52 protein-coding genes and 1 pseudogene are annotated in these 49,895 nt (G+C 65.1%); 41 read left to right on the top strand and 12 right to left on the bottom strand.

Features of this window, described 5'->3' with window-relative positions; translation table 11 throughout:
- The 5 genes and pseudogenes from HRV97_RS15840 to HRV97_RS15820 form a co-directional block, all read left to right on the top strand.
- The coding region (locus HRV97_RS15840; RefSeq protein ID WP_174195150.1) for an acyl-CoA dehydrogenase family protein at positions 1–927 on the top strand (927 nt) is incomplete at its 5' end.
- 105 nt (positions 928–1,032) lie between these two features.
- Positions 1,033–1,185, top strand: a pseudogene (locus HRV97_RS15835) (glutathione S-transferase N-terminal domain-containing protein); the annotation flags it as partial.
- A 55-nt stretch (positions 1,186–1,240) separates the two neighbouring features.
- Positions 1,241–2,200, top strand: a complete 960-nt coding sequence (locus HRV97_RS15830) for an IS481 family transposase (RefSeq protein WP_174195149.1) — start codon at positions 1,241–1,243, stop codon at positions 2,198–2,200.
- An 11-nt stretch (positions 2,201–2,211) separates the two neighbouring features.
- Positions 2,212–2,910, top strand: coding sequence for an AMP-binding enzyme (locus HRV97_RS15825; RefSeq protein WP_174195148.1), 699 nt, complete (start codon positions 2,212–2,214; stop codon positions 2,908–2,910).
- Positions 2,911–3,074: 164 nt separating this feature from the next.
- The gene (locus HRV97_RS15820; RefSeq protein WP_174195147.1) at positions 3,075–3,719 is read left to right on the top strand and encodes a recombinase family protein; all 645 of its coding nucleotides are present in this window, start codon (positions 3,075–3,077) and stop codon (positions 3,717–3,719) included.
- Positions 3,720–3,742: 23 nt separating this feature from the next.
- Here the strand turns inward: HRV97_RS15820 and HRV97_RS15815 are convergent, their stop codons facing one another.
- Positions 3,743–5,116 (bottom strand): transposase, encoded by a 1,374-nt coding sequence (locus HRV97_RS15815; protein WP_246248800.1) that lies wholly within the window; start codon positions 5,114–5,116, stop codon positions 3,743–3,745.
- Positions 5,117–5,507: 391 nt separating this feature from the next.
- On the opposite strand from HRV97_RS15815, the gene HRV97_RS15810 reads away from it, so the two are divergent.
- The 4 genes from HRV97_RS15810 to HRV97_RS15795 all read left to right on the top strand — a co-directional run bounded on the left by HRV97_RS15810 (position 5,508) and on the right by HRV97_RS15795 (position 9,139).
- The gene (locus tag HRV97_RS15810; RefSeq protein WP_286165232.1) at positions 5,508–6,446 is read left to right on the top strand and encodes a replication initiator protein A; all 939 of its coding nucleotides are present in this window, start codon (positions 5,508–5,510) and stop codon (positions 6,444–6,446) included.
- A 483-nt stretch (positions 6,447–6,929) separates the two neighbouring features.
- Positions 6,930–8,171, top strand: coding sequence for a plasmid replication protein RepC (gene repC / locus HRV97_RS15805; RefSeq protein ID WP_116462939.1), 1,242 nt, complete (start codon positions 6,930–6,932; stop codon positions 8,169–8,171).
- A gap of 150 nt (positions 8,172–8,321) precedes the next feature.
- Positions 8,322–8,657 carry a hypothetical protein gene (locus HRV97_RS15800; protein ID WP_133178095.1) on the top strand — a complete coding sequence of 112 codons (336 nt, stop codon included), beginning with the start codon at positions 8,322–8,324 and terminating at the stop codon, positions 8,655–8,657.
- Positions 8,658–8,863: 206 nt separating this feature from the next.
- Positions 8,864–9,139 (top strand): hypothetical protein, encoded by a 276-nt coding sequence (locus HRV97_RS15795; protein WP_056433691.1) that lies wholly within the window; start codon positions 8,864–8,866, stop codon positions 9,137–9,139.
- Here the strand turns inward: HRV97_RS15795 and HRV97_RS15790 are convergent.
- The 3 genes from HRV97_RS15790 to parA form a co-directional block, all read right to left on the bottom strand.
- Positions 9,106–10,023, bottom strand: coding sequence for a lytic transglycosylase domain-containing protein (locus tag HRV97_RS15790; protein ID WP_066689898.1), 918 nt, complete (start codon positions 10,021–10,023; stop codon positions 9,106–9,108). The two genes, HRV97_RS15795 and HRV97_RS15790, sit on opposite strands and share 34 nt — an antisense overlap.
- A gap of 702 nt (positions 10,024–10,725) precedes the next feature.
- The gene (locus HRV97_RS15785; RefSeq protein WP_116462937.1) at positions 10,726–10,977 is read right to left on the bottom strand and encodes a plasmid partition protein ParG; all 252 of its coding nucleotides are present in this window, start codon (positions 10,975–10,977) and stop codon (positions 10,726–10,728) included.
- Positions 10,974–11,603, bottom strand: coding sequence for a ParA family partition ATPase (parA, locus tag HRV97_RS15780; protein WP_056433696.1), 630 nt, complete (start codon positions 11,601–11,603; stop codon positions 10,974–10,976). The genes HRV97_RS15785 and parA overlap by 4 nt, the downstream gene beginning before the upstream one ends.
- Before the next feature lie 151 nt (positions 11,604–11,754).
- Between parA and HRV97_RS15775 the strand changes: the two genes are divergently transcribed.
- From HRV97_RS15775 to HRV97_RS15730, 10 genes are all read left to right on the top strand, one after another.
- Positions 11,755–12,594 carry a DUF7146 domain-containing protein gene (locus HRV97_RS15775; protein WP_174195146.1) on the top strand — a complete coding sequence of 280 codons (840 nt, stop codon included), beginning with the start codon at positions 11,755–11,757 and terminating at the stop codon, positions 12,592–12,594.
- A 62-nt stretch (positions 12,595–12,656) separates the two neighbouring features.
- Positions 12,657–16,886, top strand: coding sequence for a strawberry notch family protein (locus tag HRV97_RS15770; protein WP_174195145.1), 4,230 nt, complete (start codon positions 12,657–12,659; stop codon positions 16,884–16,886).
- Between the two features lie 160 nt (positions 16,887–17,046).
- Entirely contained in the window at positions 17,047–19,134 is a 2,088-nt protein-coding gene (locus HRV97_RS15765; protein ID WP_165800946.1) for a ParB/RepB/Spo0J family partition protein, read from the top strand.
- A 100-nt stretch (positions 19,135–19,234) separates the two neighbouring features.
- The gene (locus HRV97_RS15760) at positions 19,235–20,173 is read left to right on the top strand and encodes an ArdC family protein (RefSeq protein ID WP_174195144.1); all 939 of its coding nucleotides are present in this window, start codon (positions 19,235–19,237) and stop codon (positions 20,171–20,173) included.
- A gap of 27 nt (positions 20,174–20,200) precedes the next feature.
- Entirely contained in the window at positions 20,201–20,692 is a 492-nt protein-coding gene (locus HRV97_RS15755; protein WP_174195143.1) for a hypothetical protein, read from the top strand.
- Complete coding sequence (locus HRV97_RS15750; RefSeq protein ID WP_116463021.1) at positions 20,689–20,886, top strand: hypothetical protein; 198 nt, start codon at positions 20,689–20,691, stop codon at positions 20,884–20,886. Before HRV97_RS15755 ends, HRV97_RS15750 begins: the two co-directional genes overlap by 4 nt.
- A 334-nt stretch (positions 20,887–21,220) precedes the next feature.
- Positions 21,221–21,865, top strand: coding sequence for a hypothetical protein (locus tag HRV97_RS15745; protein WP_116463019.1), 645 nt, complete (start codon positions 21,221–21,223; stop codon positions 21,863–21,865).
- Positions 21,866–21,905: 40 nt separating this feature from the next.
- Positions 21,906–22,532: a DUF6927 domain-containing protein gene (locus HRV97_RS15740; protein ID WP_116463018.1), complete on the top strand. Its 627-nt coding sequence runs from the start codon at positions 21,906–21,908 to the stop codon at positions 22,530–22,532.
- Positions 22,529–22,777, top strand: a complete 249-nt coding sequence (locus tag HRV97_RS15735; protein WP_116463017.1) for a hypothetical protein — start codon at positions 22,529–22,531, stop codon at positions 22,775–22,777. The genes HRV97_RS15740 and HRV97_RS15735 overlap by 4 nt, the downstream gene beginning before the upstream one ends.
- Positions 22,774–23,289 (top strand): thermonuclease family protein, encoded by a 516-nt coding sequence (locus HRV97_RS15730; RefSeq protein ID WP_116463016.1) that lies wholly within the window; start codon positions 22,774–22,776, stop codon positions 23,287–23,289. Before HRV97_RS15735 ends, HRV97_RS15730 begins: the two co-directional genes overlap by 4 nt.
- 75 nt (positions 23,290–23,364) lie before the next feature.
- Here HRV97_RS15730 and HRV97_RS15725 read toward each other — a convergent pair whose 3' ends face one another.
- Positions 23,365–23,889 carry a hypothetical protein gene (locus tag HRV97_RS15725; protein WP_116463015.1) on the bottom strand — a complete coding sequence of 175 codons (525 nt, stop codon included), beginning with the start codon at positions 23,887–23,889 and terminating at the stop codon, positions 23,365–23,367.
- A 102-nt stretch (positions 23,890–23,991) separates the two neighbouring features.
- Here HRV97_RS15725 and HRV97_RS15720 point away from each other — a divergent pair, with 102 nt between their 5' ends.
- The 4 genes from HRV97_RS15720 (at position 23,992) to HRV97_RS15705 (ending at position 28,490) form a co-directional block, all read left to right on the top strand.
- Positions 23,992–25,299 carry a hypothetical protein gene (locus tag HRV97_RS15720; protein WP_207771728.1) on the top strand — a complete coding sequence of 436 codons (1,308 nt, stop codon included), beginning with the start codon at positions 23,992–23,994 and terminating at the stop codon, positions 25,297–25,299.
- Between the two features lie 256 nt (positions 25,300–25,555).
- A complete protein-coding gene (locus tag HRV97_RS15715; RefSeq protein WP_116463013.1) occupies positions 25,556–26,380 on the top strand; it encodes a chromate resistance protein ChrB domain-containing protein in 825 nt (274 codons plus the stop codon).
- Positions 26,377–27,774: a chromate efflux transporter gene (gene chrA, locus HRV97_RS15710; RefSeq protein WP_116463012.1), complete on the top strand. Its 1,398-nt coding sequence runs from the start codon at positions 26,377–26,379 to the stop codon at positions 27,772–27,774. The genes HRV97_RS15715 and chrA overlap by 4 nt, the downstream gene beginning before the upstream one ends.
- A 17-nt stretch (positions 27,775–27,791) precedes the next feature.
- Positions 27,792–28,490 (top strand): superoxide dismutase, encoded by a 699-nt coding sequence (locus tag HRV97_RS15705; RefSeq protein WP_116463011.1) that lies wholly within the window; start codon positions 27,792–27,794, stop codon positions 28,488–28,490.
- On the opposite strand, the gene HRV97_RS15700 is transcribed toward HRV97_RS15705, so the two are convergent.
- The 6 genes from HRV97_RS15700 to HRV97_RS15680 are packed head-to-tail and all read right to left on the bottom strand — an operon-like array spanning position 28,487 to position 35,882.
- Positions 28,487–31,708: an efflux RND transporter permease subunit gene (locus HRV97_RS15700; RefSeq protein WP_116463010.1), complete on the bottom strand. Its 3,222-nt coding sequence runs from the start codon at positions 31,706–31,708 to the stop codon at positions 28,487–28,489. The genes HRV97_RS15705 and HRV97_RS15700 overlap by 4 nt on opposite strands.
- Complete coding sequence (locus HRV97_RS15695; protein ID WP_116463009.1) at positions 31,705–32,865, bottom strand: efflux RND transporter periplasmic adaptor subunit; 1,161 nt, start codon at positions 32,863–32,865, stop codon at positions 31,705–31,707. Before HRV97_RS15695 ends, HRV97_RS15700 begins: the two co-directional genes overlap by 4 nt.
- The gene (locus tag HRV97_RS17515; protein WP_246248799.1) at positions 32,862–33,434 is read right to left on the bottom strand and encodes a TolC family protein; all 573 of its coding nucleotides are present in this window, start codon (positions 33,432–33,434) and stop codon (positions 32,862–32,864) included. The genes HRV97_RS15695 and HRV97_RS17515 overlap by 4 nt, the downstream gene beginning before the upstream one ends.
- Positions 33,431–34,120: a TolC family protein gene (locus tag HRV97_RS17510; RefSeq protein WP_246248798.1), complete on the bottom strand. Its 690-nt coding sequence runs from the start codon at positions 34,118–34,120 to the stop codon at positions 33,431–33,433. Before HRV97_RS17510 ends, HRV97_RS17515 begins: the two co-directional genes overlap by 4 nt.
- A 53-nt stretch (positions 34,121–34,173) precedes the next feature.
- Positions 34,174–34,560: a hypothetical protein gene (locus tag HRV97_RS15685; protein WP_174195142.1), complete on the bottom strand. Its 387-nt coding sequence runs from the start codon at positions 34,558–34,560 to the stop codon at positions 34,174–34,176.
- Positions 34,557–35,882: an MFS transporter gene (locus tag HRV97_RS15680; RefSeq protein WP_116463006.1), complete on the bottom strand. Its 1,326-nt coding sequence runs from the start codon at positions 35,880–35,882 to the stop codon at positions 34,557–34,559. Before HRV97_RS15680 ends, HRV97_RS15685 begins: the two co-directional genes overlap by 4 nt.
- An 88-nt stretch (positions 35,883–35,970) precedes the next feature.
- Between HRV97_RS15680 and HRV97_RS15675 the strand changes: the two genes are divergently transcribed.
- From HRV97_RS15675 to HRV97_RS15600, 16 genes are all read left to right on the top strand, one after another.
- Positions 35,971–36,240, top strand: a complete 270-nt coding sequence (locus HRV97_RS15675; protein ID WP_116463005.1) for a metal-sensing transcriptional repressor — start codon at positions 35,971–35,973, stop codon at positions 36,238–36,240.
- A 219-nt stretch (positions 36,241–36,459) separates the two neighbouring features.
- Positions 36,460–37,104 (top strand): DUF7007 domain-containing protein, encoded by a 645-nt coding sequence (locus HRV97_RS15670; RefSeq protein ID WP_116463004.1) that lies wholly within the window; start codon positions 36,460–36,462, stop codon positions 37,102–37,104.
- 38 nt (positions 37,105–37,142) lie between these two features.
- Entirely contained in the window at positions 37,143–38,351 is a 1,209-nt protein-coding gene (locus tag HRV97_RS15665) for a helicase HerA domain-containing protein (RefSeq protein WP_116463003.1), read from the top strand.
- A gap of 98 nt (positions 38,352–38,449) precedes the next feature.
- On the top strand, positions 38,450–39,568 hold the full coding sequence (locus HRV97_RS15660) for a hypothetical protein (protein WP_246248797.1): 1,119 nt from the start codon (positions 38,450–38,452) through the stop codon (positions 39,566–39,568).
- An 80-nt stretch (positions 39,569–39,648) separates the two neighbouring features.
- Positions 39,649–41,343 (top strand): ATP-binding protein, encoded by a 1,695-nt coding sequence (locus tag HRV97_RS15655; RefSeq protein WP_116463001.1) that lies wholly within the window; start codon positions 39,649–39,651, stop codon positions 41,341–41,343.
- Position 41,344: 1 nt separating this feature from the next.
- On the top strand, positions 41,345–42,280 hold the full coding sequence (locus HRV97_RS15650; protein WP_116463000.1) for an adenine nucleotide alpha hydrolase family protein: 936 nt from the start codon (positions 41,345–41,347) through the stop codon (positions 42,278–42,280).
- Between the two features lie 36 nt (positions 42,281–42,316).
- The gene (locus HRV97_RS15645; protein ID WP_116462999.1) at positions 42,317–42,676 is read left to right on the top strand and encodes a DUF3768 domain-containing protein; all 360 of its coding nucleotides are present in this window, start codon (positions 42,317–42,319) and stop codon (positions 42,674–42,676) included.
- Complete coding sequence (locus HRV97_RS15640; RefSeq protein ID WP_056433773.1) at positions 42,676–43,062, top strand: hypothetical protein; 387 nt, start codon at positions 42,676–42,678, stop codon at positions 43,060–43,062. The genes HRV97_RS15645 and HRV97_RS15640 overlap by 1 nt, the downstream gene beginning before the upstream one ends.
- On the top strand, positions 43,059–44,069 hold the full coding sequence (locus tag HRV97_RS15635) for a deazapurine DNA modification protein DpdA family protein (RefSeq protein WP_056433775.1): 1,011 nt from the start codon (positions 43,059–43,061) through the stop codon (positions 44,067–44,069). The genes HRV97_RS15640 and HRV97_RS15635 overlap by 4 nt, the downstream gene beginning before the upstream one ends.
- Positions 44,070–44,081: 12 nt before the next feature.
- Positions 44,082–44,888: a Mom family adenine methylcarbamoylation protein gene (locus HRV97_RS15630; protein WP_116795188.1), complete on the top strand. Its 807-nt coding sequence runs from the start codon at positions 44,082–44,084 to the stop codon at positions 44,886–44,888.
- A gap of 62 nt (positions 44,889–44,950) precedes the next feature.
- Positions 44,951–45,238 (top strand): hypothetical protein, encoded by a 288-nt coding sequence (locus HRV97_RS15625; RefSeq protein ID WP_056433781.1) that lies wholly within the window; start codon positions 44,951–44,953, stop codon positions 45,236–45,238.
- Positions 45,239–45,351: 113 nt separating this feature from the next.
- Positions 45,352–45,597 carry a hypothetical protein gene (locus HRV97_RS15620; RefSeq protein WP_116463099.1) on the top strand — a complete coding sequence of 82 codons (246 nt, stop codon included), beginning with the start codon at positions 45,352–45,354 and terminating at the stop codon, positions 45,595–45,597.
- A 52-nt stretch (positions 45,598–45,649) separates the two neighbouring features.
- Positions 45,650–45,967 (top strand): hypothetical protein, encoded by a 318-nt coding sequence (locus HRV97_RS15615; protein ID WP_116463098.1) that lies wholly within the window; start codon positions 45,650–45,652, stop codon positions 45,965–45,967.
- A gap of 16 nt (positions 45,968–45,983) precedes the next feature.
- Positions 45,984–46,658 carry a hypothetical protein gene (locus tag HRV97_RS15610; RefSeq protein WP_116463097.1) on the top strand — a complete coding sequence of 225 codons (675 nt, stop codon included), beginning with the start codon at positions 45,984–45,986 and terminating at the stop codon, positions 46,656–46,658.
- A gap of 112 nt (positions 46,659–46,770) precedes the next feature.
- Positions 46,771–47,280, top strand: coding sequence for a hypothetical protein (locus tag HRV97_RS15605; protein ID WP_116463096.1), 510 nt, complete (start codon positions 46,771–46,773; stop codon positions 47,278–47,280).
- 187 nt (positions 47,281–47,467) lie between these two features.
- On the top strand, positions 47,468–48,628 hold the full coding sequence (locus HRV97_RS15600) for a hypothetical protein (protein WP_246248796.1): 1,161 nt from the start codon (positions 47,468–47,470) through the stop codon (positions 48,626–48,628).
- Here the strand turns inward: HRV97_RS15600 and HRV97_RS15595 are convergent.
- Positions 48,625–48,867 (bottom strand): hypothetical protein, encoded by a 243-nt coding sequence (locus tag HRV97_RS15595; protein WP_174195141.1) that lies wholly within the window; start codon positions 48,865–48,867, stop codon positions 48,625–48,627. The genes HRV97_RS15600 and HRV97_RS15595 overlap by 4 nt on opposite strands.
- A gap of 72 nt (positions 48,868–48,939) precedes the next feature.
- Here HRV97_RS15595 and HRV97_RS15590 point away from each other — a divergent pair, with 72 nt between their 5' ends.
- Together HRV97_RS15590 and HRV97_RS15585 are read left to right on the top strand one after the other, a co-directional pair.
- Positions 48,940–49,494: a hypothetical protein gene (locus HRV97_RS15590; RefSeq protein ID WP_116463093.1), complete on the top strand. Its 555-nt coding sequence runs from the start codon at positions 48,940–48,942 to the stop codon at positions 49,492–49,494.
- Positions 49,491–49,682 (top strand): hypothetical protein, encoded by a 192-nt coding sequence (locus HRV97_RS15585; RefSeq protein WP_116795202.1) that lies wholly within the window; start codon positions 49,491–49,493, stop codon positions 49,680–49,682. The genes HRV97_RS15590 and HRV97_RS15585 overlap by 4 nt, the downstream gene beginning before the upstream one ends.
- Positions 49,683–49,895: the final 213 nt, after the last annotated feature.

Here is a 49,895-nt window from a genome sequence, read left to right as displayed (position 1 = left end):
GACCACCGGGATGAGGGGTCCCTTTTCGACGCCGATCACCCCGCTACCGGGGTCCTTTTTCCACGCCGATCCACAGCCATGTTTACGATGATGAACAACGCGCGCCTGAACGTCGGTCTGCAAGGCGTCCAAATCGGTGAGGCGGCAACGCGCAAGGCTGTGTCGTACGCGCTGGAACGGATCCAGTCTGCCCGCGCGGGGGCGGCTGATCGCACGCCGGCGCGCATCGCGGATCATCCTGACGTTCGGCGCATGCTGATGCGGATGTCTGCACAGACGCAAGCGGCACGCGCCCTGGTCTACTATGCCGCTGTGCAGGTCGATCTTGCGGCGCTCGGCGACGAGGAGGCGCAAGGTCGGCTCGAGATCCTCACGCCGCTCGCCAAGGCGCATGCCACCGATCTCGGGAATGAAATCGCGTCGATTGGGGTCCAGGTGCATGGAGGCATGGGCTACGTCGAGGAGACAGGGGCTGCGCAATTGTTCCGTGATGCTCGAATCACGCCCATCTACGAGGGTACGAATGGCATACAGGCAGCTGACTTGGTCGGACGGAAGCTCGGTCTGTCCAATGGCAAGGCCTTCGAAGCCTTATTGACGGACTTACGGACAACAGCAAAGGCGGCGCCGCTAACGGAACTCATCTATCACTGTGAAGATATCGGACGCCGTCTCACCGGAGCGAATGCTGACGACCGGCTCGCTGCAAGCTATCCGTTCCTGACGATGTTATCGGTCGCGGTCTGCGGCTGGTTGATGGAACAGCAGCACAGCGCAGCGACCGATGATGATTTTGGCCAGGTCAAAAAAGCGACCGCGGCATTCTATCTCGACCAGATAGTTCCTGAAGCTATCGGGCTTGCTGCCGCAGCCAGTGCACCAGCCGATCAGCTCTATGCGATTGATCCCGCCTTGTTGCTGGCGTGATCCCACCCTGCACACAACGCTTGATTCTGGTTAAATCAGCACGTGCAGCAATTTCAAAGTACGTCGACTGCCTTGAAAGTCAGCCGCTCATCAAGAGTGTCGGAAATGATTATAGTTCATCATCTCGAAAACAGCCGATCGCAGCGCATTCTTTGGGCTCTTGAAGAACTTGAGATACCATACGAAATCGTACGTTACGAACGTAATCCAAAGACCTTGCTTGCTCCGCCCGAATTGCGGCGGATACATCCGCTAGGTGTTTGATCCCACGGTTTGATGGTGCGATCCTTTCGTTGGAATGGAAGGAAGCCGCATGGGACAGGTACGTCACGGGTGCGCCACGACCACGCACGCCGTCCGAGCAGCAATACAGCGATCGCAAGCTTCGCTCGCGACGCTGAGCCGTGAGCTGGGGATCAATCCGAAGACGGTCGCGAAGTGGCGTAAGAGGGCAACGGTCGAGGACCTGAAGACTGGGCCGAAGGCCCCTCATTCAACGACCCTGACCGAGGCGGAGGAGGCAATGGTGGTGGCGTTCCGTCGCCACGCCCTGCTGCCGCTCGACGACTGCCTCTACGCATTGCAGCCGTCGCTACCGCACCTGACCCGGTCAGCGCTGCACCGTTGCCTGCAGCGGCACGGCATCTCCCGCTTGCCAGACGTCGAGGGCGACAAGCCGAAGCGACAACGCTTCAAGCGCTACCCAATTGGCTTCTTCCACATCGATATCGCCGAGGTGCAGACCGCCGAAGGCAAGCTCTACCTGTTCGTCGGCATCGATCGCACGAGCAAGTTCGCGGTCACGCAGTTGGTCGACAAGGCCGACCGCCGGACAGCATGGGAGTTCCTCGAGCACCTGCTGACCGCCGTGCCCTACCGCATCCACACGATCCTGACCGATAACGGCATCCAGTTCGCCGAGCAGCCGCGCAATCGCAACACCGCCTGGTCGCGTCAGATGCGCTTCGACATGATCTGCGAGGCCAACAACATCGAGCACCGGCTCACCAAGCCAAACCACCCGTGGACCAACGGCCAGGTCGAGCGGATGAACCGGACGATCAAGGACGCGACCGTCAAACGCTTCCATTACGACAGCCATGACCAGCTGCGCACACACCTCGCCGACTTCATGGCCGCCTACAACTTTGCCCGCCGGCTCAAGACGCTCAGCGGGCTTACACCCTACGAATACATCGCCAGGATCTGGACGTCAGAGCCAGACCGGTTCATCGTCAACCCGATCCACCAGATGCCGGGACTGAACACCTAGGGCCCTGGACGATGATGATCGGCGGGTCAGCTCTGCCTGAGGCTCTGGCCCAGGAAGCGGAAGAAGTCGGCATCATCGCGCTTTCCGGATACGGCATGTCCGAAACCGGACCTGTCGTCACGCTTGCCCGCAGCCAACCGGAAGATACCGTAGGCGTTCGCTGTCGCGCTGGTTTCCCATTGCCGCTCGTCGAGGTCGCCATCGACCAAGCCCGTGGCGGCGAACTGACCCTCCGGGCACCCTGGCTCACCCAAGGCTACTCGCAGCAGCACGCTTCCGATGCGCTGTGGGACGGCGGACGCCTTCATACCGGCGACATTGCCGAGATCGATGCCGACGGCGCGGTTCGGATCGTCGATCGGTTGAAGGACGTCATCAAGACGGGCGGCGAATGGGTTTCTTCAATCGAACTGGAAGCTCTTCTCACGGCCGAACCCGGCGTTGCCGAAGCAGCCGTCGTCGGTATCCCCGACGCTCGCTGGGGCGAACGACCGATCGCATTTGTCGTCCGCGCTGCCGGACCGACGGTGTCGGAGGAAGCGCTACGAGAGGCTGTGGTCGCTCGGGCGCTAACGGGAGCCATCTCGCGTTACGCCGTACCGGATGCCATTCACTTCTGTGATGCCCTGCCAAGAACGAGCGTCGGCAAGGTCGACAAAAAGGCGTTGAAGGAGACGGCTCACCCTTCCGCTCTGTTTGCCGGCGCCTGACTCACGGCTGCTTCCCGCGTACCCGGCCAAGCCGCCAGAAAAACGACCGGTTTTCTGGCGGTCGAGGATTTTGCCTCCTCAGCGCATTCCAAAGATCGGAAAACCCGTTGCGGAAACCACCGGCACATTGCAGGGTACCGGATGTCTTTTCTGGCAGGGTAACGATGCTCATCGGATATGTGAGGGTGTCCAAGGCTGACGGGTCACAGACGCTGGCACCCCAGCGCGATGCGTTGCTCGCTGCCGGCGTCGATCCCTCGCGAATTTATGAAGACCTCGCGTCGGGGCGGCATGACGCGCGACCTGGCCTGACCGCGTGCCTGAAGGCACTGCAGCCCGGCAACACACTGGTCCTCTGGAAGCTGGATCGTCTTGGGCGCGACCTCCGCCATCTGGTAGTCACGGCCGAGGCGCTACGCGAACGCGGCATCGGGCTGAAGGTGCTGGCGGGCGCCGGCGCGCAGATCGACACCACGACAGCTAACGGCCGCCTTGCCTTCGGCATCTTCGCGGCTTTCGCCGAGTTCGAACGTGAGCTTATTGCTGAACGCACGCAGGCGGGGCTTGCTGCTGCACGTGCACGGGGCCGGATGGGCGGTCGGCCTCGCAAGATGGATAAGGCCACGCTGGCGATGGCAATGGCCGCCATGTCCGACCGCAACGCGATCGCAGCCGATGTCGCGCGCCGTCTCGGGATGACGACCACGACACTCTATATGTACGTGAATGGCGACGGCACGCCCAAGGCGCCGGGCCAGGCGCTGCTCGACGGTGTGCCGTATCGCAAAGAACGGCTGCAAGCCGCGTGATGAATCACGCCGCGCCTCAGCGATTAGGCATATCGTCGAGCAGGAGAGGCGATAACGTCGTGTTCAATCGACCGGGCCGAAATCGCAGCCGGCGTCAGCGCTGCGGGGACGCATACTCCCCGGCGCGGCTTGCCCGTCAGCCGCTGGGGCCGCGCCAGGATCATCAGATTTATCACCGCCGCGCCGATCAGGAACTCTTCTTCAGCTCCGCGTATGCCCCGCAGGTGAAGTCGTCTCATGCCATGCTTGCCCTTGGCGTCGGCGAAGAACCGTTCGACCCCTCGCCGCAACCGCATCGAACGCTTGTAGAGCCCGGTTTCCACTTCGGCTCTGGCAAGATCGCGGACGTCCTCATTGTCCAGCCGAACCAGGGTACGACGCCGCGCCGTCGTGCATTTCTTCCGAAGCACGCACGCCTCGCAGTCACGCGCATCGGCTGCATAACGGTGTACGCCGGTGGGCAGATGGAAGGCGTGATGTCGGAGCGGCTTTCCGGTCGGACAGGTGAAGCTGTCAATGTCACGATCATAGCTGAAGGCCGTTCTCGGCAGCTTGCCCCTGGTCTGCTGCGTGCGGTCGATCATGGGGATGTGCGGGATTGCACCGTGGTCCCGAACGAAGCCGAGGAAGCTGGCACTGCCGTAGGCCTTATCGGCAGCAACCCGCTTGGGGTGGAAGTCGAACCGATCTGCCGACCTCGCGAGCATGACGCGGCCGGCATCGACCTCCTCCGCAAAGCGAGCCGGCGTCGCCTCGACATCAAGGGCAACGCCACTCGGGGTGTCGACCAGCGCGTTGAGGGCGTAGCCGAACCGGCCACGCACCGTTCGCGCCGACCAAGCCGCGGCAGGATCCGTTCGAGAGACGCCTTGGCAGCTCTTCGAGCGCGCCATTTCCCAGACGGCATCGCCTGTGTCCTTGATCCATTCCCGAACCGCGCGCGACGCGTTGGCGACATACGGCAGGTAGCCTGGCACGGTCTTGCGCTGCCAGCTCGCATCAGCGGCTATGAACGATGCGTCGACGGCGGCGTCTTTTCCGCCGACCAGCCCTGCGCTGATGCAGCGTCGGACCGTGCTATCGAACAGGACCCGGAACACGCCAGCGTCGCGAAAGCGGCCATGCCGGTTCTTGCTGAACGTCGAGTGGTGCGGAACCCTATCTCCTGGCGAGAGACGACAGAACCAGCGGTAGGCAAGATTGTAGCGCAGCTCCTCGCACAGGCGCCGCTCGGACGCGATCGCGTAGATGCGGCCAATCAGGGTCATACGGATCAGCAGTTCGGGATCAATCGATGGCCGCCCCCGTGTGCTGTAATGCCCGGTCAGTGCTTGCCTCAGCTCGCTTGTGTCGAGACATCTATCGATGCGACGCAGCAGGTGGTCTGCGGGCAACATGGCTTCTATGGTGCGGCGAGACGCCCCTTCCCGCCCACCGCGACAAGTTGGTCCCATCATGGCGGCGCTCCTCTCGGCAGGAGTGAAACGAAGGAGCGACCCGGCATGTCCGGCATTTTTCAACAGGCCCGGTCGTTTGCGACGAAGCCGACCAGCCCCGGTGCGGGTCTCGTGGGCGTAGTCGATAGTACGAAGTTGGACCGAACTGGCAGGCACCCTCCACTCGGAAGGCTGTGTTTTCCGCCCGAAACCCGCCTGAAGTTCGTGGTATCGCCTACGCCTCACCCCATGACCGGCCTTACGGGTCGACCGGCTCGTGGTATCGCCTACGCCTATGGTGTCGCCGCGGTTCGGACGCGCGTGAGCCGACTGGTTGACGACGGAGTGGGTCATGCCGAAGAGTAAGGCGGCCGAACCAGGCCTGTCGAAAGATCGGGCGCCGGCCGGCACTGCCAAAGACGCAGTGGTTCCGATGCAAGGCGACCTCTTCTCCATGGACAGCCCACTACGCGGTGGTGTTCATGGCGAGCTATCGCTGATGGCATACCCCTTCTTCGCACTTACGAAGCAGGCATGGATGAAGCCGCTTGCCTACAGCACCGGCGAGATCAGTATCGAGGTGCAGCCTGGCCATAAGGGTGTCGCCAACATCTACGATAAAGAGGTTATCCTCTACATTGCCAGCCTTATGGCTGCGAAGATCGAGAACGGCGAGCCAGTAAGCCAAAACTTCCAGTTCACTGCTAATGACTTCTTCCGGGTCACCGGCGCTACACCGTCATCCAACGCGTACACAAGATTGTACGAGGCATTGGAACGACTGCAGAGCACGCAGATCAAGACTGACATCGAGACTGGTGGCGAGGGCGAAGCGGGATTCTTCTCCTGGGTCGAGACTGCCCGCCTTCAATATACCAAGACGCGAACCGGCGAGCGCAGGCTCAAGGCCGTGAATGTTCGTCTGTGCGATTGGCTGTTCCGGGCGATCCTCAAGGATCGAAGTGTCATGCAATACGCACCCAGCTACTTCCAACTGAGCCCGATCAACCGTCGGCTCTATGAAGTCGCTTGCTTCCTGCGCTTCTCCGGCGTGACGTCGATAAGGTTGGGTGATCTACAACACCAGATCGGCCATCAAAGCCTGACCCGTCTCTTCAAGCCTTACGTTGTCGAGGCTGCAAACGGCACAGTCCCGGGCTTCGAGTTTTCTATCCAGGCGGCCGAAGGCGCCTCAAAAAGCAGCAAGGTCTCGGACGAGGTTGTTGTCATTCGCGAGGTTCCGACTGTCCTGGCGCCGATGAAGCGATCGAAAGCTGCTTCCGAGAACTGATCGGATTTGATCACGACAGTGGGAGGCGCGACTCATTACCCCTGCCCGCCTTGTCAGCACTGCCGATCGCGTTGAAGGCCAACTACCATTCGCTTAGGCGTAGCCGATACCACGAACTTTGCGTTGCCGCGTAGTCGATACCACGAACTTATCGCTGCGGGCGTAGTCGATACCACGAATCTTTTCCGGCGAGCGTAGCCGATACCACGAATACTCGTGGTTTCTTAACCTTTGCATCTGCGGCACTGTGCTCGGGCGACCTTCCGTCGCATTTTCTGGAGCTATGACCGTGGCCACATAAACGAATGCCCGGCACGAAGGCCGGGCACCCTGGAACCGTAAGATGGGCAGCGTCGCCAAACGCTGACCGGTCCGCGATAGACCTCCCATCTAGACGATCCTGACACCTGGTTCAAGGGAGCGCGATTCGCGCCACGCACGAGTTATGCCTGCTGACGGTCCCTCCATCCGAGGGGGCGAACGATGAACTATACGCAAACGGCTTTCACCGGCCGGACCGGGGCGCGGCCGATCACGGCACTGACGCGCGAGCTCACCCGGAGGATGAAGGTCGTCGACGAGAGCGCCGTCCAGATATCCAAACAAGACGCTCGCAGGGTCGTGAAGGCGCTGAAAGGCGCGATCGCGGTCAGCAACGGCGCGATCGAGACGCTAATGGATCTTGTCCAGCTCACCTGGGAGGCCGACTGGGCCGCCGACCGCCCGCTCGTCGTCTGGCCGAGCAACCAACATCTTGCGGACGAGGTCAGGAAAACCGTTGCCTGCATCAAGGCGCGGCTGCGTGAGCTGCGCGCCGCAGGCTTGATCCTCGCGCGAGATAGCGCCTCGGGACGTCGAAGCGGTTTCCGGAACCGTGACGGCGTCATCGTCGAAGCCTACGGCCTCGATCTCTCCCCCATCCGGCTGCGCTATGCCGAGCTGAAGGAAGCCGGCGATCGCCTCAACGCCCTCTATGCGCTCTTCAAGAGCGGCAAGAAGGAGATCGCGCGTGTCCGCCGGATCGTCGGACAGGCACTCGCGCAGGCCGCTGATCTGAGCCTCACCGGACCGCACTGGATGGCACTCCAGGACGCGATTGACGAGATCGCGTTCGCTGCCGCGCAGGCCAGGACTATGGGCGACGGCGAAGGCTACCAGGCCGCGCTCGACCGTCTTCCTGGCGTTGAGGATCTCGTCGGAGAGACCATCGATCGCTTCATGTTTACAGAGGAAAATAACCCGTCGGGGTCATCGGTATCACCCGACATACACATACAAACCATTCCCTCTAAAAATACCGTACATGCTAAGCGAGGATGTAGTTCTGACCCGGAGGTGAGCCTTCCCGATCAAGCGGTGCTGCCCCCCTCCCCTTCTCAGAGCAGCCTCAAGGTGCGGCCTTGCGATCTTGCGGAGATGTTCCCGACAACCTCGATGTATCTGACGGAGGCCCGACCGCGGTGGCCCGACGTTCATAACGCCGCGGCGCGCCTGCGGCATGACCTCGGCATCCGTTCCGGAACGTGGGTGGATGCGATCGATACGCTGGGTCGCGACGGCGCTGCTGTCGCAGTCATGATCACTGCGGAGAGAGAGGCGCGCAATGAGATCCGCCTTACAGCGGGCGCTTATTACGCCGGGATGGTCGCGCGGGCGAAGCGCGGCGAGCTCGACCTTGAAAAGAGCCTATGGGGTTTCAGGACTGAGCGAATGGCTGCGCATTAATGGCCAACGTCTGCCCCGTTCGCGACAAGACGGCCGTCGGCCCCCTCGCCTGCTTGTTTCAGTCAGGGAACCGGGTCACGATTGTGGCTCGGCTCTCACCTTGAATCCTATTTGCGAAGCCACAAATTGGTCGAACGAAGGGAGAACGCCATGTCTAACGTCAGTCGATTGGAAGCGCACCGCTTCTACCAGAAGAAGCAGGAGCAGGAAGAGAAGCGCATGAAGGCATTCACCCTCAGCGCCAGCCTGTCCGTCGCCGGTATGAGCTATTCGCTTGGGCAGATGCTGCTGATCTTCTTCGGCACCCGGACCCCTGACAGCGGAGCGATGATGCTGCGCTACGCGGCTGCGCTTATGGTGTCGGCGGCTCTGGGTTACGCGTCCGCCAAAATGGCGGAACGGTATGCTCGCCGGTATGACAATTACAACGGCATGCTGCCGGAGCGGAAGCGCAGCCGAAACCCCAATACTCCCTTCTGGCGCTAAGCAGACCCGAAAAGCCCCGGCATCGCTGCCGGGGCCGTTCATCGCTCGGAGTGGACGACGCCGCGTCGAGTCAGTCGGCCATGCCGGAGCGAGTCAGTTAGCTTGCCACCATCAGTCATCAGCACCCACGCGTCCGGGCAGGTTGGTAACTTTGCACCCCCAAGAGGGTTAAGCGATCGTCAGCATCTTGCTGCTAGGTGGTCAATATGCCCCAAGCGACACTCCAGGCCTGGCTCTCCCTCTATGCCGCCGTCGGCGTCATGGTCGCGATGTGCGCCGTCTTCGCGGTCATCAAGACCGCCTATGACTATCGCACGGGAAACAGCCGGCTGCCTACCACGACCATGCTCGACAAGGTCCTCGTCGCGCCGCGGCTGTGGGTTCGTTGGCAGCTCAACTACCTCTTGGGTGCACCGGCTATACTCGGGATCGCGATCTACTTTGCCCATTACCTCGGGTTCGGCACGCTCGTCGACGTGTAAGCCAGCAGCTGGACCCCCCTGCCCCGCCAGCCTGCCGCACTCGGCATCGCGGCGGTTTGCACGGATGCGGCTCGATAGGCACCGCTGCTCCACCCCTTGGTGATCGCCGCAACGTAATCGATCGTCTCCCTGAAGGGTGGGATCCTTCCCAAGGTTCGTACCCTGCCAGGGCCGGCGTTGTAGGCCGCCAGTGCGAGATCGACGCGCTTGAACTCGTCCAGGTGAGACCGAAGGTATCTGGCCCCTCCTCTCAGATTGGCCAGCGGATCTCGGGAGTCGAGAACACCCAAGCCGCGGGCCGTGTCGGGCATCAACTGTGTCAGGCCTACCGCGCCCTTATTGGAGACGATCAAAGGATCGTAGCGGCTTTCCTGGGCGACGAGCGCATCGAGTAGCCCGGTAGGCACGCCAGCCTCACAGGCGACGGCGGAGATGAGAGGGAAATAACGCGCTCGGCGTGCCTCCTGCCACGGAGCCAAATCTCCTCGCGGACGGTAAGGCGTCATCGAGCAAGCGGCCGGACTGTACATGTAAGGCGCGACGACGCTCTGAGCGACCTGAGCCGCACCCGTCATCACCCTCCCCGTCTGCATCCAAAGCGGAATCGCAATCGGCGGGCTTGGAACGTCCGTGGTCGTATGTGCTTGCTCGGCCAGGGCGATGCTCCGGAAGTCATCCTGTAAGGCTTCCGGCGAAACGCCCTGCTGCTCGCTTGATGGTGGAAGTGGCTTCGGCGCCGTGCGGCCTACATCAATCACCACACCGTCAGCCAAATCACGGAATGCGACCAGTTCAGCTTGCCGCTGGGACGCGTCGGCAGGGCCGAGGGCGACGGAAGCCGCGACCAATCCTGTGACTAATCTCAGCGCGCCGGGGTGCTTCATTTGTCGAAACAGCCATTGGACGGAGGCATGGTCAACGTGGAAAAAAATTACCCTGCCCGGGAGGAGAGCGCATCGGGAACCCGACTTTGCGCTTAAACAGATTTACGACGAAGCGCATCTGCTGAAATGCGGGCGACATCGCTGTCGAAGTGGCTATGCTCCGCCGTCCGCGAACATAGTGACGGAGGAAGGCTCGCCAGCGAGGATTGGGTTGGACCAAACCCCGGACGCGCCGTCATGCCAGACCCGAAAGGGCACGCCGGCGAAGATGGCGAGGACGGTCGAGCCGTTTGAGAGAGGAACGGTGCGTTCGATGCGTTGCCCCCCTGCCCGGCTCTTCTTCGTCGACGAGCCGCTTAGCTTTTCGCCAACTGTGGCTGTCCACGTCTCCCCGTTCGATCGGAAAGTGATTGAGCGGATGCGTTTGCCTGTCGGCGCCGGTGCACACCCGCAGGCCAGCGCGAGCTCATTATACGCTTGCTCTTGGTCCTTGGCCGGAACGCCCGGCACGAAGAAGGTGGACCCCTGCGCTGCTGCCACTCGCTTGAACCTTTCATCGAACCGGATGCTATTCCGCGATCGGAGGGAGGTGGGATCGCCCTAGCCGACACTGCAGCTGGCAAAACGCATTTACGGAAAGCCGGCGATACGGAAAGGCGCATTGCCGGCCTTGCGGCGACACGCCGATACGTAAAAGCGGAATTACGGCGCCTCGTATTTCTGTACCAGCAGGTCACGGACCTCGTCAGCGATTTTCGTGCCCCGCATCGCGCACTGGGACTTGATCGTTCGATGGAGGCTCTCCGGTATGTCGATCGTCAACCGCTTCATCTTGACGTCCGCGGCGGGAGGTTCGGCAAGCTTCTCTGCTCCCGCTCCCACCCAGGCATCGGCGCCAGCGGCGGGAGGCGCGCCAGCCGTTGGGCGTCGGCCTATCGTCACTTTCTTGGTCATGCCACAAGCTCCATCAGTTCGGCCCGTACGGCCTCGATTTCCGCTGCCGCCGCACTCTTGCCGTCGATCTCGAAAACAGCGCGCCCGGTGGCCGCTGCCTCGGCAAACACGACGCGCTGGACGATCTGCGCCGTCATGGTCGGGATCTGATATGCTGCCAAAGCCTCAACCACGTCGCGCCCAATTGCCGTTTTTGCGACTTTGCGATTTACCACAAATGTGGCCTTCAGGCTTTCCTTAAAAACGGACGCTTCGACGATAAGCTTGACCACCTCGTCCGCGGCCCAGATGTCGTAAGGCGAAGGCTGGACAGGGACCAGCACCACATCCGCCGCCATGATCGCCGATCGCGCCAGTTCGGTCACACGAGGCGGTCCGTCGATGACGACATGATCGTAGCCCTGGCCGATCTGGTCCAACTCCTTGTGGATGGTCGGTCGAGGGAAGCCGACCACCGAGATCATCGGCTGCTCCTCGCGAGCCGCGGCCCAGTCGAGCGAACTGCCCTGGGGGTCGGCGTCGATCAGCAACACGCGCGAGCCGTCGCGTGCGAGGCTTGAGGCCAGGTTCACGCTCAGGGTCGTCTTTCCGACGCCGCCTTTCTGGTTGAGCAACGCAACGATCATGAGAGGCACCTTCCGTGGAAACGTGTAATCGTAAAACCCGCAAAACGTAAAGCCGTCTTATCGGCTTGCCGCTTCGTCGTCTACTCGCAAACCCGGCGATGTGCTTTTCTGTAGGAGGGAAGAGGGCGGGAGGGGGTGAAAGGAGACGGGAATGTCCCTGATCGCTCTCAGACCCACCCAGCGCGTTGTCGATATCGTGGGTGCCCTTGGCGGCACCTGGCGGGGCTATATCGCTACCTGCCGCTGCCCAGCACACCAGGACAGCGATCCCAGCCTGTCCGTGCGCCAGGGGCACGACGGCATTCTCGTCCATTGTTTTGCCGGTTGCGATCCGGGAGACGTCCTGCGCGAAATCTCCCGCCTACGACCCTCCGGAAGCCATCAGCCACCGCCCGCCCGGCACCGCCCTGGCGGGAGCAACGTCGGACGGCTCTGGGAGGAGGCCCTTCCCGCGGACGGTACGGCAGCCGCTGAGTATCTCGACGGGCGGGGCCTGCGCCTGCCACTCGACGATATCCGCTTTCATCCACGCTGCCCGTGGGGTCCAAAGCCTTCCACGCGCTTTCTGCCCGCGCTCATCGTAGCGGTCCGAGAGGGCTCCCACCTCCGTGCGATCCAACGTATCTTCCTCGACACGACGAACGGTGGGCACCTGGACAAGGTGATGCTCGGCGCTCCCGCTGCCGGTGCCTGGCAGGGGGGCAGGGCGGGGGAGACCCTCGCCATTGCCGAAGGCTTCGAGACGGCTGCGGCGTTCACCCAGATCAATTGCATACCATGCTGGGCGACGTTGGGGGCGGCCCGCCTTGATCGCATCCAGATCCCGAGCAACGTCACACGACTGATTATCGCCGAAGACAACGATCCCGAAGGACGGCGCGCGCGCAGCAAGGCCTGGCGAGCCTATCGGGAGCGTGGGCTTGCGCTCGCCCGCATGCCACCGCCGGAACAGTACGGCGACTGGGCCGACGTGCTGAGGCCGAGGAGCTGAGAAGGGGAGGGGGAGCGGGGGAACTGAGCTGCAGCACGCAGACAGTTCTGGAGACCCACCCCATGACCGACCTGTTCGATCCCAAGCATGACCGCGCAACCGCCTGCACCGACGCTGCCCGCATGCTTTTGCCGCTACTCGGCGGACAGACGAAGCTCAGCCGACGCGACCTCAACGAGGCGATGGTCCACGCCTTCGGTGGTTCGGACGCAGAGGGGCGCTGGACGCAGCGCGAGAGCTTCGAGGTGCTCGAGCATGCGCTGGCGCTCCATCTGGTGAGCGGTTCGCAGCCGCTCCAGACTGCGGCCGACCTCCCACTCGCCCTCGGCTTGCTCGATCGCCTGCCGACGCAAACGGTGCGCAGCGAGGAACAGATCGACTGGCAGCAGTTCTCGACACCTGTCGACATCGCAGCCGTGGCCGTCCTGCTCGCGGCTGCACGACCGACGGATGTCGTGCTCGAGCCCAGCGCCGGAAACGGACTGCTTGTCGCTCAACTGTCGACGATCGCCGCCCTGCAGCTCAACGAGATCGATCCGGCGCGGCGGGCGCGGCTCTCCGCCACATTTCCCCATGCCGTCGTCTCCGGTCATGACGGGGCAACGATCGGCAGTACGCTCACAGCTTTGCAGCGCCCCAGCCTCATCCTCATGAATCCGCCCTTCTCGCGTTCGGTCGGTCGCGGTGCCGACGCGCTCGCCGCGGTCCGCCATCTTCAAGCCGCGCTGAAGCGGTTGCGGCCAGGCGGGCGCCTCGTTGCCATCATGCCGGACTGGTTCGCCCATTCCGCACGGATGGCCGATATCTGGACGACGACACTTGCGGGAACGGCCCTTCGCACCTCCATCCGCCTCACGAACGGCTACGGAAAGCACGGCACCGGCGTCGCGGTTCGGATCTACGTGATCGACAAGATCGTGGGCGACATCTCAGGGGTCACGATCGCTCGTCGGAACGTGGCTGAGCTGGTCGACCTGCTTGTCATTCCCGATCGCGCTGCCCTGCAGGAGGACAACGCATCCTCGGCGGTCAAGCGGGGAGGGGCGGTGTCGCTCCTGCGAGCGATGAAGTCGCGCCCGGCTGCCGCGCCGCGCATCTTCCGGGCGCCGACCCGCAACGAGGTGCTACCGGTCGGCTACAAGGTGCTCGACACGCCAGCGCCTATCGCCGAGCAGGTCGGGGTCTATCTGCCGTACCGGCCTAGCCGCATCGTCTTCGACGCGGCCGGCGAGCATCCGACCTCGCTGGTCGAGTCTGTGGCGATGGGCTCCATCCCGGCTCCCATCCCCTCGCACGTTCCGCACCTGCCGGAGCGCACCGTGTCGGACCGCCTCCTGTCGTCGTCGCAGCTCGAAACCGTCGTCTACGCGGGGCATGCCTGGACGCAGTTCATCCCGGGGATGTTCTCCTGCGACAAGGAAGGCGTGGGGCTCGTCCTCGACGCTGCCGGTCGGCAGTATCGCAAGGGCTTCTTCCTTGGCGATGGCACTGGGGCCGGCAAGGGGCGCCAAGTCGCTGCCATCATCCTCGACAACTGGCTCGCAGGGCGTCGCAAGGCGATCTGGGTGTCGAAGAACGAGGCGCTCCACGCAGATGCGGTTCGCGACTGGACGGCGTTAGGTGGGATGGCCGCTGACGTGCAGCCGCTGTCGCGCTGGAAGATCGATGAGCCGGTGACGATGAGCGAGGGCGTGTTGTTCGTCACCTATCCGACCCTCCGGTCGGGTCGGGGTGACGCAACGCGGCTCGATCAGATCATCGCCTGGGCGGCCGACGACTTCGACGGGGTGATCGCCTTTGACGAGGCACACGAGATGGGTGGCGTCGCCGGCGGGGAGGGTGCCATGGGCACCAAGGCGGGCTCACTCCAGGGTATCGCCGGCGTTCTCCTCCAGAACCGTCTCCCGGCCGCTCGCGTGCTGTACGCGTCTGCCACCGGTGCCTCAGAGGTCAACAACCTGGCCTATGCCGTCCGGCTCGGTCTGTGGGGACCCGAAACATCCTTCGCCGATCGCGAGGCATTCATCTCCGAGATCCGTCAAGGCGGCATCGCCGCCATGGAGCTCGTCGCCCGCGACCTCAAGGCGACTGGCCTCTACACGGCGCGCGCGCTGAGCTTCGCCGGCGTCGAGTATGACATCCTGCGACACGAACTGACCCCCGAACAGATCGACGTCTACGATCGATACGCCGATGCCTGGGGCATCATCCATCGCAACATGGAGAAGGCGCTCGAGATCACCGGCGTGGTCGACGCGATGGACGGTGCGACCAAGAATGCCGGCGCCAAGGCGGCAGCGCGCTCCCGGTTCGAGAGCTGCAAGCAGCGCTTCTTCGGCTCGCTGCTCCTCTCATGCAAGCTACCGACCGTGCTTGCGGCGGTTCGCCAGCATCTCGATGCCGGGCAATCCGTCGTCCTTCAACTGGTCAGCACCGCCGAGGCGATCCTCAACCGTCGCCTGGGTGAGCTCACTCCCGACGAGCGCGCCGAACTCGATATCGACTTGTCACCGCGCGAAGCGGTTATCGACTATCTGACGCGTGCGTTTCCCGTCCAGCAGATGCGGGACTACCGCGACGACACTGGCGAGGTGCGCTCGCGCCCGATGATCGACGTCGACGGTCACGCGGTCACCAATCCGGAGGCCGAAGCCGCGCGGGACGATCTCATCGAGCAGCTCTGCGCTCTCCCGCCGATCGCCGCGGTGCTCGATGGCGTCCTCACCTACTTCGGCCACGACGCCGTTGCCGAGGTGACGGGTCGAACCAAGCGCCTCGTCCCGGCCGCGAACGGCACCCAGAAACTCGAGACGCGATCGGGCAGATCGACCCAAGCCGACGCCGCAGCGTTCATGGCCGGCACCAAGCGCATCCTCGTATTCTCCGACGCGGGCGGAACCGGCCGGTCGTATCATGCCAGCCTCGACGCCCTGAACCAGGAGCAGCGTGTCCACCTCTTGCTCGAACCGGGCTGGCGCGCCGATCGCGCGATTCAGGGGCTCGGACGTACCCATCGCACGCATCAGGCCTGCTCCCCGCTGTTCCGCCCTGTCACCACCGACTGCAAGGGCGAACTGCGGTTCACCTCGACGATCGCGCGCCGGCTCGACAGCCTCGGTGCGCTCACCCGCGGCCAGCGCCAGACCGGTGGACAAAACCTGTTCGATCCTGCCGACAATCTCGAAAGCGAGTACGCCAAGGCCGCCCTGATCAGCTGGTATCACCTTCTCAAGAGCGGGAAGCTGAAAAGCACCAGCCTCCAGGATTTCACTCATCGCACCGGCCTCGAACTGACCGATCAGGATGGGGTCCTGAAGGAGGAACTCCCGCCCATTCAGCGCTGGCTCAACCGCTTGCTAGCCCTGCCGATCGGCCTGCAGAACGTCATCTTTGACGAGTTTCTCGCGCTGGTGGAGACACGCGTTGCGGCCGCTCGGGATGCCGGCACCCTCGATGTCGGGGTCGAGACCATGCTGGTGGAAACCGCGACCGTCCTCGATGATCGCATTCTGCGAACCGACACAGTTAGCGGTGCCACCTCGCATCTGCTGACGATCGAGGTCGCTCGTCGTCGCCATCCGGTCTCGCTCGACCGAGCGCTGCGTCTCGCCGACGCCGACGACACCGCGGTCTTCGTAAAGAACGCCAAGTCGGGGAAGGTCGCCCTCAAAACCCCGGCGCGTGCCGGAATGACGGAGGACGGCATGCCCGTGCTGCGCATCGAGCTGATGCGACCCACCCGCCGCGAGTACCTAGCTGCAGACGACCTCTATGAGACCGCCTGGGAGGAGTGCGCACGCGAGACCTTCGCCAAGGCGTGGGCGGAAGAGGAGGAGCAGGCGCGCAATCACGTCGACACAGAGACGATCCGACTTGCAACAGGGCTCCTCCTGCCGATCTGGTCCGCGCTGCCCAGCACACATCTGGCGGTCAGCCGTATCGTCGACGCCGAGGGGCGGTCGTGGCTTGGCCGCATCGTGTTCCCCGGCGACCTGCACCAGCTCTTCGGCAAGCTCGGGCTCTCGGAGGAGACCTCGCTCACACCCAGCGAGATCGCGCGGGCCGTTGAGAACGGCAATGTCATCCCGCTCAAGCGGCCGTTCGCCTGCGAGATCAAGCGGGCACGCGTGAACGGCCTCCCGCGGATCGAGATCGTCGGTGCGCCCGCCAGCCAGCTTGCCTGGCTCAAGTCCCTCGGCTGCTTCACCGAGGTGATCGCCTACAAGACACGCGTGTTCGTACCGGTGCCCGAGGCGACCGTGATCCTGCAGCGTGTGCTTGGCGATCGATGAGAGCGAAGCCTCTTTACCGCCAACGGCGTCCGGGATGCGCCGCCCGCGCATGAGCGCGGGCACCGGAGCGATCGGGACAAGGAAGGAAAGGGGGAGCGGGAAGGTGTCCGGTTTGGGTGCGGCGAGACGTCGCGCGGCCGGGCACCTGATGGAGACGACGATGACCCAGACCGTGCCACTCGCGAAGCTGAAGCGCTCCGAGAAGAACGTCCGTACCACCCCGCCCAGGAACATCGAGGCGATGGCCTCGAGCATCCGTGCGCGCGGCATCATGCAGAACCTGCTCGTTACCGCCGCACGGCCCAAGGGGACGTACGAGATCATCGCCGGCGATCGGCGTTATCTCGGCGCGATGATGCTCGCCGACGCTGGCGAGATCGACGCGGCGACCTACGGCGTGCCGGTCAAGATCGTCTCCGGCGACGACGCGGACCTGCGGGAGGTGTCGCTCACCGAGAACTTTCAGCGCGAGCCGATGACCGCAGCGGAGGAATGCGTCGCATTTCAGCATTTCCTTAAATCCGACGGTGACATCGACGCCGTCGCGAACCGGTTCGGCCAGACGCGACGCTTCATCGAGGGCCGGCTGCGGCTCGCCAATCTCGCCGAACCGATCTTCGAAGCGCTGAGCGAGGGACGCATCACGCTGGAGATGGCCAAGGCTTACGGCTCCACCGAGGATCAGGCCAAGCAGGAGCGCGTCTTCCAGCAGTACGCCCATTCTTCCTACGTGAACGCCGATCAAATCCGCCGCGCGATCGTGAACGACACGATGAAGGCGAGCGACCCGGTCGCGGTCCTCGTCGGCACCGACGCCTATGTGGCTGCAGGCGGCAAGGTCGAGTGCGACCTGTTCAGCGAGGACGGCGATCGCTGGTCGGATCCGGAGCTTGCGCGGACGCTCGCGGCCGCGATCATGGAGGCCGAGGCGAAGCGCGTCGGCGAGGAGCAGGGCCTCGCCTGGGTCCGGCCGATCGCGACCACCAGCCTGTACGGCGCCACCGCTGATCTGCACCGCGTCACGCTCGAGCCCGCGCCGCTCGGCGAGGATGAGGCGGCACGCTCCGACGCCATCGTCGCGCGCTGCGAGACGCTCGAGGAGCTGATGGCCGACGAGGAGATGGAGGAGACGGCGTACGCGGCTCTGGAGGAGGAGTTCGAGCGGCTCCGTGAGGAATATCAGACGCTGCACTCGCGACCGCCCGTTCTTTCCGACGAGATGAGGGGCAAGGTGGGCACCTTCCTGACCCTCGGCCGCGACGGCAAGATGACGCTGGAGACCACCTACTTCAGCGAAACGCCGCTCCAGGGCTCGGCCGGCGACGGCACGTCCGGCTTGACCCGCAGCGCTCGGGACACCTCGTCGCTTCCGCCCGAAGCGGTTGCTCCCGGCGGCAAGCCGCTGAGTGCACGCCTCCACGACGAGCTCGCGGTACAGCGTCGCGACATCCTGGCGGCATCGATCCTCGCCGACCCCGGCCTGGCCCTCGACTACATGCTGTTCGCGATGACGGACCAGAGCCGCAGCTACAGTCGCTATGGCACCACCGTCACTGCCGGTCGGCCGCAGGATCCTCAGATGCCCAAGGACCAGCCGGCGACCCAGGCGCAGCTCGCCATCGCCGAGGCGCGTGAATCGTTGAACAGCGATTGGACCACGTCGAGCAGCCCGGTCGAACGGTTCGAGGCGTTCCGGGCACTCGATGACGATGCCAAGGCATCCTGGTTGGCCCTCACGGTCGCGTCGTCGCTCGAGGCGAAGCCCGATTACAGCTCGGCGAAAACCAATCCGCTCCACGCCCGCCTCGCCTCGATCCTCGAGATCGACGTCGCCAAATGGTGGCGGCCGACCTCCGCAAACTTCTTCGACCGTGTGTCGAAGGGAACGCTACTCGCCCTTCTCACCGACGTTGGTGGGCCGGTGCTGGCGGCACGCTATGTCGGCTCCAAGAAGGGCGAGATCTCGACGTCGTGCGAGAAGCTGTTCGCCGGCGAGGCCATCACCGAGGCGGAGACCAAGGAAGCCGCCCTTGCGTGGGTGCCGGACGCGATGCGCTTCGACGTGGTGGTCGCGGTCGCTGACGCCGAGTTCGACGAGAGCGTCGATGATGAAACCTCCGAGACGGCGCAGGACGATGTCACCAGCGGCAATGACATCGAGGATCCCGCCGATGGCGATAGCGACGAGGCGGAGGGCGCGCTCGGCTCGGTCAACGACGACGACCACGCGCTGATCGCGGCCGAATAGGTCCAGCGCCATCCCGCTGCCTGGGACCTCCCGGGCCAGACTGGCGGTCGTCTCTCACAAAGGGGCGGCCGCCATTTCCCATCACAAGGGAAACCTCGACATGACCTTTCGTCGGAAAACCGTCGACAAACCGCGCCGCGACGTCGCGGCCGAGATCACCAGCCTCATCATCCAGAAGCTCGAGTCCGGCGTCCTGCCATGGTCTCGCCCGTGGGGTCTCACCGGCGCCGGGGGGCGCCCGCTGCGCCATTGCGGCACGCCGTACACCGGCATCAACAATCTCTACCTTTGGGCGATCGGTGACGCACGCGGCTACTCCGCGCGTACTTGGATGACCTACCGTCAGGCCGAAGAACTCGGTGGCCAGGTTCGCCGCGGCGAGCACGGTTCGCACAGCGTCTATTTCTCGAGCTTCTCGAAGACCGAGACCGATCGCGTTACGGGTGAGGAGGCGAACAAGAACATCCGCTTTCTTCGCTCCTACACCGTCTTCAACGTCGAGCAGATCGACGGCCTGCCGGTCTATTACTATCCGGTCGCCGCGCCGCCCGAACCGCGGGTCGAAAGCGTGCATCGTGCCGCTATCGACGGTTTCTTCGACGCGCTGCCCGCTACCGTGCGGCATGGTGGCGACCAGGCGTTTTTCTCGCCGATCGGAGATTACATCCAGATGCCGCACCGGACGATGTTCCGGTCGGACGATCATTACGCCAGCACCCTCGGCCACGAATACGTTCATTATTCGGGCGCGCAGTCGCGGCTCAATCGCGAGTTCGGCAAGAAGTTCGGCGATCAAGCCTACGCTTTCGAGGAGCTCGTCGCCTCGATCGGGCAGTGCCTCATCTGCGCCGACCTCGGCCTGCCGGGCGAACTGCACGACAACCACGCCAGCTACATCGATCACTGGCTGCGCATCCTGAAGGGAGATTCGAGCGCGATCATCAAGGCCGCGTCGAAGGCCGAGCAGGCCGTCGCGTGGCTCAGGGACGCCGCTGACGAGGGGTCCCAAGCCCGCAACATGCAAGCGCTCGCGGCATGACCGCGCGTCATCACAGGAGCCCAGACCATGCACATCGAGCTGCGCAAGCTGAAGATCGTCGCCGCGCTGTCGGAGGAGACGACCTGCTACAGCGCCGAGATCTGGGTGGATGGGCGGCGCGCTTTCCTCGCGTCCAACCATGGTCACGGCGCGGCCGACATGTTCCATCCGGTAGGCTCGCTCAGCGAAGCCGACGTCGACGTGTGGCTCGCCGCCAACCGCGCGCCAACCCGCTTCGGAGACACTGTGCTGAAGCACACGCTGGAGTTCGAGGTCGCCGCACTGATGACCCGGATCGAGGAAGCCAAGCGGCTCCGGCGCACCTTCCGCAACAAGCTCGTCGTCATCGAGGATGGAAAGGTCTGGTCCTACCCGCTCAAGGGCCGACCGGCCGAAACCGTGGCGTCCGCGATCAAGCGTCAAAAGCCCGCGGCGCGCGTGGTCAATGGCGATGACGCCGCGCTCGAGGAAGCGATCACCATCATGATCGCAGCCGACGAGTTGGCCGGCGGGAGGTGACGCACCATCTCCTCGACCTACTGGCGCCCGGTCCTTCGAATGCCGAATGGGAGGCAGAGAAGGCGGGCTGGCGCGCCCAGGTGATGGGCAATTCCGCGTGCTGCTACCGCCGCGGCAGCCGACTGGCAGGTGCCTGGCATCGTGGCTTCGATGCCGCGGCCCATTCCAGCGACCCGCTTGGCCTCATGCTGTGAAGCCGACATTGCTTGCAGCTGCCCGATAGGAGGTGACCCATGCTTCCCCTTCGTTTCGCGACTCACTTCATGACCGACACGCCTGTCGACCGCGACACGCGACGAGCCCGACTGCTCGCGGCGCGGCGCTACCCCGTCGGAAGCGTGCCACGGCGTGGGATCCTCGGCGGGCACTGGGATGGCGGGACCGTCGTGGGGGCCTTCCGACTAGGGCGTGGATCGTTCCGGTCGACGTGAGCGCCATTAACCTCCGAGCACCGTGATCCAGCCGGGGGAGAAGAGGGAAGGGGGAGCGAGGTTTCGAGCGCGATGTGGCGCTCGGGAGACCTCCACGATGCCCTACGACGTCGCCTTCCGCCACCAGCAGGCACTCGATCCAAGCGCGCTGACGACCATCGTCGCTGCGTTGCACGCCGTCACCACCGCGATCGACGATTGTCGCAACGCCGGCGTGCCGTTCGACGCAGATCCCGGCGTGCTGCTCCTCGCGCGTCACCTCGGCCACATCGCCGGAGCCGGATCCGATGACTCTCTTCTGCGACGCCGCTGCGAGGACAAGATCGCCGAGCTGAAGAAGCACCCGGCACTCGCCACGCTCGCTATCCGGGGCGTCGCCTACGATGCGGCTGCGAAGGATCTCTTCCATGTCGAAGGACACGCGGCCCTGCACCGCCTCGCTATCGCACTCGGACTGAGCGAGGGCGATTACGACCTTCGATCGAACCGCGGCCACGCGTCTCAATCCGGCGAGATCACGCTCCACACCGACGAGGTGCGCGTGCAACTCTCGCTGACCGCACTCGGTCCCGGCCACGAGGTCAACTATCGTCGTGTTCGCGGCCGTCACGACCATCTGGGTGATCGTGCCCGCTACGCCATGGCACGCGAGCTGCTCGCGACCGAGCGTTTCGCTGAACGACTGCAGCGAGAGCTGCGGCTGACGACGTCAGCGCCGGCGCCGGCGCTCCTGGCGGACTGATCGGGTCCGTCTTCGACCCCTATAAGCAAGGAACATCGCCATGGGTTGGCTCAGCATGCCACGGTCGTCGATGACCCCTCATTCGACGCCCAAAAGTTATCTCGACGCGCAATTCACGTACGACCGGCGCGACGCGGAGGGGAAGGGCAGGGCGCTGCGCGTCGTCGCTTCGTCGTGCCTGCGAAACAAGGTCTGGTACGCCGCCGTCACGCCCAGCACCGACGGCATCGACGAGCCCACCATCGCCGTCGTGTGCCTGGTCAGCTGGAACCCCCGCGCAAAGGACGGCTTCGTCTTCGCCTACAAGGATATGGACGAGACGATGGGGCCGAACGAGGCCGCGTGCCCCGAGCGTATCCTCTCCCTGCTCGGCGACACCCACAACGCCTCGGCGCTCAACTGGCGGCGCCGCTGCCTCGACCGCCTCGCCCAGCGATCCGAGCGGCCGCTCGAGCACGGCATGCACATCCGGCTGCCACACCCCATCAAGTTCGTTGACGGGCACGAGGGCACTGACTTCGTCGTCCACAAGCGCGGCCGAAAGATCGCGCTCGCCAAGCTCGGTTCCGATTTTCCGGGTTATCGTATTTCTGGCTTGCGCGACATGCCGTGGACCATCGTTCCCCCGCCGACCCAGACCCGCGTCCACAAGACGGTGTTCGGTTGATCGCCGAGCCGTCCAGCATCAGGATCGATCCCATGCTTCGTCACGATGACCTCACCGCTCCGATCAGCCCCAAGCGATCGCATCTATGCAGCCGCGCCAACGCGCAGGCGGTCGCCGCCCGCATGTTCGACGCTGGGGCGCGCCAAGTCTCGGTCGTGCGTACCGGAGATATCCTTCAGCCCTTCCGGGTCATCCCGGCGCTCGTCGACGATCCGAACGTCGAGCTCGAGCTGCGTTACGCATGAAGACGGCGATCCTCCTTGCCCTTGTCGCACTTGCGGCCTGCGGGGCAGCCGAGCCCGGGCACGAGCCCGCACAGGATCTCACCGGACGAGGCCGCGCGCTGGACGGCGACACCATCAGCATCGACTTCCGGTTCTCAGGGGCGGACGCCTTCGAGCGGAAGCAACTCTGCCAGATCTCCAGCGGCTGCTATCCTTGCGGCAAGCTCGCGCAAGACGCGACCGCCCGCATGCTCCGCTCGGGGGAGGCGACGATCCGTTTGGTTGGCAGTAGCAGCTACGGTCGACCGGTTGCCGTGGTCAGTGTGAACGGCTCTGACCTGGGCGAGCAACTGATCGCTCAGGGGTGGGCGGTGCCGGCCACGAAGTATCTCAGGAGCGATCCGGATCGCGCCGGGCGGTATATGAGCGCTTACGAGGATGCGAGGACCAACAAGCGCGGCGCCCATGCCGGCGCCTGGATCGATCCCGAGAAATGGCGTCGCGGGGAACGCCTCACATGCGAGCGGGCCTGATGCCTGTACCCGCTACACAAAGCGGTCCGGCTGACGATGCCGGACCGCTTTTTTTTTGTTTGGTAGGCTCCAGCCCTATGCCGGGCGATCACGCTTTGCTGGACGATCGATCGGATCGTAGTCGGGACCCGGGTCGTGCGACCAGGAGGCGCCGATCGCAAACTCGGCCTCGAAACGGCCAACCGGGCCATCGGGCTCGGCCGCCACGTAGGGAGCCGGCGCGATCCGCTTCGGCGCCTTCGTGCGATGCAGATACCCTGCCACGCGTCCCCGTCCGAGCAGCAGCGCCTCCAGCCACAGCAGATCATCGATCAGCACACACACGCCACGACCCGCGAGATTGTAGTAGATGCACCGCTGATAATCGTCGCAGCGATTGCCGAGCATCTGCGCCAGCTTCGCCTTGCCGGCAGAGTCGCCCTCGTGGATCCACTCGCATGCCTCCCGCAGCTCACGCACGGAATAGTAGGCATCCTCCGGCTCGATACCGATCGAGGCCGCGGCGATGGCGCGGCGGGTCGGTCGGACATCGGGGTTGAGCGAGGCGTCGCGCAACGTGAGGTCGAGATCGATCGGCCCGGTGAAATCTTGAAGCTTCATGACCTAATCCTCTTGTCCTCCGAACGTAACGTGAACATCTGCGACCTTGCAAGTGTTCATCGGCACCTTTTCACCCTCTGATCTTCCGATATGATCCCGCTCATGTGGCTCGTACCGCGCGACACCAGAGGGCTTACGTCACGCACCGGCGTCCCTGACGTCGTGCGACGCGCGTTGGTGCGCTGGTACAGCGGCGATGGCGAAGACAGCGATCATCGGGCTTCGGTCATCATGGTGGTCAAAGCGCGCGATCATCATCAGTGGATCGCATGCGACTGCCTCGGGGACGCGGCTGACCCACCACTGCTATCGCCAGCCTATCTGTCTGAGGCCGAGACATACTACCTCAGGCGCCTTACGAGCATCCGGCAGCGGCGACCGGAGCACCATGTCGACTGCCCGTTCTTTCGCGAACAGGCACCTCCCCGCATCCGCGAGAAGGCGACCGCGACGCCGCGCACCATCAACGAGCCAGACGGTCTCTTCTCCGCGCACCGGCTCGCGCCTGAGAAGCTCGCCCAGCTTCCTGAAGACGACGAGCCAGATGATCGCACGCGCGGCGTTGCGATACCGCGCCTTGCGCGCCTGCTCTGGCAGCTAATGGAAATGGCTCGGGTCAACGTTGTCGAGCCGCTGGGTAGGGGAGAACCTCGTGAGGCGTCGATGGCGCTGGAGTTCGGACGGCTGCGCAGCGCGGCCGAGCGCGTCGAGATAGCTCCCGGCATTCCGCTCGCACGCCACCTCTACACTCATATAGACCCCTACGAACGCGGCATCGTCTTCGCGAAGCTGCGCGAGGCGGCGCGCCACTGGCCCGCCGAACATGCGCCACAGGCATTCCTCCTGCTCTACGCCGTCGATATTTCGGGAACGACGGTGACGCTGGCGGGCGGACGCGAGCTCATCGTGAAAAATCGCGTCAGGCACATCGGCGTTCATCAGCGCCGGATCGGGCCTCCGTTCCTGGTCCTCGCAGTGATCGGCGAACATAACCCGCGCGAGGGCTATGCTGCGCTTCGGGCGTATGCGCAGCCTGTCGCTCGCCCCTCCAACTTCATTGCCGTGCATAATGCAGCGGAGCGCGAGACCATCGTGGGTCTGCTCGATCTGCAATACCGACTCCGCCGGCGCGGCATCGGCATCGGGTTCAAAAGGCTGCTCTTCGACGTCGCGACGAGTGCGGGCGAGGTCCGCCCCGATCTGCTCCTCGATCTACGTGACTTCACAACAGGAGAGGTCATGGAAGCGGCGCTGGAGGTGGTCACCGGGCACGACGCCGACACGTTGGGCCTCAAGATGCGACAGGTGGAGAAGCTCCGCGAGATCGCTCCGGTGGTGACGATCCATGCCGAGGACCTGGAAGATGGCGCCCTCGAAGCGGCCGTGCTCGACCAGCTGCATATCGGGTGATGGTACCTAGCAGGGACGTACGTGCGAGCTGGCGTAACCCGCTTTGTCGAGGAGACTGTCACCTATCCCGATTTGGATCGAATTGCGGGAATCGAAATCGCTTCTCGAAACTCGTCGGCTACGAGAATTGGGACAGTGGCGACGGTGATTGACATCGCACGGTGAGCATGGCTGATTAAGCGTATGGGGATGGCGATCTCCCCACGAGGCGTCAGCCAGAGAATCGCGTCCAGCACGAACACGCAAGGGACGCGTCATGCCTGCTCCAAACGCTATAACACCGGACAAACTTGCCCGCCTTGTCGCATCGCCCAGCGCGCCGCGTATCATCGATCTGCGCGACAGACCGACAGAAGCCATTCCGGGATCACTGTTTCCAGTTCTCCTTGATCCGACCCAATGGGGATATGCCTCCGGGTCATCAGCGGTCCTCATCGACACCGATGGTAGTGGTCTGGCAGTTGCAGCGGCCGCCATTCTTCGCAGCGAGGGTGTAGCGGCCGAAGTCTTGGACGGCGGGTTCGCCGCATGGGCGGCAAGCGGGTTGCCTACCGTTTCCCTGGTCCATCTGCCGCCACGACATGACGATGGCCAAACATGGTGGGTCACACGAGCGCGGCCCAAGGTCGATCGCATCGCCTGTCCCTGGCTGATCCGACGGTTCGTCGATCCGCAGGCCCGCTTCTTGTTCGTCGCGCCCGGTGACGTGCTGACCGTCGCCAAGCAACAACAGGCCGAGCCGTTCGACGTCGCGGACGAAGGCGTATTCTGGAGCCATCGCGGCGAGCGTTGCACCTTCGACATCATGGTCGAGGCCTTCGGCCTCGACGCGCACGAACCGCTGGTCCGCCTCGCGACGATCGTGCGGGGCGCCGATACCGATCGGCTCGACCTTGTGCCCGAGGCTGCTGGACTGCTCGCCATCTCGCTTGGCCTGTCGCGTATCCACAGTGACGATCACGCCCAGCTCGAAGCCGGCATGGCGGTATACGATGCGCTCTATCGCTGGTGCCGTGACGCGCAGGGCGAGAAGCACAACTGGTCCTCGCATCAGCCGGCGCGCGGGAAGGTGTCGTCATGACCGCGGTGACAGCCGACGTCGCGACGCCGACGCGCCCGGAACCGGTCACGCTCGGCCAGGCCTTCTGGGTCTGGCTGCGCATCGCGATGCTCTCGTTCGGCGGTCCTGCCGGACAGATCGCGGTAATGCACCGCATCCTCGTCGACGAAAAACGCTGGATCGGGGAGCAGCGGTTCCTGCACGCCCTCAACTATTGCATGTTGCTGCCAGGGCCAGAGGCGCAACAGCTCGCCACATACATCGGCTGGCTGATGCACCGGACGAAGGGCGGCATCGTCGCCGGCGTGCTGTTCGTTATTCCCGGCGCGGTCGCGATCATGGCGCTGAGCTGGGTCTATGTCCTCTACGGTCGCGTCGGTATCGTCTCGGCGCTGTTCTTCGGCCTCAAGTGCGCGGTATTGGCCGTCGTGCTTCAGGCGGTCGTGCGGATCGGCGGACGGGCGCTCAAGTCGACGCCGGCAAGGGCGCTTGCCGCGCTGGCGTTCGTCCTGATCTTCTTCGCCGGCGCGCCGTTTCCGCTGATCGTGCTGGGTGCCGGCCTCATCGGATGGTGGTCGACCCGGCAAGGCAGCACGGCCTTCAGGGGCGGAGGGCACGGCGCGTCCAAGGGCACGATCGTAGCCGACGCGGATACACTACTCGGCGAAGAGCTGCCCGCCCATGCCCGGCCGACATGGGCTGAGACGGTCCGCACAGCGCTGGTCTGGCTGGCTCTCTGGCTCGTGCCGGTCGCGGCGCTGTTGATCGCGCTCGGTCCCGATGACGTGTTCAGCCGCATCGCGACCTTCTTCTCGACGATGGCGATGGTGACGTTCGGCGGGGCCTATGCCGTCCTCGCCTATGTCGCGCAGCAGGCGGTCGAGAATCATGGCTGGCTGGGGCCGAAGGAGATGCTGGACGGTCTTGGCATTGCGGAGACGACGCCTGGGCCGCTCATCATGGTCCTGCAATTCGTCGGCTTCCTCGGCGCCTATCGCGGGTCCACCGGGCTGTCCCCGCTGTTGGCTGGGACGCTCGGCGGGCTGCTCGCGACCTGGGTAACGTTCGTGCCGTGTTTCCTGTGGATCTTCCTCGGTGCGCCCTTCATCGAGCGACTGCGCGGTAACGCTGCCGTCGCGGGCGCGCTGTCGGCGATCACCGCGGCGGTCGTGGGCGTCGTACTCAACCTCGCGGTGTGGTTCGCGCTGCATACGCTGTTTCGCGAAACGACGATGGTGGCAGCAGGGCCGTTCCGCTTCGATGCGCCGGTGCTGACCAGCATCGATCCGGCCGCCTTCGTCCTCTCGCTGGGCGCAGCCTACGCGATCTTCATGACGCGGGCGGGGGTCATCACGACCCTGCTGGCGACGTCGGCTGTGGGGCTGGCGCTTTATGGGCTTGGGGTAATCCGATGAATAGCGGAGAGAAGTCGATGGATGCGATCGATCGTCGTGCGGCGCTGGGTCTGGGGATCGCAGCGGGTGCCGCCTCGTTGGGCGGGCCTGTGGCCGCACAAGCTCCTGCCAACCCGGCGCCAGCCTTCACGCCCCGGCCGCTACCGTTCGATGCAGCAACGCTTCCCGGGCTGTCCGCCAAGCTGCTGACCAGCCACCACGACAACAACTATATTGGTGCGGTCAAGCGCCTCGGAGCGATCAAGGCCGAGTTTGCCAGGCTCGACCCGATGACGGCACCGGGCTTCACGCTCAACGGGCTGAAGCGTGAGGAGCTGATCGCCTGGAACTCGATGATCCTGCACGAAATCTATTTCGCGGGCTTGGGCGGTGCTTCGCGGCCGGGCGCACGGCTTTCGCAGGCGATCGAACGCGACTTCGGCAGCCATGCGCGCTGGGCGGCCGAGTTTACCGGCATGGGCAAGGCGCTGGCTGCCGGGTCGGGATGGGTATTGCTCACCTGGAGCGAACGGGACGGGCGTCTGACGAACCAATGGGCTGCCGATCATACGATGACGCTGGCAGGGGGAACGCCGCTTCTGGCGCTCGACATGTACGAACACGCCTATGCGATCGACTATGGCGCGAAGGCCGGCGATTACGTTGATACGTACATGAAGGTGCTGAGCTGGGATGCTGCCAGTCGCCGGTTCGAGCGACTGGCGGCACCGATCTAGGCAAGGACTGGTTCGGCCACCTTGCGGCGTCGCTGAAAACGCGACGCCCATGCGGTGATCGCCGGCAGCACCAGCAGCGTCAGCGCGGTCGACGTGATGAGGCCGCCGATGACGACCGTGGCGAGCGGGCGCTGCACCTCCGCACCCGTGCCGGTGGCGAGCGCCATCGGTACGAAGCCGAGCGACGCAACCAGCGCCGTCATCAGAACCGGACGAACCCGCTCCATCGCACCATCGGCGATAGCCCGATCATCGTCCTCGCCTTCCTCGCGGTGCTTGCGGATCGCGCCCATCATGACGAGGCCGTTGAGGACCGCGACGCCCGACAACGCGATGAACCCGACTGCGGCAGTGATCGAGAAGGGAATGCCGCGCAGCAGCAGGGCGAAGACGCCGCCCGCGAGCGCCATCGGCACCGCGGAGAAGACGATCAGCGCGGGGATGAAGCCGCCAAGCGCCATGTAGAGCAGCGCATAGATCGCCAAGAAGCAGATCGGCACCACCAGCATCAGGCGAAGCCGCGCCGATTGCAGACTCTCGAAGGTGCCGCCCCAACCGGTATACATGCCGGCAGGAAGCGGCATCGCATCAATGCGGGCTTCGGCTTCCTTGACGAAGCCGCCAAGGTCGCGTCCACGCACATTGACCTGAACGGTCATCATGCGCTTGCCGTTCTCGCGGCTGATCTGATTCAACCCTTGCGTATAATTGAACCGCGCCACCTCGCGCAGCGGGATCGAGCGCGCGGTCTGTCCCTCGGGCGTCGGCAGCATGACCGGGATCGCGCCCAGCGTATCGATGTCGTCACGCTGCGCGTCGGGCAGGCGCACCACCACCGAGAAGCGCCGATCGCCCTCGAATAACAGCCCGGCTTCCCGGCCGCCCAGCGCGGCCGAGACGGTGTTCGCCACCTCCTCGACCGAGAGGCCAAGCCGTCCGGCAGCCTGGCGGTCGATCTGCACGTCGAAGGTGGGGGCGCCGTCCGTCTGCTCGACGCTGACGTCGCCCGCGCCCGGGATGGTGCGCACCGCATTGGCGATCTTCTGGGCCTGTGCGGTCATTGCATCGAGGTCGTCGCCATAGAGCTTGATCGCCACGTCGGCGCGGACGCCGGCGATCAGCTCGTTGAAGCGCATCTGGATCGGCTGCTGGATTTCGGTCCGGTTGCCGATGACCCCCTTCATCCGCTCCTCGATGCGGGCGATGATATCCTCCTTGGTCTTTACCTCCGCCGGCCATTCGCTTTCCGGCTTGGGAATGACATAGGTGTCCGACGAGTTGGGCGGCATGGGATCGGTGCCGAGGTCGGCGTTGCCGTTCTTGGAGAAGACCAGCGCCACCTCCGGCAGCGTCTTCAACGCATCCTCGATCCGCATCTGCATCTGCGTCGACTGGTCGATCGAGGCCGAGGGCACGCGGAAGTTGGTGACGGTGATGTCCTTCTCGTCGAGCTGCGGCATGAACTCCTCGCCGAGGAAGCCGAAGCAGAACACCGCCGCGACGAACACGCCGGCACCGGCCGTGATGAAGGGCAACGGTCGGGCGATCGCCTTGCCCAGCAGCGGCGCATACCGCTCCTTGAACCAGCGGATCGGCTTCACCTCCGTTTCGCTGACCCGGCCCTTGATAAGGATCACGATCATCGCCGGCACGAAGGTCAGCGACAGGACGAAGGCGCAGGCCAGCGCGATCATCAGCGTCGTCGCCATCGGCGAGAACGTCTTTCCCTCGACGCCCTGGAACGTGAGCAGCGGGACGAAGACGAGGAAGATGATAAGCTGGCCGAAGACGGTCGGCCGGATCATCTCCTTCGCCGATGCGGCGGTCGTCTCAAGGCGCTCGTCCAGCGTCAGCAGGCGGTTCTCGGCGTGCTGGCGCTCGGCGAGGTGGCGCAGCGCATTCTCGACGATGATGACCGCCCCGTCGACGATCAGGCCGAAGTCGAGCGCGCCCAGGCTCATCAGATTGCCGGATACGCCCAGCGCATTCATGCCCGATGCCGTCATCAGCATCGTGATCGGAATGACCGCGGCGGTGATGAGCGCGGCGCGGACGTTGCCGAGCAACAGGAACAGGACGACGATGACGAGCAACGCGCCCTCGATCAGGTTTTTCTCGACCGTCGCGATCGTCGCGTTGACCAGCTTCGAGCGGTTATAGACGGGTTCGGCGAATACATCGGGCGGCAGCGTCCGGTTGACCTGTTCCAGCTTCTCTCCGACCGCGGTCGCGACGATGCGGCTGTTCTCGCCTACCAGCATCAGCACGGTCGAGATGACCGCCTCCGATCCCATGCGGCTGCCCGACCCGGTGCGGACCGCACCACCGATCATCACTTGCCCGACGTCCTTGACCCGCACGGGCACGCCGTTGCGGGTGGCGACGACCGCCTCCTGGATGTCCTCGATCGACTTCAGGCGGGCATCGGCGCGAACCAGAAAGCTCTCGCCGGCGCGGCGCACATAGTTCGAGCCTGCCGAGACGTTCGCCCGCTCCATCGCATCGGCCAGCTCGGTGATCGAGATGCCGTAGGAGGCGAGCGCATTGAGGTTGGGTTCGATCAGATACTGTTTGACATAACCGCCATTGGAATCGACCCCGGCAACGCCCTTCACGTTGCGCATCTGCGGCCGGATGATCCAGTCCTGCACCGTGCGCAGATAGGCAGCCTTGGCGAGTTCGGTGGTCAGCCGCTCGCCCTCCGGCGTCAGATAGCTGCCGTCCGACTGCCAGCCCGGCTGACCATCGACCGTCTTCACGCCCTTGCCGTCCGGGTGACGGAAGGCGATCGAGTAGAAGAAGATCTCGCCGAGGCCGGTGCTGAGCGGCGCGAGGTTGGGTTGCACGCCTGCCGGCAGGCTGTCCTTCGCCTGGGCGAGCCGTTCCGTGACCTGCGCCCTCGCGAAGTAGATGCTGGTCGCGTCGGTGAAGACCGCCGTCACCTGGCTGAAGCCGTTGCGCGAGAAGGAGCGCGTCATCTCCAGCCCGGGGATGCCCGCCAATGCCGTCTCGACGGGGAACGTCACCTGCTTTTCGACATCGACCGGGCCGAGCGAGGGGACGAAGGTGCTGATCTGCACCTGACGGTTGGTGACGTCTGGCACCGCGTCGATCGGCAGCTTGGTGATCTGCCATGCCCCGAACGCGACGACGACGAGGGTCAGGAACGCGACCAGCCATCGGAGGCGAACCGATGTCGAAAGGATGCGCTCGATCATTCCTCGCCTCCCACGTTCTTTTCGAGTTCGGCCTTGATGAGGAAGGCGTTGGTCGTGGCGATCTGCGTGCCCGCGCTAATACCTTCGGCAACGGCGACCATGCCGCCAGAGCGGTTGGCAATGCGGATAGGCTGCGCCTTGAACCCCTGCGGCGTCCGGACAAACACCACCGTCCTATCGCCCAGCGTCTGCACGGCATCCTGTGGGACCATGACGCCGCCCTTGGTCGCACCGCCGCTGGCCAGGATGCGCGCCTGGACGAGCTGTCCGGGTGCGAGCGTGCTGGTGCCGGCGGTCGGCGTCACCACGATCGTCGCGGTGCGCGACTGCGGATCAACGACGCCTGTTGCGGCACGGACCCGGCCTTCAATGGTGCGGCCATCACTGGTGCTCAGCTCGACCCGATCGCCGGTGCGGACCCGCATGGCATCGGCCGGGGGCACGTTGGCGGTGATCTGGAATCGACGCGGATCGGCGACCCGGAACAGCTCGGTTTCCGCCGCGACATACTGGCCGAGATTGGCAGCAGCAGCAGTCACACGGCCGGCGATCGGGCTGATGATCGCCACGGAGCGTCCGTCGCCGGTAACACGCGCGGCGCCTGCCGCGGCGCTGGCACGGCGCGCGTCGGCCTGAGCCACCGCGAGGTTGGCCTGTGCGGCCTCGTAGTCGGCACGGGGACTGACGCCCTGTGCGAGCAAGGTCCGTTCGCGCGCGAGCTGGCGCTGGGCGAGCGTCACGCGCGCCGATGCCGATGAACGGTCGGCCGCGATCTGCGAGGCGTCCCGGCTTTCGACCAGGGCGAGTGTCTGGCCTGCCCGGACAGGATCGCCGATCCGCGAGAAGATGCGCGTGATCGTCCCCGGTGCGCGGGCCGTCAGCAACGCTTCCGCGTCCGGTGTGGCCTCAACCGTCGCGGAGGCGATGACAGCAGCATCCAGCTCGCCTGAAGCGGCAGGGGCGACGGTGATCTGCGACGTCGCAATAGCTTGCGGCGTGATGACCAGCCTGTCGTTCGACGCTGCCGGTGTGGCGGCTTCTGTCGGGGCCGGTGTCGGAACAGGTGCCTGGGTGAGGCGTGCGACGCCGAAACCGAGCGCGGCAGCCGCGACCAGCCCGATGGCGGCCCCGGCATAGAGACGATGTTTTCCGGTCATTGGACCGCTTCTCCGGTGATGCTGAGGCCCGACAGGCGGGCAAGGTTGGCGCGGGCGTCGAGACGCGCGATGTCGGCGTCGAGGATGACGCCTCGGGCGGCGCCGAGATTGTGACGGGCGGCAAGCAGTTCGATCAGCGGTGCCTTGCCCGCCTCATAGGCGATACGTGCAAGGCGATACGCCTCCTCGGCGGTCCGCATCGTTCGCTGTGCGGCTACCGCGCGCGTATCGGCGGCCTGCACGAGGACGAAAGCGGCCCGCGCGCCGGTCTCCGCTTCGAGCCGCGCCGCTGCGGCGCGGGCTTCGGCTCCCTGAAGATCGGCACGGGCTGCATCGATATTGCCCCGGTTGCGATCGAAGAACGGCAGCGGCACCGATACCCCGGCGACGACGGCGGGGCCGCTGGCGACGCGAAGCTGGCGAACGCCAAGCTGCGCCGTGATGTTGGGAACAGCAAGCCGTTGCTGTACCGTAACGGCTCTTGCAGCTGCCTCCCGTTCCGCTTCCGCGACCTTGACCGTCGTTGCCTGCATCGGATCGACCGGTCCGCTCGACGGTCGCGCGTTCATCCGATCGAGCAGGGATTCCCCAACCCCGGTGAACGTCGTCGGGAACCTGCCAAGCCTGAAAGCCGCGCGAGCGCCGCTGTCTTCTGGGCACGCGCGACTTCAAGATCGGCTTCGAGGGTCGCGAGTTCGGTTTCCGCCTGAAGCTGGCGCAACCGTGCTTCCTTGCCGGCACCGACAAGGGCGCGAGCGACCTTCAGGTCGGCGGTCGCCTCCTCCACCTCGTCCTCGGCGAGCGCGATCCGGCGTTCCGCTACCTCGGCACTCGCATAGGCGCGCGCCAGTTCAGTGGCGAAGAGCAGACGGCCATCGCGGTTCCGTGCTTGCGCCGCGGCGATGCCCGCCTCCCCGGCCGCGATCCGGGCGGAACGCTTGCCCCCCAGCTCAATCGGCTGATCGATCTGGAAGGTGGTCTGCTGCTGATTGCGCGCGTTGTTCTGCAAGTCGCCGGCGAAGTTCTCGGCGTAGACGTTGATGAAGGGATTGGGCCGCGCGCGCGCCTGTTCGGCAAGGCCTTGCGCGCGGGCCACGTCCGCATCGAGGGCGGTCACGCGCGGAGCCGTCTGCGCCTGACGCAGGAGCTGGGCGAAGGGTGGTGCCGTCTGCGCACCGGCCGTGCCGATGGGGCACAGCATTACGAGCATACCGGCCAGCGCAAGCCTGCGCTGCCGGCGACTGGGGCCGTTCATGATCTTCTTCCTGCAAAGGTGAGCTTGGTGGCGCGGTTGGCGCCGGTGCCGGCTCAGGCTCGTGGAGGTCGAAGAAACTCTGCGGGGTCGATCCCTCCGGGCAGACGAGCGGTGCCGATCATCCATTGCCGGTCGGCAACGAGGATCATCCGCTCGGACGGGAGCGCCCCGTCAAACGCTACCCAATGCCCTGTCGCGTGCGCCAACACATGGATCGGTGCATCGGGATCGGATTTCTCGGGCGTATCGTGGCTATGCTCGATCACTGACGCATGGATCGCATCGTCGTCATGGACGATCGCATTGTGCCACCCCGACAGGCCGATCAGGCCGAGCATGGCGACGAGCGCCAGCACGGCGCCCAGCAGCGCGGATCGAGGATGACGCATAGGCATTCTGCCGAAACTACGCTGACCGCCTGTAACGGACAAGCGCATCACCGGTTCGGCCACTTCGGATGACGGCGATCGATCACGAAAGCATGATCGCCCTTGGCGTGCTCTGCGTGGTGGGGATCGTCGGCGGGTAGATCGGCATGGTCATGCGGAATGACGTCCGGATCATGCGCCGGCCATAGGCGAAGCGCCGCGACGACGCCGATCGCGGACAGCGCCGCCATGCCGACGAAGGCCGCGCTCATGCTGACGCGAGCGCCCAACTGTCCGACGAGCGGATAGCAGATCAGCCAGCACACATGGCTGAGTGCGAACTGCGCCGCGAACAGGGCGGGCCGGTCCTCGGCATTGGCCGATCGGCGAAGAAGTCGTCCGGACGGCGTGAGGCTTGCGGAGTAGGCGACGCCCATGACCAGCCAGCCCGCCAGCAGGACGTGCCAATAGGCAGCGCCCGGCGTCATCGTCGCGCTGATCGCGGCGAGCGCCGCGAGCGTGATCGTCAGCACGGCAGCGGCGACGATCATCACCGTGCGATCGGCGATCCTGTCCAATACCCGCGGCAGGGTCAGCGCCGCGGTGATCGAGCCGCCTCCGAAGGCGGCGAGCGTCAGTGCGACATCGCGCTGGCTCAGGCCCAGGCCCTTCACGATGACGACGGTGTTGACGATGACCATCGCGCTCGCGGCAGCGGCGCTGAGCGTCAGGGCCAGCAGTCCGCGCAGGCGCGGCGTCCTGAGGTAGATGCGCGTTCCCCGCGTCGTTTTGTCGTAAATGCCGCCCTGATCCTCGACTGGTGCGGGCCGGGGCAGGACCGTCGAGACGACGAGCAGCGCCGAAGCGATGAAGCCGATCGCCGTGCCCGAGAACAACCAGTGATAGCTCATCACCGTCAGCAGGCCGGCCGCAAGGATGGGGCTGGTCAGGCTCTCCATGTCATAGGCGAGACGCGACAGCGACAGGGCGCGGGTATAGTCACGCTCATCCGGCAAAACGTCCGCGATGGTCGCCTGAAACGTCGGCGTGAACGCGGCCGACGCCGATTGCAGGACGAAGATCAGGACATAGACCTGCCAGACCTGGTTCACGAACGGCAGGCAGATCGCCACGGCCGCGCGGATCGCATCCATGCTGACAAGCAACGCCCGCCGGGGTACGCGGTTGGCGAACGCTCCGGCGATCGGGGCGACGCCGATATAGGCGACCATCTTGATCGCGAGCGCCGTGCCCAGCACGGCCCCGGCGCTGCCACCAGCGATGTCATAAGCCAGCAGTCCCAGCGCAACGGTCGCAAGTCCCGTCCCGATCAATGCGATGATCTGGGCGAGAAACAGATGACGGTAAGTCCGGTTTGCCAGGACGCTGAGCATGGACGCCTCATATCCCCCTAGGGGGATGCCGTCTATCCCCCTGGGGGGATACTCGACAACATCGGTGCCGGCATCCTACATTGAGGGCATGTCTCATAACGCGCACTCCAGCCACCCGGCGATCATCAAGCGCCTGAACCGCGCAGCGGGTCATCTGCGCAGCATCGTCGGGATGATCGAGGAAGAGCGGCCATGCGTCGACATCGCCCAGCAGCTCCAGGCCGTCGAAAGCGCGATTGCCAGCGCCAAGCGCGCGCTCATCAACGACCATATTGACCACTGCCTCGTTCATGCCGAGGAAGGTGAAGGGACGAAGGTTGCGGTCGAGCAGTTTCGGGCGATTTCGAAATACTGGTGACGCGGCACTCCGCTTTCCCGATTGGGAACGAGCAGCGAGACTGATCATTCTTTCGGCCGAGTAGGACTACCCCGTAGGAGAGGCTTTCTCGAAACCTGTTCCCAATTGATCTTTCTCGAAATGACGTCGGGTCGACGGGAAAATGGGACACCTTTAAGCGTCTCGGAATAAGTGAAGGAGAGAGGGAGGGACCTGTCCGATCCATAAGGGAGACGACAGATGACCCGCTTCCAGCCGAGCCCCCGGCCCGACACAACGCCATGGGGCACACCCGATCGCGCCGACCAGGTTCTTCACGGCATCTGGCGCGTCTCGACGCCGAGCCATGGCGGCTACGTCCTCTCCGATGAACGTCAAGCCGCGATGCCCGAGGCACTTCGTCGAGCGGACCCATTCTACGAGGAGGACGTCGACTATGCGCTGGTTCTCTACGGTTTCGCGAGCGAGTTCCGCCGCTTGCCCGTGCCCGGCATCGCTCTTCAGGTCGAGAACGCCCGTCGGTCGGTGCGATGCTGGCATCCGGATCGCTGGACGGCCTTGACCGGCGAGGAGGTGACGATCGGAGAAAGCCACGTCGTCCGCCGTCGCGCCGCCTACACCGCCATCATTGGGCAGTACGAGAGCGTCTCGGCGTCCGGGTCATGGGCGGACTGGGTTCCTGACGGCAAGGTCGGATGCGTCTTTCGCCGTGTCGCCAGCGTGGATGCGCTCGGCTTCGCGCGCCACGAGGGCGAGCCCATCTACGGCCTCGTCGACAAGGCACGCTACGACGCTCGGGTCATGCCCGAAACCTTCGACACGCTCTCGGCAGAGCGGGTCGCAAGCACGGCGCCGATCACCAAGCAGGTCGCCGCCCTGACCTGACACCCCAAACCATACGACGCCAGAACAAGGATGCCGCTATGACCTGCGTCACCCCCATCAGGCCGCTCCCCGAGGCCGCAGACAATCGCGTACCGCTGGGCCACCATTCGAGCGGCGCACTCCACCTTGATCTCGATCGACTTCTTGCCGGGCGCCTGCTCATCCAGGGCAGCTCGGGTGCGGGAAAGAGCCGAACGCTGCGCCGGATCATTGAAGAAGCGTTCGACTACACGACGATCGCGATCGTCGACCCCGAGGGCGAGTTCGAGAACCTCGCCCGTCACATCGGTGCCACCACGATCCGGGCGGTCGAACTGACCGCGGATGGCCTAACCGCAGCGGCCGCGCGGAGCCGACATCATCGGCTGTCGATCCACATCGACCTGACCGACCTGGATCCCGATCAGCGCATCATCAAGGCGGCAGCCTTCTTCGCCGGTCTCATCGGTGCGCCGCGCGAGGACTGGGATCACACCGTCCTTGTCTGCATCGACGAGGGACACCTCCTCGCGCCACACGTCGCCGGGTCCGCTCGAGACGCGGAGGCGCGACGCCTCGGCGTCGCGACACTCACCGATCTGTGCGCTCGCGGCCGTAAGCGTGGCCTGGCACCCGTGATCGCCACCCAGCGGCTCGCCAAGCTGTCGACCTCCGTGGTTTCCGAGCTGCAGAACGTCCTCGTGGGCCTCAACGTCTTCGATCGCGACATCGCGCGAGCAGCCGATCTTCTCGGCTTCTCAGCCAAGGAGGCCGATGCGCTTCGCACGCTCGTCCCTGGCGACTTCTTCGCGATGGGACCGGCCCTTTCGGCGACACCCTGCCTCGCCCACATCGATCCGACGATCACCGAGCATATCGGAAAGACCCCAGAGCTGCGCGCCGCGGCCTCTGTCGACGCGACCGAGGCGGCTCGGTTGCTCGACCTCGCCGGGCTTGCCGAGGTGGCAGACCATGGCCCTGCGATCGCGCTCAAGGGCACGCGCGCGCTCGACGCCTTCCTCCTTGATCCCGCCGCGACCGATGCTGCCGCTATCGTCGAGGCACTCAAACGCATTTCCCCGAACGCCAGCACGGCGCGCGATCTCGCAAGACACCTGTCGCTCGATGCGGAGCGAACCGATCGGGCGCTCAACCTCCTGTCGGCGATCACTGCCGTCGACACGATGCCCAAGGGCGACGACCGCATTGCGCGTCTCCATGCGCGTCTACGTGCCCGCCTCAGCGACGTCGCAGTGGTGGCCCTATGACCGACCTAGCGCCCGATATCGTCGAGCTCGTCGCCTGTCCGGTACGAACGGCGCCGACTGGCCGGCTTCGCGAGATGGCGTACCGTGGCGATGCCTGGATGCCCGACGAGGTCGCAACGCTGGAGCGCCTGTTTCGCGACGACATAGCGATAGATGAAATCGCGTCAGCGATCGGTCGGCGCATCCACGGCGTCCGCGACAAGATCGCGACCTTGGGGTTGCGCCGAAACTCGCAGCGGAACTGGTCCGAGGCCGAGGACGCCTGGCTGACACGCGAGTACGGCTCACGTCCCGCATCCGCGCTCGCACAGGATCTCGGACGAGCCTGCACCGCCGTTTATGCTCGCGCCGGCCTTCTCGGCCTTACCGAAGGCAATGCCCCACGCTGGACCGAGTGGGAGGATGCTCAGCTGCGCGCCGGCTTCGAGCGCGCGATACCGGTCGCACAGATCGCAGTCCTGATCGGTCGCCCGCTCTCGGGCACGATCACGCACGCGAGCAACCTTGGCCTGCGACACCCGAACAACCCGCCAGGATGGACCGAGGCCGAGGCGGCACGCGCGCTGACACTCGCGGCTGAGGGCCATCGCTACCTCGATATCATAGAGATGATGGTCGCGGAGGGCTTTCCCCGACGCACGAAGGCGGGGTTTGGCCCGCACCTGCGCAAGCTCGGCTACGGCCGCGGTTGGGGCCGTCCATGGACTTCAGACGAGGACGCTTTGTTGATGCGCGTCTATGCCGACGGAACGAGCCGGACGCCGCTCATAGCGCGGCTCGGCCGTACCACCCACTCGATCAAGTGGCGGGCCGAATACCTTGGTCTGCGCGGTACTCACGCCAATCGGGATGGCTTCCGGAGCGGTCCCGTCTGGACCGAGGGCGACATCGCAACGCTGCGCGAACACTATGGCAAGATGCCGATGACGGATCTCGCCACCAAGATGGGCCGTACCAAGGCCTCCCTCTTCACTCGCGCAAATATCTTGGGATTGGTCCACGGCTACCAACGGCCTTGGAGCGATGACGAATGCCGCGCGCTCGCGCTCGCGCATGCTCATGGCATCGCCTTGCCCGACCTCGTCGTCGCCTTGGGGCGCAATTACGCGGGCGTCCACAAGTACGCCGAGAAGCAGGGCCTCAAGTTCAGCCGACGTCCGCGTCGCGAGTCTGCACCGACGCTGCAGGACATCCTCGCCCTTGCTCCGCAGCCATAGGCGCGGAACGACCCTGGATTGAAGGGGAGGGGGAGGGGCCGGGCGGGCGTGAAGGACACGCCAGCCACGAGGAGCGCATCATGATCCCCGCCACCATCGCGACCGCGGTCGCACCCGAGACGATCGCGAAGGTCACCCGGCTGTTCAACAACACCGCCTTCGACGTGGTGACCGAGCTCTTCCAGAACGCTCGGCGCGCCGGCGCTCTTGCGGTTGCCGTGCTGATCCAGTCGGGAGGTCCCGATACGCTCCTCCACATCATCGATGACGGGCATGGGATCGCCGACCCCACGTCGATTGTGACGCTGGGTCGTTCGGGATGGTCCGACGAGACGCGCCGCATGGAAGATCCTGCCGGTATGGGAGTTTTCAGCCTCGCCGGACGAGACGTAATGGTGCGTTCCTTCTCCCGTCCTGATCGCCAAGGATGGATGGCACACATCCCCGCCTCGGCCTGGGAAACGAGCCGGCCGATCGCGATCTCGCCCGACCCGATCTCGCGCGGCACCGCCATCACCATCAAGGTGCCGGACAGCTGGCTGAAGACGCTCGCTGACGACGTCGCCAAGGCGGCGAAACACTATCCGCTGCCGGTGACGCTCGACGGCAAGGCACTGCCGCGCGAGGACTGGCTGGCGGACGCAGTCCATATCGAGGAGTGGAACGGAACCCGCATCGGGGTCTTCCAGAAACATCCGTCATCCTACACGACCCACGACGGACGCTTGAACTTCCATGGGCTGACGATCCCCTGCAAGCTGCCGGACGTCCAGGAGGTCGACCGAGGCCATCATTGGATCGCGCGCGTCGACATCTTTGACGCGCCACAGATCCAGCTCGTGCTCCCGGCACGCAAGGAGGCGATCGAGAACAACGGCCTGACAGAACTGCGCCGGGCGGTGAGCATCGCTATCTACCGCGCGATCGCCGCGCAAGGATCGCACCGGCTGTCGGCCGAACGCTGGCGCGAGGCGATCGACCTCGGTGTCGATCTGCCGGAAGCGGCGGCATACCTCTTCGCATGGATCGCACCCGCGGCCGATAGCGGCCGCAACTATGCCTCGGGCGAGCGCACCACCGATCCTGCGATGGTGGTCATGTCCGACTTCGACGCGCTGGTCGCACAACCGGCAGCGGAGGCGATCGCCACCCACAACCCGTTCGGCGGGCCCCTTGTCATGGCTCAGGACGCCTTCATCGGCTATCGCTGGTACGACGTCCTCGCCCGCGTGGACGACCTGCGGTTCCGCATCGTGCAGGGCAACCTCGACTTCGTGGTTTCGGCTACGCTCGATGCGCCTGCTGAGGCCGAGGATGGCTGGGTCGACGCGATCACGCTGGAGGCCACCATCTCGCACGCGGGCGCGTCGATCGAGGCCTCGACCGCTGCCGATGTGGCCTTCGCGCCGGACAGATGGACCTGCAACTCGGTCGACGGGACGTCCATCTTCGTGTGCCGCGGTAGCAGCCGGCCCTCCCTCGCGGTCGCCGATCTGTTCGAGCGTGCCGCGTTCGAGCCGTCTTCCGACAGCGACGCTGACAGCTATGACACCCAGCTAGAGCGCTTCCAGGCGGATGCGGCCGAGCGGATCATCGGCCTTCTCGAGGGTGACAATGCAGCGCTCGAGAGCCGCATCCGCGACAAGCTGTCGGGACACTATTTCATGGTTCCCGCCGACCGAACCGTGACGGTCGTCATCAACCGCGAGCGTCTCGAGGTGAAGATCGTCGAGCGCGCCGCCCCGCCGACCGTCACCAACGAGGAGGGCGCGTGACATGCTGCCGCCCCCTCCGTCCGTGCTGTCGTACGGGATAGGCGTCGACAGCACAGCGCTGCTGATCGAGCTGCATGCCCGCGGGCAGGCTCCTGATCTCGTCCTCAGCGCGGACACCGGCAACGAGAAGCCGGAAACCTACGACTACCTCGACATCATCCGTCCCTGGATGCGCGACCGCGGCATCCGGTTCGAGCTCGTCTCCTACGTGCCCAAGCGGTTCAAGCACTGGCCGCCGTACTTCGGAATCCTCGAAATGTGCCTGACGAACGCGACCTTGCCGAGCAAATCGCTTGGCGGATCGTCATGCAGCCTCAAGTACAAGAAGGCCCCACAGGACGCTTTCCTCAAGACGTGGCAGCCTGCGGTCGAGGCATGGGACCGCGGCCAGCGGGTCATCCGACTGATCGGCTATGATGCTGGCCCCCGCGACACCGCGCGCGCCAACCATGCGCTGACGATCGACGACCCACTCTACGATTGTCGATCGCCGCTGCGTGACTGGCAATGGCACCGCCCGCGATGCGTGTCGCGCATCGAGGCCGAAGGCCTGCCCGTGCCACCCAAGTCGGCGTGCATCCTGTGCATCGCGAACAAGCCGGACGAGATCCGCAGCCTTCCACCATGGTGCCTCCGACTGATCGTCCTGGTGGAGGCACGCGCCGCGCCCCGGCTCCATACGGTCGAAGGGCTATGGCGCAAGTCGACCAGGACACGTCCCGGATCGATGACCGCGTTCATCCGGGCCGAGGGCCTACTGGGAGCCGATGAAGTCGATCGCATCGCCCGCGATGCTCCCACCGACCTCATCCGCTTCCAGGACGTCGCGGCTGCGATCCCCGTCGGCGAGCGCCCGAAGATGGGCGAATGGCTCGACCGCTTTCACCTGGCCTTCGCCGAACGAGGCCGCGGCCACCCGGACGCGCTGGCCGCCTGATCCCCCCCGCCCATCGAACGAACCGAGGATCGACCCATGATCGAGAATGCTGCCGAGACGCGCGTCGAAACGATCGCGCGTCTGAACGACCGATGCCGTCAGGGCCTCGATCGAACCGCGCGCATCACCGTCACGCGCACGTGCCTTGCCACCCTATCGACCGACTCGCTCGCGTCGGAGGCCGTGGCCCAAGCGCGCCTGCTGCAGGAGCTTCGCCGGCACAGCTTCGCTGCCGACTGCCCGGAGCGCGATCGCGGCTCCTTCATCATCGACGACACCGAGGTCTTCTTCCGCATCGACTATTATGATCCGGCGCTGGAATGGGGTTCGGAAGATCCTGCCGACGCCAACCGCACGACCCGCGTGCTAACCCTCATGCTGCGGGAGGATCTTTGATGCCTCGCTTCCGCCCCTCTGCGGCAGACATCGCGGCCATTCGCGACGCCGCACGGCGTGAGGCCAAGTTCGAACGGGTCGGGCAAGTGATGCTCGAGGTCGGGCGTCGGCAGAGCCTTGTGTCAGGCGAAACGTCGATCAACTTCGCGCTGATCAGCGACGATCCCGACTGGCAGGATACCGATCTCGACGACTATGAGCCGTGGACAGCCTTCACGCGCGGCGTCGAGTTAACGCCTGACGGGCGCGGCCTTCTCGACTTCTACATCCGCCGGCGCGGCGATCGCCACCTCGAGCTCCACGGCAACATCTCCGTCGCGATCGCCGGAGGCAAGCTGACGACGATCAGCGGCTATCCCGACATCTACCGGGGAGAGCCGTCATGACGATCGAGATCATCCTGGGCCTGCCGCACCTCGCCGATGGTGCGCTTCTCGCAACAGCGCGGCGCCTACAGGCACCGGTGCTGATCTCCGCCAACTGCTTGTCGCGCTGGCGCAAGGCCGATGGCTGGCGCGAATGGGCGGGGTGGCGCACGGCTACCCTCGACAACGCCCACGGCCTCGTCAGCCTCGACCTCGACAGCGCCGGTTACTCGATGATGGTGCGCTACGGCGGTCTGCCGTGGTCGATAGCCGACTACATGGCGCTTGCCGCCTCGTACCCGTTCCGGCGCGTGTCCTCGATCGACTATTGCTGCGAGGACGGCGTCGCGTCGCACCGCGAAGAGGTTCTCGACAGGATCTCCCGTACGATTGCGACCAACCACGAGTGTTTCGCCCGCGCTGGAGACCTTGGTATCCGGGATCGCTTCATGCCGGTCCTGCAGGGCCGAACGCCCGACGACTACGTCCGCTGCCTCGAGGCGATCGAGGGCATGCTCCTGCCGGGCACCGTTGTCGGCATCGGAAGCATGTGCCGACGCGTCATCCATGGCCCGGAGGGGCTCGTCGCCGTGGTTGAACGGCTCTCGCGCGTGCTCCCGGTAGGGGTCCGTGCCCACGCCTTCGGCGTCAAAGGGGACGCCTTGCCCTACCTGGCACCGTTCTCCCGCTGGATCGCCTCGATCGACAGCCAGGCCTTCGGCGTCGCGGCGCGACGAGACGCGCTTCGCCGTGGCGTTGCGAAGAGCGATCGCCTGGTCGCCTCGCACATGGAGCAATGGTATCAACGCCAGTGCGGCCGTGCGCTCGCCCCTCCGGTCACGCTGCCCGAGGCCGCCGACCACCAGGCGCGTTCCCTCGGCGACGATGATCCATGGGAGCGGGCCATCGCTGATGCACGCGCTCAGATCCGCGAACTCATCGAGACCGGCGAGCTCGATCATGACCAGATCACCGCCAACTGGGTCGAATCCTGGGCGGCCGATCTCTTCCACCAGCGCGCCGCCTGAGCGAGGCTCACCATGATTACCGACCGTTCACAACGCTGGCGCGACCGGCGCAGCCGCTTCGTGGCCGACGACACCGTCATCGACCCGAGGCGCTACGCAGTCGACGTCGTGGCGCACGACACCGCTCGCGCCTTCATCGCAGACCATCACTATCTCAATCGCTATCCCGCCGCACAGCTGGCCGTCGGGCTATTCGGCCCAGGCCGGGGCGGCGCTTCCTCTCTCGACGGTATCATTGTCTTCGGAGTGCCCGCGACGGGCGCGGTCATCACGCGCCATACCGGCTATGACGAGCCAACCCGCGGTTGCGTGCTGCAACGCCTGCTCTGCCTGCCCTCCGTCGCCGCCAATGGGGAAAGCTATTTCGCCGCCCGGGCCTTCCGGCTGCTGCGTCAGGCAAAGCCGGTGATCGAGTCCGTCGTCAGCTTCTCCGACCCTCAGGTCGGACACTGCGGCTGCGTCTACGCCTCGCTCTCCGGGGCGTATCGCGGGCGAACGAGGCCGCGGACGGTGCTCCGCATCGCCGGGGAAACGATCTCCGATCGCACCTTGTCCAAAATTCGAAACCTCGAGACAGGTCATGCGGGCGCCGTCGATCAACTGGTGAGGCTCGGCGCTCCGAGGCCGCAGGCGGACGAGCACCTTCGCGAATGGCTCGAACGATGCCGTCGCGCAGAAATCCTGGTCCCAGCGCGACAGGCATCCCTTTTCACCTACTGCTTCGAGCTCACCCGCGGCGCGCGGCGCGCGGGCCGAGGGCTACCGCGTCTCGCCTATCCGATCAGGTCCGACATCCTGCGTGAGCAGCTCGGAGCCTGACCCGTCGTGCCGACGGGAAGGGGAGGGGGAGCAGGAATCGTGTCCACAAGAGGAGACGAGCCATGCGCATTCAACAGGCGATCGCGATCGCCAAGGCCGACGAGAACCGCCTGATCCGCTTCATCAGCCGGCGGGACCGATTTCTTGACGCGCTCGACTGGGACGCCCTGCCTGAGCAGATGGCGCGCGAGGCCGCGATGATGGACGAGCTTCTCGCCACCGAACTCGCAGAGGCCGCGTGCTATGTCATCTGGCTCGAAGAGTGCCTCAGCTACGGCGTCGAAGACGTGATCGGCGCGCATCACCTGCAGCCCGTCTCGGTGATCCGAGCCGTTGCCTCGTTGGCTTAGTCGCCCAGTCGACATCGAGGGCCGCGGTTACGGCGACCAGGGCGTCTATCGCTGACTGGACGTGACCCGACCAACCCGAAATAACCTTCATTCGAGACATCATAGAGGTGACTATGATCAGCTTCCTCATCCGCCGACCTGTGTCGGCCCTCGCGATTGTCTTCTACCTCGCGGCGATGATCTGCGCTCGAAATATGTGGCTGCTGGGGAGTGATCCCGAGCCCGCGACGGTGACAAGCGACGCGCTGGTGAACACGGTCCTTTCGGTAAGCCATGCGACGGCGACGTGGGGGTTCATCGGCGGCTTCCTCGTTGTTGGCTTCCTGATCCAACTCCTCGCACTACGTCTCGACGCTTAATCACGTCGCCAGCAACGATGTGCCGCGACCGGACCAGCCCAGGAACACGCTCATGAGTCGACATACCTTTGTCGGGCCCGCCGGCGTCAGTGTCGCAATCGGGTGGGACCGCCCACTCGAGACCTTCTACGTGCAGGTGTCTCGCCCCGACCCCGAGGACCCGAGCGAACGCGACACCTTCGTGTGGAAAGGCCTCGCCCCCGGCGAACTGTCCACCGCGGCCGCAGCAATCGCGATCGCCACGCCGCACGCCGCGCTCCCCACCGATCTCGGAACAACACTCGAGACGGACCGCCTGCAGACGCTCGGCAGCTTCGATGGACCCGCGCAGGCGGCCATGAAGCGTCAGCGCTTTGATCGTGATCTGTAGCGGAGGGAGCTTCAACATGGACAACCACCGTCAGCCCACATCGCCAAAGGGCGGCTTCGATATCGGACTTACCTGCGGACTGCTTGGCGTGTTTCTCTCAGCGGCGAACTTCATGACATCGCAGTTCGCCGAACTCGGAAACGGCGTTGGCGCGGATCCCGCGAGTCCGCTGCAGCAGATAGCCGATCTGCTCAGCGGCAATGTCGTGAAGTTGCTCGCCGTTGTGCTCATCCTCGTAGGCGGAATGCTTTACGCGACAGGTATGGGATACATCGAGCTGGCTGGACCTTCCGACGGGACCGCCCCGCGACCGAATCCTCTGGCTGCTACCCTGCCGATGAACATCGACGCGCGAATGGCAGAGGCACGGATTGCCGGGCTGCTCGCTCGCCTCAAGGCCGTACCTGAAGAGTTGCGCGAGGAAGCCACCATCGAGCTCGAAGGTATCGAACAGCGCCACATGCCCGCGTTGACCCGGGCTCACCGAAAGGCACGGGCCACGGTCTCACCGACATCGCAGCAGGCCGACGAGCTCGACACCGATTACGCCGCGTCGCTCAACCGCCTGAGCGCCACTCTTGAGCAGATGCTCGATCGGTCCACAGCGCTTGGACGTGACCGTCTGCAATGGCAGTCACTCGTGATCGAAGAACGCTTTCCGACGGCTAGTGTCGAGAAGGACCAGGCTTAGGCACGCTTCCGGCTCGAGCGGCAGGGCGCCGCTTTAAGACGCACGCTGACGACTAGAGCGCGAAGGAAGGGGGAGGAGACAGACGGTCAAGACAGGACCGTTGGAGATCCCCATGCCCTACTTCGTCGACATCGGCGGTACGCCCGCCAACGAACCGTGCGCGCAGCTCGGGCAAACGCCCAATTTCGACGTTCTCAACAAGCTCGAGGTGCTCGCCTACAAATACGCGATCATCGCACGCTACGGTTCGCCGCCAGCAGGATGCCGGCTGACCGGCTTGTCAAATCGGCACGACTTCGGCCGCTATGTGTCGCTCGTCCTCCACGTCGAGAACGAGCTGGACGAAGCGGTCAGCGCCTATGCCGAGGCCGTCGAAGAGGGCCTCGGAACCTGGCTTGAAGCCGGCTTTCGCGCGCCTGTCGAGTACGACGACGCCACGGCAACGATCGTCCAGAGCGATCCGCTCGAGATCCTGGTCAGCGCCTTTCACGTCACGCGACCCAGCCCAGATGGAAGCTTTCCTATCGCCGACTTTGAGACGTTGCACCGGAACCTGGCCGCCGCCTTCCCCGACGAGGCCGCGGTCGCCAGCGCGCGCCTCACCGAGGCCGCGACCGCCTGACGGCGATGCCGCTGCCCTCCTGGGCGGACCACCAGCAAGAACGAGGCCGACGATGTCAGATGCCTTCGATCCCGCAGATCCCGCGGCCTGGCAGTCGCGCGGACGTTCACCCGAGCACGCCGCGGCGATCGCCGCGGCGTGGCGCACCTTTCCCGATCTGCCGAGCGACGCGCCCCTCTCCGACCGAATGACCCGAGGCCGCGAACGGATCGCCGCGATGCGGAGCGTAAACGACGCGATCGCGGCCGAGGCCGCTTCGCAACGCGAGGCCACCAACTTCGCCTTCACCGAGGATCAGATCCGCCGAGGACTCGGCAGCGACCGTGACATCGCGATCATGCGGGGGCACGAGGACCACGCATTGAGCTGGGATCTCGCCAATCGATACGCCGACGGTTGGTACGCAGCGCATGTCGGATGGCCCCATCACTACTCCGACGCGATCCCCTGTTCGGCTCCTCTCGCCGAGCGCCACGCAGCCTACGACCAGGGCTTCAGCGACGGCGGTGGTGATCGAACCGACCTGTTCGACGCGGCGCGACGCAGCCTCATCGCTGACATGCGCCGCGACAACCTGCCGAAAGACCCTCAGATCATCCTCGCCGGACGCCCGGTGCCGAGCAGTTATCCCAAGCCCTCAGACCACCACCGACCTGCCCGGTGGTCGCGCCGACTGCTGATCGTTGGCGCCGACCACATCGACAGCGACCCCGCGTGGGACTTCCTCGCCCTGACCCTCGCACGCCCGGGCGCCGACGCCGCGACGATCGTCGTGCTCACCCGGGGCGGCTTCGTCGCTGCCGAGGCACTCGGCGACGCGAACGTCGCTACGCCGTCCGTGGATCACGTCGCAGCTGCCAACCAGCTAGCCGCACTTCTGCAAAATCGTGAATACGACGATGTTCTTGTCGCGCTGCAGGGGGCCGATCTCGACCTGATCGACACCATCGGCCACATTCTGCCGCTCGCGCGCACGATGGAGCGGACCCGCAACTCACGTCTCCAACAGCGGACCCACCTTCGCACCTGGCTCGATCGTGGTTTCAGCGGGACTGATGCTGCCGCCCAAGGCCACATTCGCTGGGGCAAAGCGATCACCTCGCTCTACGGCAGTCTCGGCGAGTTCACCGCGCGTCACGTCGGACCGGCGCCGGGGCGGGGGCACCTCGTCCGCGTCGAGACACGCAGCGGCCTTGCCTGCGGCTTCGCGACGGCAGACGGCACGCCGCTCGACCCGGAAATCGCCGTCTCGAGCAAAGCCAAGCTGCGCGGTACGATCGCTAAGACGCTGCGCACGTTCGGCGCCGCAACCCGCCTGATGGCAGCCGCCGATCGCCGCGCCGCCTAGGACCGGAAACCGGGACTGGGCACGTAAGGGTGCTCCTGCCGGATGATTGCTTCGGCTTTCTCGATCGCCTCGATCTGACGCGCCGACCCCTGCGGCGCGATCGACCAATTCGAGCGCGGATGGAACACGACCGGCAGCGCCGTCACCGGCCCAACCGCCTTGCGCCACGACGCATCGCTGCCGCCCGCTACGCCGACCAACAGCGTCACGAACAGGTCCTCGATGTCGCCAGTCGTCATCGAGCCTCAACGCACGGCTCGGTTGGCCGTGCCGCTGCAGCCCTTTCCCATGAAAACCGGAGGAGCCCCTTTATGGCCGACATCGCCGATCTTCCCGTCATGAGCCGCGCCGACGCCGTTTCGCTCGGCTTCGCCGGCTTCAACGACGTGCCACACAAGGCGATCGACGTGCCCGACGGCGCCTTTACCATCACGGCAAAGACCAGCGAGAACCGGCGCGTCACCTTCTGCTTCATGGGCAAGAGCTACGACGGCCCCGCGCGCTTCGTCGACATCCAGTTCCATGACCGGGGCACCACGATCCCCAATGCCAGTGACGGGGTATCACCCACCTTCAACGCCTTCGCCGTGACCGGCCGCGGCCGCCATGTGACCGACAGCCGTCCGCTCGACGAGGCTCACAAGCCGTCCATCCTCGTGCTCCTCATGGACGAGGCCGGGGACGAACCGGCGCATCCCGCACCCTCGCAACGGCCCATGAACGATCGCGAGCTCTCAAGCCTGCTGCGGCGAGCCGCGACCGTGATCGCCGCCCCGGACAGCGAGGTCCGGTCGGGCCGCGAGAGCTTGATCGACATCCTCCAGGCCGAGGCCGCGAAGCGTGACCCACGGGGACAGGAGTCATGACCCGCTCGCGCAGCGACGGCATGCACGTCGCTCACACCGCCGCAGGCTGGATCGTCTTCGACAACAGCAGCACACGACACGGCCGCCTATCGGCACCATGTCCGACGCGGGCCGACGCCATCGCGCGCAAGAAAGCGCTCGCGCGCGCCTTGCGCCACCAACGACACGATGATCCCCGGGACGCCTGACCGAAGGGGAGGGGGATGACGGTGGCTGAACGCTGGCGGTGATCGAGCCGCCCGCAGCCGACGGGAGCCCAACATGCGCAGCATCCTCGCTTTCTACGAGATCGACCGAACCTATGGCGGCCCCGAAGAAGGTGGCTGGTGTGCGCCGTTGTGGCGCGAGAAAGGAGTGCGTCTGATGACGTGATGCTTGTTGGCAATGGCATCTGCCCACCG

Source organism: Sphingomonas hominis (assembly GCF_013328205.1).
GTDB lineage: Bacteria > Pseudomonadota > Alphaproteobacteria > Sphingomonadales > Sphingomonadaceae > Sphingomonas > Sphingomonas hominis.
The sequence above is the reverse complement of the archived record's forward strand: the minus strand, read 5'-3'. Positions and strand labels throughout refer to the sequence as shown.

Excerpts from the sequence above, each read along its gene's own strand:
- HRV97_RS15830 (WP_174195149.1), top strand. The coding sequence starts at position 1,241 with ATGGGACAGGTACGTCACGGGTGCGCCACGACCACGCACGCCGTCCGA.
- HRV97_RS15825 (WP_174195148.1), top strand. The coding sequence starts at position 2,212 with ATGATGATCGGCGGGTCAGCTCTGCCTGAGGCTCTGGCCCAGGAAGCG.
- HRV97_RS15820 (WP_174195147.1), top strand. The coding sequence starts at position 3,075 with ATGCTCATCGGATATGTGAGGGTGTCCAAGGCTGACGGGTCACAGACG.
- HRV97_RS15815 (WP_246248800.1), bottom strand. The coding sequence starts at position 5,116 with ATGTTGCCCGCAGACCACCTGCTGCGTCGCATCGATAGATGTCTCGAC.
- HRV97_RS15810 (WP_286165232.1), top strand. The coding sequence starts at position 5,508 with ATGCCGAAGAGTAAGGCGGCCGAACCAGGCCTGTCGAAAGATCGGGCG.
- repC (WP_116462939.1), top strand. The coding sequence starts at position 6,930 with ATGAACTATACGCAAACGGCTTTCACCGGCCGGACCGGGGCGCGGCCG.
- HRV97_RS15800 (WP_133178095.1), top strand. The coding sequence starts at position 8,322 with ATGTCTAACGTCAGTCGATTGGAAGCGCACCGCTTCTACCAGAAGAAG.
- HRV97_RS15795 (WP_056433691.1), top strand. The coding sequence starts at position 8,864 with ATGCCCCAAGCGACACTCCAGGCCTGGCTCTCCCTCTATGCCGCCGTC.
- HRV97_RS15790 (WP_066689898.1), bottom strand. The coding sequence starts at position 10,023 with ATGAAGCACCCCGGCGCGCTGAGATTAGTCACAGGATTGGTCGCGGCT.
- HRV97_RS15785 (WP_116462937.1), bottom strand. The coding sequence starts at position 10,977 with ATGACCAAGAAAGTGACGATAGGCCGACGCCCAACGGCTGGCGCGCCT.
- parA (WP_056433696.1), bottom strand. The coding sequence starts at position 11,603 with ATGATCGTTGCGTTGCTCAACCAGAAAGGCGGCGTCGGAAAGACGACC.
- HRV97_RS15775 (WP_174195146.1), top strand. The coding sequence starts at position 11,755 with ATGTCCCTGATCGCTCTCAGACCCACCCAGCGCGTTGTCGATATCGTG.
- HRV97_RS15770 (WP_174195145.1), top strand. The coding sequence starts at position 12,657 with ATGACCGACCTGTTCGATCCCAAGCATGACCGCGCAACCGCCTGCACC.
- HRV97_RS15765 (WP_165800946.1), top strand. The coding sequence starts at position 17,047 with ATGACCCAGACCGTGCCACTCGCGAAGCTGAAGCGCTCCGAGAAGAAC.
- HRV97_RS15760 (WP_174195144.1), top strand. The coding sequence starts at position 19,235 with ATGACCTTTCGTCGGAAAACCGTCGACAAACCGCGCCGCGACGTCGCG.
- HRV97_RS15755 (WP_174195143.1), top strand. The coding sequence starts at position 20,201 with ATGCACATCGAGCTGCGCAAGCTGAAGATCGTCGCCGCGCTGTCGGAG.
- HRV97_RS15745 (WP_116463019.1), top strand. The coding sequence starts at position 21,221 with ATGCCCTACGACGTCGCCTTCCGCCACCAGCAGGCACTCGATCCAAGC.
- HRV97_RS15740 (WP_116463018.1), top strand. The coding sequence starts at position 21,906 with ATGGGTTGGCTCAGCATGCCACGGTCGTCGATGACCCCTCATTCGACG.
- HRV97_RS15730 (WP_116463016.1), top strand. The coding sequence starts at position 22,774 with ATGAAGACGGCGATCCTCCTTGCCCTTGTCGCACTTGCGGCCTGCGGG.
- HRV97_RS15725 (WP_116463015.1), bottom strand. The coding sequence starts at position 23,889 with ATGAAGCTTCAAGATTTCACCGGGCCGATCGATCTCGACCTCACGTTG.
- HRV97_RS15720 (WP_207771728.1), top strand. The coding sequence starts at position 23,992 with ATGTGGCTCGTACCGCGCGACACCAGAGGGCTTACGTCACGCACCGGC.
- HRV97_RS15715 (WP_116463013.1), top strand. The coding sequence starts at position 25,556 with ATGCCTGCTCCAAACGCTATAACACCGGACAAACTTGCCCGCCTTGTC.
- chrA (WP_116463012.1), top strand. The coding sequence starts at position 26,377 with ATGACCGCGGTGACAGCCGACGTCGCGACGCCGACGCGCCCGGAACCG.
- HRV97_RS15705 (WP_116463011.1), top strand. The coding sequence starts at position 27,792 with ATGGATGCGATCGATCGTCGTGCGGCGCTGGGTCTGGGGATCGCAGCG.
- HRV97_RS15700 (WP_116463010.1), bottom strand. The coding sequence starts at position 31,708 with ATGATCGAGCGCATCCTTTCGACATCGGTTCGCCTCCGATGGCTGGTC.
- HRV97_RS15695 (WP_116463009.1), bottom strand. The coding sequence starts at position 32,865 with ATGACCGGAAAACATCGTCTCTATGCCGGGGCCGCCATCGGGCTGGTC.
- HRV97_RS17515 (WP_246248799.1), bottom strand. The coding sequence starts at position 33,434 with ATGAACGCGCGACCGTCGAGCGGACCGGTCGATCCGATGCAGGCAACG.
- HRV97_RS17510 (WP_246248798.1), bottom strand. The coding sequence starts at position 34,120 with ATGAACGGCCCCAGTCGCCGGCAGCGCAGGCTTGCGCTGGCCGGTATG.
- HRV97_RS15680 (WP_116463006.1), bottom strand. The coding sequence starts at position 35,882 with ATGCTCAGCGTCCTGGCAAACCGGACTTACCGTCATCTGTTTCTCGCC.
- HRV97_RS15675 (WP_116463005.1), top strand. The coding sequence starts at position 35,971 with ATGTCTCATAACGCGCACTCCAGCCACCCGGCGATCATCAAGCGCCTG.
- HRV97_RS15670 (WP_116463004.1), top strand. The coding sequence starts at position 36,460 with ATGACCCGCTTCCAGCCGAGCCCCCGGCCCGACACAACGCCATGGGGC.
- HRV97_RS15665 (WP_116463003.1), top strand. The coding sequence starts at position 37,143 with ATGACCTGCGTCACCCCCATCAGGCCGCTCCCCGAGGCCGCAGACAAT.
- HRV97_RS15660 (WP_246248797.1), top strand. The coding sequence starts at position 38,450 with ATGCCCGACGAGGTCGCAACGCTGGAGCGCCTGTTTCGCGACGACATA.
- HRV97_RS15655 (WP_116463001.1), top strand. The coding sequence starts at position 39,649 with ATGATCCCCGCCACCATCGCGACCGCGGTCGCACCCGAGACGATCGCG.
- HRV97_RS15650 (WP_116463000.1), top strand. The coding sequence starts at position 41,345 with ATGCTGCCGCCCCCTCCGTCCGTGCTGTCGTACGGGATAGGCGTCGAC.
- HRV97_RS15645 (WP_116462999.1), top strand. The coding sequence starts at position 42,317 with ATGATCGAGAATGCTGCCGAGACGCGCGTCGAAACGATCGCGCGTCTG.
- HRV97_RS15640 (WP_056433773.1), top strand. The coding sequence starts at position 42,676 with ATGCCTCGCTTCCGCCCCTCTGCGGCAGACATCGCGGCCATTCGCGAC.
- HRV97_RS15635 (WP_056433775.1), top strand. The coding sequence starts at position 43,059 with ATGACGATCGAGATCATCCTGGGCCTGCCGCACCTCGCCGATGGTGCG.
- HRV97_RS15630 (WP_116795188.1), top strand. The coding sequence starts at position 44,082 with ATGATTACCGACCGTTCACAACGCTGGCGCGACCGGCGCAGCCGCTTC.
- HRV97_RS15625 (WP_056433781.1), top strand. The coding sequence starts at position 44,951 with ATGCGCATTCAACAGGCGATCGCGATCGCCAAGGCCGACGAGAACCGC.
- HRV97_RS15620 (WP_116463099.1), top strand. The coding sequence starts at position 45,352 with ATGATCAGCTTCCTCATCCGCCGACCTGTGTCGGCCCTCGCGATTGTC.
- HRV97_RS15615 (WP_116463098.1), top strand. The coding sequence starts at position 45,650 with ATGAGTCGACATACCTTTGTCGGGCCCGCCGGCGTCAGTGTCGCAATC.
- HRV97_RS15610 (WP_116463097.1), top strand. The coding sequence starts at position 45,984 with ATGGACAACCACCGTCAGCCCACATCGCCAAAGGGCGGCTTCGATATC.
- HRV97_RS15605 (WP_116463096.1), top strand. The coding sequence starts at position 46,771 with ATGCCCTACTTCGTCGACATCGGCGGTACGCCCGCCAACGAACCGTGC.
- HRV97_RS15600 (WP_246248796.1), top strand. The coding sequence starts at position 47,468 with ATGACCCGAGGCCGCGAACGGATCGCCGCGATGCGGAGCGTAAACGAC.
- HRV97_RS15595 (WP_174195141.1), bottom strand. The coding sequence starts at position 48,867 with ATGACGACTGGCGACATCGAGGACCTGTTCGTGACGCTGTTGGTCGGC.
- HRV97_RS15590 (WP_116463093.1), top strand. The coding sequence starts at position 48,940 with ATGGCCGACATCGCCGATCTTCCCGTCATGAGCCGCGCCGACGCCGTT.
- HRV97_RS15585 (WP_116795202.1), top strand. The coding sequence starts at position 49,491 with ATGACCCGCTCGCGCAGCGACGGCATGCACGTCGCTCACACCGCCGCA.